Genomic DNA, 50980 nt, shown 5'->3' with positions numbered 1-50980 from the left:
GCGCCGGCCGCCTCCGGAAGTGATGCTGTTGCTCACGATGCTCCTGTCTACGTTGCTAGCCAGCTGGCCGTTGCCGGGCACGCGTGAGCCGCTTCAGAACCTGGCGGATCGCGGAGGCTGCTTGTTGCGCAGCGGCGCGGACGTCGGGTCCTTCAGGCGTAAAGACGGCTGATACGACTCGACAGCGGGACGGGCCGTACCACGTCAGACACACGTCGTGACCTGTACCACTTCTTTATCGGCAGGTCTTATATCCGATATAGAGGTTTTGTATAGAACTTGCTGCCGGGGAGCCGCTTGCTGCTGGTCGAAGGTAAACGTGCGGCGGGTGACCGGAACTGGTTCCGGTCACCCGCCGCACCGCTCGATCGAGGGCTTTATGCCCCGGCGATTCCGGCCGCTACGCCACGTCCGGTGTGGAGCGCGTCGAGCAGCATGGGCAGTGAGCGGTGCAGCTCGCGCAGCCAGTACGGCCAGCTGTGCGTGCCCGCGCCGTAGAAGTCGGTTGTCGCGTTGATGCCGAGTTCGGCGAGGCGGTCGGCGAAGGTGACGTTCTCCCGGTAGATCAGCGCCTCGAGAGAGTCTGTACGACCGGGCTTGTCGAACGGGCCGGCGGTGCCGTCACCACAGGCGATGAACAGTGCGGTGTGGCGCAACCGCTTCGCGAGGTAGTACGGATCGTGGTCGGCCCAGATGTCCTGCTCCCCGACCGGGTCGCCCCAGAGCGCGTACGGGTCGAGCCCGCTGAACCCGAAGAAGGGGAGCCAGTACGAGGCGTCGGCCAGCGGGTGCACGACGCCGCTGTACGACGCGGCGGCGCGGAACATGCCGGGGTTGCGGGCCGCGTACGACATCGCGCCGAAGCCGCCCATCGACAGGCCCGCGATGGCTCGTTTCGGGCCGGCGCCGTAGCCGCGTTCGAGGATCTGGCGTAGCTCCGTGAGATGGAACTTCTCCCACTGTGGAGCGCCGCCGGCACCGTGATTCCACCAGTCGCTGTACCAGCCGGCCGCCCCGGCCTCGGGCATGACGACGAGGACGTCACGCAGCTCGGGGATGCTGGCGACGTCGGTGGACCGGGTCCAGCTCACGTACGAGTCGCAGCAGCCGTGGAGCAGGTAGAGCACCGGCCAGTGGCGGCCGAGCCGGCGGTGAGACCACCCGTCGGGCGTTAGCAGACGCACCTTCGCGGTGGTGCCGAGCGCGGGCGACTGGATCGTCAGGTCGACCTGGCGCGCTCCGACCACCTGCTCGGCGACGACACGAGCGCCGTCGGACGCCTGGTTCGGTGGATCCGCGGCGACCGCTGCGCTCGACGGCCCTGCGACCACGGCAGCGGTTGCCACGGCCGCCAGCGTGCGACGTACATGAATGTTCGCGGTAAGCCATCTGTACAACTTGGCTCCTCTCGATCCCCAGCGATGGAGATGTGCCGGAACGAATCCCAGGTACCGAGGGACGATTGCAGCGAACACCAACGCAGGCAAGAGAATCGATGGGTCCTGGCCGAACCTGGCCAGTGAGCGGGCATTGCCGTGCGCTGAGCGGTAGATCAAGCACGATCGGGCCCGCGTACCGGTTGTGGTCGACACGCCGAGCAGTTGCGAGAGCACTGCGAGCTCGGCGTCGAGTGAGTGGCCGGCGCCGTTAGTGCCGGCCCCGCTGCGGGTACGCCCGGCACATGCCCACCAAAACCGAGGTCGAGCGCAAGTACGAGGTACCCGTCGACTTTGCCGTGCCCGATCTGACCGGGCTGCGTGGCGTAACCGTGGTCGACGAGCCGGTCGAGCACCGGTTGGACGCCATCTACTACGACACTCCGGGGCTCCGGCTTGCTGCCCACGGGGTCACGCTGCGCCGGCGTAGCGGCGGACATGACGCGGGCTGGCACCTCAAACGGCCCGTTCGCAATGGCGACCGAACCGAGACCCAGGTGCCCCTCGACGGTCATGCCGGCGAGATACCACCCGCCGTCCTGGACGAGGTGCGGGCGCTCAGCCGCGGTGAACCGCTGGCACCCGTGGCCCGCGTCCGTACCCGCCGCCTCGAGCGTCCGCTGCGTGCCGCCGACGGCACCGTGTTCGCGCTCCTCGCGGACGATGTCGTGTCCAGCGAGACCATGGGCGAGCAGGCACTGGTGCAGCAGTGGCGGGAACTGGAGGTCGAACTGGTTGACGGCCCGCGACGGGTACTCGACGCTGTTGACGAGGTCCTGCGGGCCGCTGGTGCCCGCCCCGCCCGGGTGGCGTCCAAGTTGGCCCGCGCGCTGGCCGACCGCTACCCGGATGGACGGCGCAGGTCAGGAAACGACCAGGTGCTGAACGCGTACCTGGGCAAGCAGCGCGACGCCATCGTGAGCAACGACCCGGGCGTACGCCGCGGTGACCCGGACGCCGTACACGCCATGCGGGTCGCCACCCGGCGGCTGCGCGGCACCCTGCGTACCTTCCGTCCGCTGCTCGACGCCGACCGTGCCGAGCCGCTGCGGGAGGAGCTGAAGTGGCTGGGCCAGGTGCTCGGCGAGGTCCGGGATGGCGACGTGATGGCCGTACGGCTGGACCGGGCGGTCAGGGCCGAGCCGGTCGAACTGGTGGTCGGCCCGGTCGTCGCGCACATCCACGGGCGGCTGGCGTCCCGTACCGCCGAGGCGCGGGTACGCCTGATCGAGGCGCTCGACAGCCCCCGGTACGCCGCGCTCCTGAACGCACTTGACGACGTCGTCGCCGCCGAACCGCGGGTCCCGGCGACCGGGAAACGGTTGCGGCGGTTTGCGCGCAAGGCCCTCCGCCGCGCCGACGAGCGACTCGACCGGGCTGTCGGCGGCGGTCGCAACGACGCCGCCGGCGACGGTCGCAACGACGCACACCTGCACGACGCGCGGAAGGCGTACAAGCGGGCCCGGTACGCGGCTGAGGCGATCGCTCCGCTCGCCGGGAAGCCGGCCCGCCGCTTGACCAAGCGGCTCACCGCGCTGCAGGACGTGCTCGGCGCGCACCAGGACACCATCACGACCGGCGAGCTGTTGCGCGAGTACGGCATGCGGGCCCACCTGGACGGTGCGAACGCCTTCACGTACGGGCTGTTGCACGCGCGCCAGCACGACGCGGACCTGCGCCGGCTGGAGCGGCTGTGTGAGGTCCGGCGCAGGGCCGGCGAGCCGAAGGTGCGCCGCTGGCTGAAGGCCTGACGGTGGCCGAAGCCTTGCCGGCTTACCGGCCCTGGCGGCCCCGGCGCGCCCGGATGTAGTCGCTCACGACGTACCTGCCGAGGTCCTCGACGTCCGGGGTGAACACGCGGCCGCCGCAGCGCTTGGCCACAGCGTCGACGAACCGGCGCAGCCCGGGGTCCTCCCCCAGCATGAACAGGTTGAGCGTCGTGCCGTAACGAGTCAGGTTGTCTACTTCGGACACGGTGGCGTACACGGTCTCGTGCATCGGCGGCCAGGAGAACACCGCCTCGCCGTCGTCGAGGAGGTGGGCGGTCGGCTCCCCGTCGGTGACGACGAGGACGACCGGCTCCGACTCCGGGTGGCGGCGCAGGTGCCGGCCGGCGAGCCGCAGCGCGTGCTGCAGGTTGGTGCCCTGCACCATGTCCGGCTCGATGGCGGCGAGCTCGGCCTGGGACAACTGCATGGCGTACCGGCCGAAACCGATGATCTGCAGCGCGTCCTGTGGGTACCGGGTCGCGATGAGGTGGGACAGCGCCAGCGCCGTCTGTTTCATCGGCCCCCAGCGCCCCTCCGAGATCATCGAGAACGACAGGTCGACGCAGAGCGCGACCGCCGCCGACGCCCGCCGCTCGGTCTCGACGACCTCGAAGTCCTCCACCGCGAGGGCCACCGGGGTCGCGGGGCCGCTGCGCCGGACCGCGTTGGCGACCGTACGGATCACGTCGAGGGGCTGCTCGTCGCCGTACTCCCAGCGCCGGGACGCACCGGTGAGCTCACCGGCGGCGCCGGCGGACCGCAGGTCGTGCTGGCCGCGTCGACCACCATCGAGCTGGGAGAAGACCGTGCGGAGCGCGGTGCCGCCGAGCCGGCGCAGCGCCTTCGGGCTGAGCGTGAGCCCGTCCGCGCCCCGGGTGACCCAACCCTGGCGGCGCAGTTCACGCTCAAGCTCCTGCAGCCGCCGTACGTCGTCGGCGGCACCGCGACCGAGGTTGCGCTCGACTGCCTCGACGTCCACGTCGTCGAGCGTCGCGCCCGGATGTTCCTGGCCCAACTGGTCGAGCAGGTCGTCGAGGTCGGCGATCTCCTCCAGAGCCCCGGCGGCCTCGCCGTACCCGAGACCCTGCTCGCCGCGTACCTGTTCGCGGCGCCCCCACGCCAGGTCGGGGCGCAGCGCGCGCAGGTTTCCGGTCAGCGCCGCCATCTCACTGGCCAGCTCGGCGTCGCCGAGCGCCTGGGCCATGAGCTGCCCGAGCTCCGCGCGCTGCTGCTCCGACAGCGACCGCATCAGCCGCTCACCGGCTGCCGCCCGTCGCGCGAGCGTGTCGACCAGTTCGTCGACCGACTGCGGGTTCTCCGGGAAGAACTCGCCGTGCTCGGCCATGAACTCGCGGAACGCGTCGTCCGTGTCCTCACCTCGGGCGTGCCGGGCCAGCAGGTCGTTGAGGTCGCTCATCATCTGCTTGAGCTGCTGGTTGGCCTGCGGGTCGGACATCCCCTGCAGCGCCTCGCGCATGCCGGCGAACCGCTGTTCGAGCACGTCCCGGCGCAGCCCGTCCAGGATCTGCTGGTACGAGCGACGCGCTTCGTCGCTGGCCCAGTCGTACCCGGACAGCTCCTCGACGGCTCGTGCGGTCGAGCGGGGCAGGTTGTCGAGGGTCGCCTCGGCGAATCGGGCCTCTTCATCGTCGCGGCGACCAAGCTCGTCCCGCTCGGCGGCGAGCGCCTGGTCGAGCAGGGCCCGCGCCCGGGTCACCGCGCCGTCGAGGTTGCCGCGCCGCATCGCCTCGCGGCGCAGCCGGCGGGCCCGCGCGGCCAGGTCGTCCAGGCCACGGCCGCCCTGCGGACCCCGGCGCAGCAGGTTACGCAGCGCCTCCCGCAGGCTGCCGCCGGCCAGCATCTCGTTACCGACCGCGTCGACGGCGGCGCGTACGTCGTAGGGCGGCGCGAGCGGATCGGGCCCGCCGCGCCACGCCCCGTACCGGTACCGGTTGGATGCCATCGTCAGACCCCGTACACCGTCCGGCCGTCGTCGGTGAGATCCTTCGACAGCCGGCGGGTCAGGTGCAGCCCCTCCAGCACGAACTCGACGCCGGCCGCCGCTTCGCCGCGGCTGGGCGCGTCGCCGAGGCCGAGCCGGTCGAGCACCTTGGCCAGGCCGGGTACGGTCCCGACCTGACGCAGCAGTTCGCCCGCGCTGACCAGTTCGCCCGTCTCGATGACCTCGCCCTCGGCGACCAGGTTGGTGAAGCCGGACAGGTCCAGCCCGGCCAGGCGGGCGTGGAACGTCTCGGCCGTTGCCGTACGCAGCAGGTGGGCGAGGACCTCGATCTCGCGACCCTCCTCACCGCTTTCGAACTCGACCTTGCCACGCAGGGTGCTGGTCACCGAGATCGTGTCGCAGACCCTGGCGACCGGCTGGTCTTCGCCCAGCAGGCCGCCGCGGCGAAGGGCCGAGGCGGAGACGGTCTCGGCCGCGGCGATCGCGAACCGGGCCGAGACGCCGGACCGGGCGTCGACCGACGGGGACTCGCGTACCGCCCGGGTGAACCGGGCGACGACCTCGAGGACGTGCTCGGGCACCTCCGCGACGAGCTGGGACTCCTGCCGGATCAGGTCGAGTTCGAGTTCGAGTTCGAGCGGGTAGTGGGTGCGGATCTCGGCGCCGAACCGGTCCTTGAGCGGCGTGATGATGCGGCCGCGGTTGGTGTAGTCCTCCGGGTTGGCGCTGGCAACCAGGAGGAGATCCAGCGGCAGGCGCAGCTGGTACCCCCGGATCTGGATGTCGCGCTCCTCCAGCACGTTGAGCAGCGACACCTGGATGCGCTCGGCCAGGTCGGGCAGTTCGTTGACGGCGAAGATGCCCCGGTTGGTACGCGGCACCAGGCCGAAGTGGATCGTCTCGGGGTCGCCGAGGGTGCGGCCCTGGGCCACCCGGATGGGGTCGACGTCGCCGATGAGGTCGCCGACGCTGGTGTCGGGCGTGGCGAGCTTCTCGCCGTACCTCATCGACCGGTGCAGCCACCTGATCGGCAGGTCGTCGCCGGCCTCGGCGGCCAGCCGGATGGACGCCGGGCTTACGGGCGAGAACGGGTGCTCGTTGAGCTCCGAGTCGGCGATCACCGGCGTCCACTCGTCCAGCAGCGCGATCAGCGAGCGCATCACCCGGGTCTTTCCCTGGCCGCGTTCGCCGAGCAGCACCACGTCATGCCCGGCGAGCAGCGCGCGCTCAAGCTCGGGCAGAACGGTGTCGGAGTAGCCGACGACGCCGGGGAATCTCGGGACGCCGTCGCGCAGCCGCGTGAGCAGGTTCTCCCGCAGTTCTTGCTTGACAGTGCGGTAGCGGTGGTCGGTGGCACGCAGCTCGCCGAGCGTGCGCGGCAGATCGGACGGTGGGGTGGGCACAACCGTTTCTGTCACGCATCGACGCTACCCCTTTTCCATGATCACCGAGACCTTGCGGTGTCCTAGCGCCCCGAACTCTCGGCGATTATGGAAATTTCGCGGTGCCGGGCGCCGGTGTCCTTGTAGCCTCCTCGCCCAAACGCTCGTGGCAGCTCCGCGGTCACCCCTTCCGTATCACGATTTGGGCGAACCTCCCGCTGGGGTGCCGAGCAACTAGTAGCGTCCTCGTTCGCCGTAATCAATTCCCCGGATGCGAGTGAAGATGTCGATCAACTCAGAACCGCCCGAACCCACCGCCCCTCACGCCGGTCACCCCGGCGCTCCGGGTGGGGGCTACCCCGGCGCTCCGGGTGCGGGCTACCCCGGCGCTCCGGGTGCGGGCTACCCCGGCGCTCCGGGTGGGGGCTACCCCGGCGCTCCGGGTGCGGGCTACCCTGCTGCCCCCGTGGCGCCAGCGCCCGAGCAGGGTATCAGCGGTCTCGCCATCGCCGGCCTGATTCTTGCCTTCCTGATGGCGCCGGTCGGACTCGTCCTCAGCGTCATCGCGCTGTTCCAGACCGGTAAGGGCCGCAAGGGGGGCCGTGGCCTGGCGGTCGCCGGCGTCATTGTCTCGGTACTCGCGATGGCTATTTCGGCCGCCGCTGTCGTGTTCGCCCTCGCGACTGTCGGTAAGAACGTCGCGACCGTGGCCGACCCGGGCTGCACGGCCGGTAAGGACGTGATCATAAACTCGGCGAGTATGGCGTCGGACCCGGCGTCCGTGAAGACGGAGCTGAAGAAGGCCGTCGACGGCCTCACCGCCGCCTCCGCCAAGGCCAGGCACGATGATGTCCGCGACGCGATGATGGCGCTGGCGAACGACTACAACGAGCTCCTGCAGGCCATCAACACGGGCAACCCGCCCCCCGCCGGCCTGGAGCAGAAGCTCCAGAGTGACGCCAACAGGATCGACGAGCTGTGCACGTTGGGCGGCGCCACCAAGTAGGTCCGTCGCAGCGAAGGGGCACCGTGCGGCACGAACCAGTGCTGCACGGTGCCCCTTCGTTTGAGGGCGTTAAGGTACGCCGCATGCCTCGACGCGCTCCCCGACATGATCACGACGCTGGTGGCGACGCGGATCTTCTCGCGGCCAAGGCGGCGCTGCGCGAAGAGGTCTGGTCCACGTTGACCGCCGCGCGGGCGGCCCGGTTCCCCGGCGCTGCCGGGCGCATCTCGAACTTCGTCGGCGCCGAGGCGGCGGCCGAGCGGCTACGGGGCCTGCCGGAGTGGCGCGCCGCCGAGACGGTCAAGGCCAATCCGGACTCGGCGCAGCTACCGGTACGCCAACGGGCGCTCGAAGACGGCAAGACCGTCTACATGGCCGTGCCGCGCCTGGCCGAGTTTGACCCGTTCTTCCTGCTCGACCCCGATCACCTCGCCGACTCCCCGCGCAAGGCGGCGTCCATCAGCGGCGCGAGCCGGTCGGCGCGGCGGGTGGCGGTGGCCGACCTGTCGCCGGTGGACCTGGTCGTCACCGGTTGTGTGGCCGTTGGGGAGGACGGAGCGCGGCTGGGCAAGGGCGGTGGCTTCGCCGACCTGGAGTATGCCCTCGCGGCCGCCGCTGGACTGATCGGTCCCCGGACGCTGGTCGTCACCACAGTCCATGAGTTGCAGGTACGCCCGGCCGGTGCGATCCCGACGACGGCTCACGACGTACCCGTCGATCTCGTTGTTACGCCGGAGCGCGTGATCGACTGCCGCGCGGCGCGGGGTCCTCGGCCCGAGGGTGGCATCCGGTGGTCGGAGCTCACCGAGGAGAAGATCGCGGCGATCCCGCTGCTGGTCGCCCTCCGATCCTGATCGTCAGGCCGGCCCGTCCATCGCCGGTTCGCGCTCCGCCGCCGCCCCGAGAACTCCCGGCTGCTGCTCGCTGCCGGTCTCGGCCTCCACCACGTCACCGACGATGACGGTGACGTTGTCCGTCGCGCCCGCGTGGAGCGCCATGGCGACAAGCTGGTCCGCGCAGGCCTGCGGATCCGGGAGCCCCTTCAGCGCGGCGGCGATCGCGTCGGCGGAGACGGCCTCCGAGAGCCCGTCGCTGCACAGCAGGTACCGGTCGCCGATCACCGCGGGACGGACCGAGTACCGGGCTTCGACCTGGCGGCCCTGCAGCGCCCGGGTCACGACGGAGCGGTGTGGGTGCGCGGCCGCCTCGTCGGGTCCGATGGCCCCCTCGTCGAGGAGCATCTGCACGTACGTGTCGTCCTTGGTCACCTGCTGCAGTTCGCCGTCGCGCAGCCGGTACGCCCGGGAGTCCCCTACGTGCACCATGCTGATTTTTCCGCCGGCCAGCAGGACGGCCGTCAGCGTCGTGCCCATCCCGTCCAGCGCCGGGTTGGCCGCGACCTCGTCGCGGATCCGCCGGTTGGCGTCCTCGGCCACCGCCTGCAGGCTGTCGACGAGGGTGTCGTTGGGGTCCTCGAGGGCCCGCGTCGCCGCGAGGCGGTCCAGCGGCGCGAGGGCGACGATGGTGAGGCGGCTGGCGAGGTCCCCGGCCGCCATCCCGCCCATGCCGTCGGCGATGACCAACAGGCGCGGACCCACGTACGCCGAGTCCTGGTTGGCCGGGCGTACAGCGCCCCGGTCGCTGCGGGCGCCGAAGCGCAGGACGATGCTCACCATGTCACCTCGGCTCGCGCTGCGGGGCTCGCAAGGGACGGCTCTGGGTCGCGGCGCGGCGTCAGCGACGGCTCTGGGTCGCGGCGTGTCGTCAGACACGCCGAGCCAGAGCGGTCGAGCGCCGAGCCGGAGTTGTCATAGCTCCTCGCGCTCACGGCGTCCCTCCCGGTCGGTGTACTCCGCTAACTATGGTCACCAGCTTGCCCCTAACGGACGGGTCTGTACGCACTATTGCGTATGGTGCCGCGCTTGGACGCACGGCACGACGTCACCCTCGTGTTGGTCTTGGTGAAAGCACACGGCTCACATCAGATGCACTGCTCCAAGATCGGTGAAAGGGCCGGCTCGCGCAAGGGGAGTATGCCCTCAGCCGAGCCCGCTCTCCGGCGCGTCCTCGGGTACACACAGGCACAGCGCCCCGGGCCGGACCGTCACCGTGAGTGACCGGCCGGGCTCGATCACGTCGCCGTCGAGCTCACGGGCCTGCTCGCGGTCGCTGGTGATCTCGACCCGCCGCGCGCGGAACGTCTCCATCCGCGCGACGTCGCGCCGGCGGCGCAGCACCCCCCATGCGAGCGACAGCCAATGGCGCAGCGTACGCGGCGTCAGGACGGCCACGTCCAGGCAGCCGTCGTCGGGCTCGGCAGCCGGCAGGAGCGGTACGCCGCCCTGTAATCGGCCGACGTTGCCGACCAGGACGGTACGGGCGCGCCGGCGGATCGGGCGACGGTCGTCGAGCCGGATCTGTACCCGCATCGGCCGGTCGCGTAACCGCCCCAGCGCGGAGATCACGTACGCCGGCCAGCCGACCCGTTTCTTCAGCGTCTCCGGGGTGGCGGCGAGCATCTCGGCGTCGAAACCCATCCCGGCCATCACGGTGAAGCAGCGGTCTCCGACCACGCCCACGTCGATCCGGCGACGCCGCCCACCGGTGGCGACCGCGACGCCCGCCTGCACGTCCGAGGAGAGCCCGAGGTTCGTGGCGAGCAGGTTGCCCGTACCGGAGGGCAGGACGGCCAGGGCCACGTCGGTGCCGGCGAGCTCGCTCGCGCAGGCCATCACCGTGCCGTCACCACCACACGCGAAGACCACGGAGACGCCGTCGGAGATCGCCTGGCGGGTCTGCCCGCAGCCCGGATCCTCGGGTGTGGTGGGCAGCCACAGCGGTTCGGGCCAGCCGGCCGCCGCGAGGGCTGCGCAGATGTCGCGGCGCCGGCCGTCGAGGTCGGTGACCTTAGCCGGATTGATCACCACCGCCGACCGGGTGGCGGTGCGAACCTGCTCGGCGGTAGCCGTCACGGGCAGACCTTCCGGTACCGGGCCTGGAAGAAGCAGTACGCCCCGAACGCGGCCAGGCCGAGGGCGATCAGGATGAGCAGGACCGGCCCGTACGGCTGGCTCACCAGTAGCCGCAGCGCGGCGTCGAGCCCCCGTGACTTGGCCGGGTTGTGGCTCGTTACCGCCTGGAAGAGCAGGACGCCGACGATCCCGAAGGCGACGCCCTTGGCGACGTAGCCGAGCTGACCCAGCCGGACCGCGGTAAGCCTGGTCGAGTTGCCCATCTGTGCAATGAGCAGGCGCTTTTCGAACTTGCGGCGGGCCCCGTACACGACCAGGCCGAGCCCGGTGGCGACCACGGCGACGCCGGCGAGCGCGACCAGCCAGAGCCCGGCCGGCCGGCTCATCAACCCGGCCGTGGCCTTCTCCGTCTGCTCGGCGTTCGAGGTCGGCGTGCCCACCACGACCTGGTAGGCCGTCCACGCCAGCGCCGCGTAGACGAGGGTCCGGAACGCCGAAGCCACGCGCTCCGCCGTACGGGAGAAGCCGTGCTCCTCGCGGTGCCCGACGAACACCAGGAGCAGCTGCCAGACGGCCATCGCGGCGAGGCCGATGACGGTGACCATCAGCAGGAACCGGCCGAACGGCTGGTCGGCGAGGTACCGGAAGGCTCCGGCCTGGTCGCTTTCACCCGAGGGGTGGCCGAGGGCGAGCTGTACGGCGATCCAGGCGACCGCGAGGTGCAGCAGTCCGTACCCGACGAACCCGATCCGGGTGAGCGTCTCCAGGGTGCCGCTCCGCGCGGCCTGGCGGGCGGTGCGTCTGGCACTCTGCGCGACAGTCATGGACCGGGTATCCCCACGACGGCGGTCGATTCAAACTTCACCTGGTCGGGTATCAGCGCGTCGACCCGTACCCGGCTTGCGGAGGACCTCAGTGACCACAGCCGTTCCGCAGTGGAGGTCGCGGCTCGAAGGCCGCATCCTGTCGCGCGTCGCCGCCGCGGGCTTCGCGGCGCTGTTCTTCGCCGTGCTCGTACTGCTCGTACGGGCCAGGTGGCTGCCGCTCGAGTCCGTCGACCGCGGCCTCGCCGACGGGCTCAACGAGGCGGTCGCCGGGCACCGTGGCGCGGTCCGGGCGATGGAGTACCTCACCCGGCTCGGCAGCCACGCCTTCCTCGGGTGGCTGGTCGCCATCGCAGGCGTGCTGCTGGTGGTACGCCGCCGGTTCCGGCTCGCCGGGTACCTCGTCATCACCGGTGCGGGTGCGCTGATCCTCGACCCGACGCTCAAACAGGCCATCGGGCGGCTGCGCCCGGTGGTGGAGCACCCGGTGGCCGTCGGAGGGGGCAACAGCTTCCCCAGCGGGCATTCTCTGGCGTCGATCGTGGTGTACGGGGCCCTGCTGCTGGTCTTCGCGCCGGCGTTCTCTCCGCGCGCCCGGCGTGTGGCGACAGCCGCCGTCGCGACGCTGGTGGCCGTGGTCGGCTTCACCCGGCTGGCGCTGGGGGTGCACTTCCTGTCCGACGTGATCGGCGCGTGGTGCCTGGGCGTGGTCTGGCTCGGCGTCACCACGTACGCGTTCGAACTCCACCGCCGCCGGACCGGCCGGCCGGTGACCCGACCGCTCGCCGAAGGGCTGGAGCCCGAGGCGGCCGACGACCTGAAGCCGGCAGGGCCGGCCATCGAAGCCGAGGTCGTACGCACCCGGCTCGCGATCGCCGGCGGCGCGGTGGCGTGGGTACTGGTCTTCGGCCTGCTCTGCGCGATCGGGAAACCGCTCGCCCACTACCGCTCCGGCAACGGCAACATCCTCGGCGACCACACGATCCCGCACTGGCTGGCCGCCCACCGCACGCCCACCCTCAACGTCGTCAGCTACCTCGGCAGCCAGGCCGGCAACACGCACATGATCCTCGCCGTCGGCCTCGTCGCCGGCGCCGTCGCGCTGGCCGCGATCCGGCAGTGGCGGCCGGTGATCTTCCTACTGGTGACGATGTTCGGCGAGCTCAGCCTGTTTCTGGCGACCGCAGGGTTCGTCGACCGGGCGCGGCCGGACGTGCCCCACCTGGACGGGCCGCTGCCCACGTCGAGCTTCCCGTCGGGCCACGTCGCGGCGACCGTCCTGCTGTACGCCGCCATCGCCGTGCTCGCCGTGCCCCGCGTCCGGGCCTGGTGGCGGTGGCTGTTCGTGACGGCCGCGGTGCTGATGCCGCTGTGGGTGGCCGTATCGCGGATGTACCGGGGCATGCACCACCCGACCGACGTGCTCGGCAGCCTGATCCTCGCCGCTGGCTGGCTGGCCGCGATGATCTACTTCGTCCGGCCCAACTGCGACATCGAGGGGGACGGGAGCTGCCCGCCGGCCGACGTGCCCGCGAAGGTCGCCGCCCGCACCACCTAGTCAGTCCCCGATCTCCTGCGGCGGGCGGGCCTCCCGCAGCGTGCGGTCGCGCCCGTAGTCGGAGACCAGTTGGCCGTACTTCACGTCGAACGCGGGCCGCTCGGAGCGGATGCGCGGGATGTACTCGAAGTTGTGCCGTGGCGGCGGGCAACTCGTCGCCCACTCCAGCGAGTTCCCGAAGCCCCACGGGTCGTTCACGGTCACCTGCGGCCCGTACTTGAACGACTTCCACACGTTCCACAGGAACGGCAGCACGGATGCGCCGAGCACGAACGACCCGATCGTCGAGATGGTGTTCAAGGTGGTGAACCCGTCGGTGGGCAGGTAGTTGGCGTACCGACGGGGCATGCCCCGGGCGCCCAGCCAGTGCTGCACCAGGAACGTCGTGTGGAAGCCGACGAACGTCAGCCAGAAGTGCACCCGGCCCAGCCGCTCGTCGAGCATCCGGCCGGTCATCTTCGGGAACCAGAAGTAGAACCCGGCGTAGACGGCGAAGACGATCGTGCCGAACAGCACGTAATGCAGGTGCGCCACCACGAAGTAGGTGTCGGTGACGTGCCAGTCGAGCGGCGGCGATCCGAGCAGCACCCCGCTCAGGCCGCCGAGCAGGAACGTCACCAGGAAGCCGATCGCGAACAGCATCGGCGTCTCGAAGGTGAGCTGCCCCTTCCACATGGTGCCGATCCAGTTGAAGAACTTGACCCCGGTCGGCACCGCGATCAGGAAGGTCATGAAGGAGAAGAACGGCAGGAGTACCTGGCCGGTGGCGAACATGTGGTGTGCCCACACTGTCATCGAGTAGGCCGCGATGGCGATCGTGGCGGCGACCATCCCCTTGTACCCGAAGAGGGGTTTGCGGCTGAAGACCGGGATGACCTCGGTGATGATGCCGAAGAACGGCAGCGCCACGATGTACACCTCTGGGTGGCCGAAGAACCAGAACAGGTGCTGCCAGATCAGCGGGCCGGCGTGGTCGGGGTCGTAGACGTGCGAGCCGAGTATCCGGTCCGACAGCAGTACCAGCAGCGCCGCGGCGAGCACCGGGAACGCGAACAGCACCATGATCGCGGTGATCAGGATGTTCCACGTGAAGATCGGCATCCGGAACATCGTCATGCCGGGGGCCCGGAGGGTGACGATCGTGGTGACCATGTTGACCGCGGCGAGGATTGTGCCGATGCCGGAGAGCACCAGCCCGATGATCCACATGTTCGCGCCCACGCCTGGGGTGTTGTTGGCGTGGTTGAGGTTGGCGTAGGCGGTCCACCCGAAGTCCGGCGGCCCGTTGGGGACGAGGAAGCCGGCCATCAGGATGGTGCCGCCGAACACGAACAGCCAGAGCGAGAGGTTGTTGAGCCGGGGGAACGCCACGTCGGGCGCGCCGATCTGCAGCGGCATGATGTAGTTGGCGAACCCGAACACGATCGGGGTCGCGAACAGCAGCAGCATGACCGTGCCGTGCATCGTGAACAGCTGGTTGTACTGCTCGGTCGACAGGAACTGCATGCCCGGCCGGGCCAGCTCAGCCCGCATGATCAGCGCCATCAGGCCCCCGGCCAGGAAGAACGCGTACGAGGCGACCAGGTACATGATCCCGATCTTTTTGGCGTCGGTCGTCCGGAGCCAGTCGAGGATCACCGAACCCGGGCGCGCGCGGTGAATCGGGCCCGGATACGGCCGGATCCGCTCCGGCTCCGACGGTCTGGTCGGCGCCAGCGTCGCCGCGCCGCCCTCGCGGATACGCGGCTCGATGTCCGGCGGCTGCCGCACCGCCTCACGTGCCAGCTCCCACTCGTCGTCGCCCTCGGCTGAATGCCGGTCCCGGTACTCCGGCCGGAGCGCCTCGTGCGGTTCCGGAATCTTGATCGGGCGGGCGCCCTGCCGACGCGGATCGAGCGGGCCAATCGGGGGATCGGCGCTCTCGGCGCGTCTGGGCTCACCTCGACGCTTGCCGAACATAGGGCTCGACTTACCCGGTCGATAGTGGTCAAACCAGCTACAGAGGCTGAGTGACGACGCTGTCCGGAGCGAGCCGGCACGCCACGCGTACCGAGTCCGGGGCGTACTCCTCGTACGGGCCGTTCAGGTAGCGCTGGGCCAGCTGGTTGATCAGCTCCTGGCCGCCCTCCTGGGTCAGCCTGACCAGCCCTCGGGCGGCGAAGTAGCGGTACGGGTCGGCCGGGTCGTACGCGCAGACCGAGATCCTGGGGTCGCGCTGCATGTTCTTCGTCTTGCGCCGTCCCAGGATCGTGGAGAACACGATCTCGTCGCCGTCGCGCATGGCCCAGATGACGCTCGACTGCGGGCTGCCGTCCGGGTTGAGCGTGCTCAGCACCACGAACGTGTTGCGGTCTAGCAGCTCCTTCGCCAACGCGGGCAGCGCCACAGGCATGGCGGGCACCTACCCGGCAGCCTGGCCGCTAACCGCGCCCCCAAGATCCGCGCAACGCGGCCCGCCCCCAAGATCCGCGCAATGTTTGACACATTGCCCGGATCCTGGGGTCGGCGGGAGCGTTATCGACGCGTGGTATCACCCTCGCCCGTGTGGTCCTTGGCGAACTGCACGGCCTTGCCGAGAGGCTCGCTGTACTGGTTCTTCGCACTCTCGTCGATCTTCTCGCGGACCTTGTCCAGCGCTTGATCGACCTTTTCGTCATGCTCGTCCAACAGTTTCTTGGCTCTGTCCAGGAAGCCGTTCATGACCTGACTCCTTCCCCGCAGCGGAAGTCCACAAACGACTAAAGCTCGTCCATCGCCCGATAGATGCGCTTGTCGGACACCGGATGCGGAGTGCCGAGCGCCTGCGCGAACAGGCTGACCCGCAGCTCTTCGACCATCCAGCGGATCCGGCGCAGCCCCGGGGAGTCCGGCACCTCGGTCCGTAGCTGCTCGTACTCCTGCCACACCTGGTCGACGGTGACCATGTGCTGCCGGTCGCGCTGCAGGTTGCCACCGACCCGGTCGAGCCGGTACTCGATGGCTTTCAGGTAGCGCGGCAGCTCACCGAGGTAGTCCCAGCCGGTGTCGGTGACGAACCCGCGGTAGATCAGCCGGGACAGCTGGGCCCGCATGTCCGTCAGGGCCGGTACGAGCGCCAGGTTGGCGGTGCCGCTCAACCGCTTCTCGACGGCGTACGCGCCTCCGAGGATCGGCTGCACCTCGGTCACGATCGCGAACACGGTGTCGGCGAGGCCCGCGCGCACGAAGTCGCGCAGGCGCTCGAAGCCGGCCGAGTCCCAGGCCGGTCCGCCGGCGTCGGCCATCAGCTTGTCCAGCGCGGCGGTGACGCAGTCGTCGATCAGGTCCGCCGCGCTGCGGTGCGGGTTGCGGCTCAAGCCCAGCTTGGCGTGGTTGGTCAGGCGGGCGTTGACCACCTTGACCGGCGACGGCACGGTCAACTGCAGCAGCCGTCGGGTACCCAGCCACATCGCGGCCTGCTGCTCGGCCTCGGAGTCGAACACCCGGATGTCCACACTCTCGCCTGCGTCGACGAGCGCCGGGTAGGCGGTCACCTCGTAGCCGGCCCGGACCTGGCGGACCGTGCGCGGCACGTCTTCAAAGGAGCGCAGACCGCGCTTCTCGACGGCCACGGCCGCGGCGGAGATGGTCTCCTGTACCTGCGGCTTGAGCTGCTGCCGCAGCGCGGCGACGTCCTTGCCCTCGGCCAGTTTCTTGCCGTGTTCGTCCTCCACGCGGAAGGTCATGCGCAGATGCTCGGGCACCTTCGACAGGTCCCAGGCGCTGTGCGGAACGGCCACTCCGCCGAGGTAGTGCAGTTCGCGCTCGAGCGCCGCCAGCAGCGGACCGTTCCCAGGAGTGAGGCGGGTCAGCGCGTCGGCGGCGAAGTCGGGTACCGGGACGAAGTTACGCCGTACCGGCTTGGGTAGCGACCGGATCAACGCGGTGACCAGGTCCTTGCGCAGGCCGGGGACCTGCCACTCGAACGGCTCCGCCGGTACCCGCGCGAGCACCGGCAACGGGACGTGCACGGTGACGCCGTCGGCCTCGGTACCCGGCTCGAACTGGTAGGTCAGCCGTAGCCGGAGATCGCCGACGACCCACACGTCCGGGTAGTCGCCCTCGCTGATCCCGCCGGCACCGTCGTTGATGAGCATCGACTTCTCGAAGTTGAGAAGGTCGGCGTCCGTGCGGCGGGCCTTCTTCCACCAGGCGTCGAAGTGCCGGCCGGACACCACGTCGGCCGGTAGGCGCTTGTCGTAGAACTCGAACAGCGTCTCGTCGTCGACGAGGATGTCGCGGCGGCGGGCCCGGTTCTCCAGATCCTCCACCTCGGCCAACAGTGACCGGTTCTCGTGGAAGAACTCGTGGTGGGTCTGCCAGTCGCCCTCGACGAGGGCGTGCCGGATGAACAGTTCCCGGGCCAGCGGCGGGTCGACTCGGCCGAAGTTCACCTTGCGCTGCGCGACGAGCGGGAGGCCGTACAGCGTCACCTTCTCGTACGCCATGACGGCGCCCTGCTTCTTCTCCCAGTGCGGCTCGCTGTAGCTGCGCTTGACCAGGTGACCAGCCAGCTTTTCGGCCCACTCCGGCTCGATCTTCGCGTTCACCCGCGCCCACAGCCGGGACGTCTCCACCAATTCGGCCGACATCACCCAGCGGGGCTGCTTCTTGAACAGCGCCGAGCCGGGGAAGATCGCGAACTTGGCGCCGCGGGCGCCCAGGTAGTCCTGCTGCTTCTGGACGTCCTTGATGCCGAGGTGGCCGAGCAGGCCGGCGAGCAGCGACTGGTGGACCGCGGTGCCCTCGGCGGGCGTGTCCGTGTGCACCGTGACGCCGAGGTTCTTCATCACCTGCCGCACCTGGAGGTAGATGTCCTGCCACTCGCGTACCCGCAGGAAGTTGAGGAACTCCTTCTTGCACATCCGGCGGAACTGGTTGCTGGACAGCTCCTTCTGCTGTTCCCGCAGGTAGTTCCACAGGTTCAGGTACGTCAGGAAGTCCGACTCGGAGTCCACGAAGCGGGCGTGCGCCTGCGTGGCGGCCTCCTGCCGGTCGGCCGGGCGCTCGCGCGGGTCCTGGATGGACAGGGCGGCGGCGATGACCATGACCTCGTGTACGCAGCCGTTGCGCTCGGCTTCGAGGACCATCCGGCCCAGCCGCGGGTCGACCGGTAGCTGGGCGAGCTTGCGGCCGGTCGCCGTCAGCTTGTCGCCGTCGAGCGCGCCCAGTTCGTGCAGCAGGTCCACGCCGTCGCGGATGTTGCGCCGGTCGGGGCCGTCGATGAACGGGAACGCGGCCACGTCGCCCAGCCCCAGCGAGGTCATCTGGAGGATGACCGACGCGAGGTTGGTGCGCAGGATCTCCGGGTCGGTGAACTCCGGCCGGCCGAGGAAGTCCTCCTCGGAGTACAGCCGGATGCAGATGCCGTCGCTGGTCCGGCCGCAGCGGCCCTTGCGCTGGTTGGCCGAGGCCTGGCTGATCGGTTCGATCGGCAGGCGCTGCACCTTGGTGCGGTGGCTGTACCGGGAGATGCGCGCGGTACCCGGGTCGATGACGTACTTGATCCCCGGTACGGTCAGCGACGTCTCGGCGACGTTGGTCGCGAGCACGACGCGGCGGCCGGTGTGCGGTTGGAAGACCCGATGCTGCTCGGCGCTTGACAGTCGCGCGTAGAGCGGAACGATCTCGGTGTTGCGGAGATCCATCTTGGTCAGTGCGTCGGCGGTGTCGCGGATCTCCCGTTCGCCGCTGAGGAAGACGAGGATGTCGCCGGGGCCCTCGGCCGCCAGCTCTCCGACCGCGTCGCCGATCGCCTGGATCTGGTCGCGGACCTCGTCGGTCTCCTCCGGGTCCGCCGCCTCCTCGATCAGCGGGCGATAGCGGACCTCGACCGGGTAGGTCCGGCCGGAGACCTCGATGATCGGCGCCTCATTGAAGTGGTTGGAGAACCGCTCCGGGTCGATCGTCGCCGAAGTGATGATCACCTTGAGGTCCGGGCGCTTCGGGAGGAGCTGCTTGAGGTACCCGAGGATGAAGTCGATGTTGAGGCTGCGCTCGTGCGCCTCGTCGATGATCAGCGTGTCGTACTGCCAGAGCATCCGGTCGTGCGACAGCTCCGCCAGCAGGATGCCGTCGGTCATCAGCTTGACCAGCGTGTCGTCGCGCGTCTGGTCGGTGAAGCGCATCTTGAAGCCGACGGTGGACTCGGTGCCGAGTTCGTCGGCGATGCGGTCGGCGACGGTACGCGCGGCGAGCCGGCGCGGCTGGGTGTGGCCGATCAGCCCCGTGATGCCCCGCCCGAGCTCCAGACAGATCTTGGGCAGCTGGGTGGTCTTGCCGGAGCCGGTCTCGCCGGCGACGATCACGACCTGGTGGTCGCGGATCGCGGCGAGGATATCGTCCTTCTTCTGGCTGACCGGCAGCGCCTCGGGGTAGCGGATCGCCGGTACGCTCTCGCGGCGCAGCGCGACGCGCTGTTCGGCGGTCTCGATCTCGGCCGCGATCTGCGCGGCCACCGCCTCCCGGTCGTCGGACTTGCGGATCTTGCGCACCCCGTCGATCCGCCGCCGCAGCCGGCGCTGGTCACGCAGCATCAGATCTGGCAGGCGGGCCTGCAGATCTGCTAGCGGGGACGGCGCGGCGTTTTCGGGCATACGGCGCTCAAGGATAGGCAGTGCTCAGCTCTTTCGGCTCGTGGTTTCGACCACTGGGGCGCGCGCTTTCTAGGAGGGCGCCCCTCTTGGGGGGTTAATCGGGAGGAGGGCGCCCCTCTCACGGCCTATGGGCGTACCGGGGGCCCTTGTTGTTCAACAGGGGAAACCCGCAGCTATTCCGACACCGGAGATCGGCGGCCGTCAGCCAGCGGCCCGCGGGTTTCCAGCCGGAGAGGTGCTCGGCCGGCCGGTGGGGGCGGTGAGCTGGCCGCCGACGCCGTTCGCAGGGACGGGCAGGCCGAAGACGTCGCTGAGGCCGGTGATGTGCAACTGCCGGAGGACGAAGGGGCTGGGGTTGCGAACGACGAACTCGGCGCCGATGTCGCGGGCGGTGTTGTACCCGACGACCAGGGCGCCGATGCCCGTGGAGTCCATGAAGGTCACCCGCCCCATATCGACCACCACCCGCGCCGGCTGCTGCCGGGTGATGGTGTCGATCAGCAGGGCGCGGAACCCGTTGACGGTCGTCACGTCGAGTTCGCCGCGCACATCGATGATCGCTGTGCCGTCGTCGAGGCGCTGTGAGGTCACCAACGCGTCTCCCATGGTCACCTCCTACCGTTGCGACCGCTCAACTGCGCACTGTACCCATGGACGGATGCCGTCAACCGTAAGCCCGCACCTCGGCGGATCGGTGGAGCCGTACCCTAGCCGAACGGCCTATGGTGCGTGGTTTGTAGGGTCTCCGCACGTGTCTGCCGTTTTTGAGAATCTCCGTCCGGATGCCGGGTTATGGGGCGCGGAGTTCGCGCTGGCCCAGTTGCGCGGGCAGGTCGGTGCCAGCGGCCTGAGCGCCATGCGGGCCGATCCAGCGCTGCTCGCGCAGGTGGATCAGCATGTGGCGGCGGTACGTGACGCGTTGATCGAAGCCGGCGGCCGGGTGAGTGCGGTCGGCCTCGCGGCGTACGCCGACGGGGTGCTGGACACCGCGGCGAGCCACGGGTGGCAGATGCCTAGCGACCTTGACGGACTGGAGTGGTCCGCCGCCTGCTGGGTGCTGGTACGGCTGCTCGCCGTCTGTGTGGTCGCCGAAACGCATTAAGTCATCCTGGAAGGTCTGACATCGCCTTCGATGCCAGGCCTTCCAAGATTCAATTTGTACGGCCGCAGCTCACGTACGGTCGTCGCCTCTCCGGGGCTCCTTTCCCAGGCCGGCGGGGCCGGGCGGCGGGCCGGGAGCGTCCGGGACACCCGGGCGCCCACCACCGAACTGCGCCCCGGTACGCGCGGACTCTGCCGGACGCGGCTCCCCGGCCGCCGGCGCGCCGGCCCGCTCGGCCGCGAGCCGGTCGGCGGCTTCCCGCCGGCCCGCCGCGTACGCCCGCGCGTGCTCGGTGGCGGTCGCCGACTCGGCGGCGATCCGGTCCAGCCAGCGTTCCAGGCGGTTCTGCATCGGCCGGACCAGGCCCCCGCCGACGCCGACGATCAGGATGCCGGCGATCGTGGCGAGCACCGCGACGAGGATCGGGGTGGTCACCGTGGTGGCGACGCCGATCTGGTTGAGCGCGGCGATGACGCCGATCGCGATGATGAACCAGGACGCGACATTCGCCAGCACCCGGCCGTACGAGAGACCGCCGAGCGCCCCGGAGATGAGGTCACGAACGGCGTTGGCGATCGCGGCGGCCACCACCACGATGACGACCGCGACGATCGCTCGGGGGATCCATCTGACGACCCCGGCGATCAGGGCGGACACCGGGTTGGGGCCGAATACTCCGAACGCGAGTTGCAGGGTGAACAGCAGCACCGCGTAGTAGACCAGCCTGGCGACGATGTCAGAGGCGTCGTACCGGGAGCGGGCCAGCGCGGCCTTGACGCCACCGCGCTCGACCCACCGGTCGAACCCGACCCGCTCCAGAACCTGGTTCACGACCCGCTGGAGCAGGCTGGCGACCAGCCAGCCGATGACGAGGATGGCGAGAAACGCGATGAATCTCGGTACGAACGCCACAACGGTTTGTATCGCGTGGGTGATGGCGCCGGGCGGAGCGGCAAGATAGGTGGTCATACCGCCGTCCCTCCTGTGTGTGCGGTTGATCAACCCGGAGTCCCGGGTCACTCGCTCCGCAGAGGGCTACCCACCTGATCTGGTAACACTCACCCGGACGCCGGGTACGCCCGGGTCTCGGCCGCCTTTACCGCCGCCCACAGTTGTCGGCCGAGGGCGAGGTCGAGGTCGGCCGCGGCGGCCGGGGTGATGTCGGCGGCCGTCTCCACCGGCCCGGTGAGGTGGACCCGGATGTGGTCGCCGTGCCGCTCGACCCCGTCGACCGTCGCCGGCCAGGTGTTGCGTGGGCTGCCGGTCGGGGCGTGCGGGTGCAGCGCGACGGCGGACGGCGGGAACGCCACGAACGCCTGCCCGTCGACGACGTCCGCCGTGGTCAGGGTCAGGCCTCCGGTCAGGGCCACGGCGTGCCCGGCCCCGTGGCCCCGGTACAGGTTCAGGCCTACCAGTCGGGCCACGTAGTCGGTACGCGGCTGGCGCGTGACCGTAGCCGCGTCACCGGTCTGCACCACCCGGCCCTGCTCGACGATCACGATGCGGTCGGCCAGGATCATCGCGTCGACCGGGTCGTGGGTGACCAGGATGGTGACGCCGGGGTGGCCGGCGAGGTGGCGGCGCAGGTGGGCGCGGGTGTCCAGGCGGGTACGCGCGTCGAGCGCGGCGAGCGGCTCGTCGAGCAGGAGCAGGGTCGGCTGAGGCGCGAGCGCGCGGGCCAGGGCGACCCGTTGGGCCTGCCCGCCGGACAGCTGCCGGGGCTTTGCGCGGGCGGAGTCAGCCAGGCCCATCCGGGCGAGCCAATCGCCGGCGCGGCGGCGCGCCTCGGCCCGCCGGATCCCCTGACAGCGCGGCCCGAAGGCGACGTTGTCCAGCGCGGTGAGATGCGGGAAGAGCAGGTAGTCCTGGAAGACCACGCCGATGCGGCGGGCGTGCGGCGGCGCCCCCTCGATCGGCGTACCCCCGAGCCGGATGTGACCTCCCGCGATTGGGTGCAGCCCGGCGAGCACTCGCAGCGCCGTCGTCTTGCCCGCGCCGTTCGGGCCGAGCAGTGCGACCACCTCGCCCGCGTCGGCGGTGAGCGCGACGTCGAGCCGGAAGGCGCCCAGCGACGCGACGAGGTGGGCGTCGAGCAGCGTCATGGCACACTCATCCAACGCTCGCGCAAGCCCGCCAGGATCGCGACGGACACGACGAGCAGAAGCAGGCTCAGTACGATCGCCGCGGCCGGGTCGGACTCCAGCGCGAGGTAGACGGCCAGGGGCATCGTCTGGGTACGCCCGGGGAAGTTGCCGGCGAACGTGATGGTTGCCCCGAACTCGCCGAGCGCACGGGCCCAGCACAGCACCGTGCCGGCCGCCAGACCGGGCAGGACCAGCGGCAGGGTGATCCGGCGGAACGCCGTCCAGGGGGTGGCTCCCAGGGTCGCCGCCGCCTCCTCGTAACGGGCGTCCGCCGCGCGCAGCGCGCCCTCCACGCTGATCACCAGGAACGGCATCGCCACGAACGCCTCGGCGAGCACGACTGCGGTCGTGCTGAACGGCACCGTCACCCCGAACGCGTTCTCCAGCCACCCGCCGAGTAACCCCCGGCGGCCGAAGACGAGCAGCAGCGCCACCCCGCCGACCACCGGCGGTAACACCAGGGGCAGCGTGACGAGAGCCCGTACGACGCGGCGGCCGGGAAAGCTGCTGCGGGCGAGCAGCCACGCGAGGGGCACGCCGAGGATGACGGAGACCACTGTCGCGGCGGTGGCGGTGCCCAGCGACAGCCGCAGCGCGTCGAGGACGCCGGGCGCGGCCAACCGGGCCGGCAGGTCCGACCAGGGCGTCCGGGTAAGCAGTCCGACCAGCGGTAACACCAGGAACGTCAGGCCGGCCGCTGCCGGGAGGGCCAGCGCCACCGGGATCCGGCCGGTCGGGGCCGACGAAGCCCCCCTCATGGCCGCTGGAACCCGTCGTGGGTCAGCACCGCCGCCGCGGCCTCTGATTTCGCGTACGCCACGAAGAGCTTCGCGCCGGCGGGGTTGGGCCCCGTGCGCAACGCGACGATCGGGTAGTCGTTGACCGCTTTCGTCGACTCCGGAAACTCCACCCCGTCCACCTGTGCCGCGGCCGCCCGCGCGTCGGTCCGGTAGACCAGGGCGGCGTCGACTTCGCCGAGCCGCACCTTGGCCAGCGCTGCGCGGACGTCCCGCTCCAGGGTGACCGGGGTGACCGTGACACCGGCGGCGCCGAGCGCGGTGGCGGCGGTCGCGCCGCACGGCACCGTCGCGGCGCAGAGCGCCACCTTCGTGCCCGGTCGCGTGAGGTCGGCGAGGCCGACGATCCGCTTCGGGTTGCCCTTCGGCACGGCGATGACGAGCTGGTTGCGGGCGAAGGTGTCGGCCGGTCCGGCGGCCAGGCCGGCCTCGGTGACCTGCTTCATCGTGGCCGGGCTGGCGGCGGCGAACACGTCGGCGGGCGCCCCGGAGGTGATCTGCTGGGCGAGCGTGGAGCTGCCGCCGAAGGAAAACCTCACCCGTACGCCCGGGTTGGCTTTTTCGAAGTCCTTGCCGATCTGTGTGAACGATTCGGTGAGCGAGGCGGCGGCCAGCACGGTGACCGTTCCGGTGGGCGTATCAGAGGCGCGGCCACCGCAGCCTGCCACGGTCAGGATGGCCAGAGCGACGAGCGCCGTCAGTCGTCTCATGGCAGCTCCACGACGACGGTGGTGGACTTGACGACCGCGACCGCGACGGAGCCGACTTCGAGGCCGAGCTGGTCGGCGGCCTCCCGGCTCATCAAGGACACCACCCGGAACGGCCCGGCCTGGAGCTCCACCTGCGCCATCACGGTGTCGCGGGTGACCGCGGTGACGATCCCGCGCAGCCGGTTGCGCGCCGAGGACCGCCCGGCGGCGCCGTCGGCGTCCGAACGCACGTACGCGGCCAGGTCGGCCCCGTCGATCACGCGGTGGCCGTGCTCGTCGCGGGTGGCGGTCAACCGCCCGCCGTCGATCAGGCGGCGCACGGTATCGGCGCTGACGCCGAGCAGGTCGGCCGCCTCGCCGATCCGGAACACTGTCACGGCGATCACTGTACTCACGCAATTGCCAATGCGAAATACCCTCACTGCTCGCAGGTGCGAGCACAATAGGGGGCTGCACCTGCGCCGACGGGTGGACAGTTCGTGATTCACATAGTGCTGCTGCTGATCTCCGCCGTGGCGATCTACCTCGCCTGCGAGTGGTTCGTCAACGCCGTCGAGTGGCTGGGCCTGCGCCTCAAGGTGGGCCCGCTCGCGGTCGGCACCGTGCTCGCGGCTCTGGGCACCGCCCTGCCGGAGAGCGTCGTCACGCTCGTCGCGGCGCTGGGGCGCAGCGCGCAACAGGACGCGCTCGCGGTCGGTGCGGCGATGGGCGGGCCGTTGGCGCTGGCCACCATCTCGTACGCCGTCGTCGGCCTGACCCTGCTCGCCCATCGCCGCCGCCCGCGGCCGGAGGAGTACGGCGACCGGCACAAGCTACGTCGCGACCAGTTCTGGTTCCTCGCGATCTTCGTCTTCAAGGTGGCCCTCGGCCTCGTCGCCTTCGCGATCAAGCCCTGGCTCGGGGTGCTCTTCTTCGTCGCGTACGCGGTGTACTTCTGGCGGGAGATCCGGGCCCCCGACGAGCCCGGTGTCCTCGGCGAGGCCCTCGAACGGCTACGGGCCCAGCCCCGTCGTGAGCACCCGGCCACCTGGGCCATCGTCACGCAGACCCTCATCACCCTGGTGATCGTCTTCATCGCCTCGCAGATCTTCGTCCACCAGTTGGAAGCCGTCGGGCCGATGCTCGGACTCCCGCCGACGGTGACCGCGCTGCTGCTGTCGCCGGTCGCGACCGAACTGCCGGAGACGCTCAACGCGTTCATCTGGACGCGCATGGGCAAGACGAAGCTCGCCCTGGCCAACATCAGCGGGGCGATGATGATTCAGGCGACCGTACCCAGCGGGATCGGTTTGCTGCTCACCCCGTGGCGGTTCGACCGGCCGCTGCTGCTGTCGGGCATCGCGACGATGGTGGCCATCGGCTACCTGCTGTGGGCGATGCGGGCCCGGATCACCCGGGCCCGGCTCGCCGCCGTCGGCCTGTTCTACCTGGCGTTCGCGGCGGTCCTCGTACTGATGTTGACGCGGCGGTAGCGTTGCCCCATGGACAAGCAAGGGCGCCGCGAGCGCGGCCGCAAGCGGGTCCGCGCCTACCTCGCCGGTGAACTCGTCGCCGACACGACCCGGCCGATGCTGGTGTGGGAGAACCCCTACTACCCGCAGTACTACATCCCGTCGGCCGATGTGCGCGCCTCACTCATGGGTGACGGCAAGGTCCTCGACGTCGTGGTCGAGCGTGCGAAGGCCCCCGGTGCTGCCCGTCGCTTCCCGGACGCCGCCGACCCGGACCTGCGGGACACCGTACGGCTCGACTTCGCCGCGATGGACGAATGGCTGGAGGAGGACGAGCCGATCTACGTCCACCCGCGGGACCCGTACTCCCGGATCGACATCCTGGCGAGCAGCCGGCACGTCCGGGTCGAGATCGACGGCGTCACGGTGGCGGAGTCCCGCTCGCCCCGGATCCTCTTCGAGACCGGCCTGCCGCCGCGGTACTACCTGCCCCTGTCGGATCTGCGGCTCGACCTGTTGCGCCCGTCGGATACGCAGACGCACTGCCCGTACAAGGGGACCGCGGCGTACTGGTCGGTCGAGGTCAACGGCCGGGTCCACGAGGACCTGGTGTGGATCTACCGCACGCCGCTGCCGGAGAGCCAGAAGATCGCCGGCCTGGCCTGCTTCTACAACGAGAAGGTCGACCTGTTCGTCGACGGCGTGCCCGAGCCGTCATGAACGAAGCGTGGACACCGACGCCGGTGTCCACGCTTCGTCAGGTCAGGACGTAGCCGTCGGAGGTATGTGCCAGCCGGCACCCCAGCGCCGCCAGCTTGCGGTCCAGCGACGCCAGGTACGGGTCCAGGATCGCCGACCTGCCGCCGAAGTCGTACCCCCACACCTGGTGGAGGAGGCCCGTACGACCGAGCGGCTGGCCAGGATTCGCGAGCAGCGCCGCCGCGATCCTGCACTCCGTCGGGGTGAGGGCCACCTCCCGCCCCGCGCGGCGTAGCAGCCGGCCGGCCGGGTGCAGCGTCAGGCCATCGGCCGGTGGCGGGCGCTGCACCAGCGCCTGTAGCCGTGCCAGCAGCTCCGTCAACGCGAACGGCTTCACCAGGTAGTCGTCGACCCCGGCGATGAGCCCGGCCGAACGGTCCGGTGTGCGGTCGCGGGCCGCCAGCATCAGTACCAGCAGCTGATGGCCTTCCGCGCGCAGGCGCCGGCAGATCTCCAGCCCGTCCATGTTCGGCAGCACGAAGTCCAGCACGACCGCGTCCGGGTGTTCGGCGCGTACGAGATTCAGGGCCGCGGCCCCGTCGCTGGCGACGGAGACCTCGTACCCGGCGAAGCGCAGCGCCCCCGACACCGACTCCCGTACCCCGGGCTCATCGTTGACCACCAGAACGCGCATCGCTACTTGCCCTTGGTGACCTTGGTGGCGTTGACAACACCGTCACCGGCCTTGGTGCCTTCGACGCTCACCTGCGCACCAGGGGTCAGATCAGCGAGGGCGCCGTTCGCTGTTACGTGCACGGCGGTGGAGCCGCTGGTGCGGACGGCCACGATCTTCCCGTCGGAGGTCTGCACGTACACCGTGGTGCCGTCGACGAACTTGACCGTGCCGGCGGTGATGTTGGCCGCCGCCGCCGCGATGCCCGGGTTCTGGCCGCCACCGGTCACGACCGTGCTCTGGCCGTTGTCAGAGCTCGACGCGCCGAAATTCTTCTGTACGAGGGCGCCGCCGAGGAAACCGATGACGATGAGGGCCGACGCGGCAAGCGCCAGGGTTGCCCGCGTCACGGAGAGCTGCTGCGGCCGTTGCGCCGGCAGTTCTTCGCGCAGCGGGTCGGCGAACGGGTCGCTGACGCGATCCGCGCCACCGGTGAAGATGCCCAACGACGGCTTGGCCACCTCCGTCATCTCGTCTCGGCGCTGCACCTCGTCTCGGCGCTGCACCTCGTCGTGGCGCTGCACCTCGTCTCGGCGCTGCACCTCGTCTCGGCGCTGTACCTCGTCACCCTGCGGCTCCTCGTCCTCCCGCTGCGCTGCTTCCGCCGTGGGAAGCGGATTGATGCGGTGGGGCTCGGGCCTGGGTACCGGGTTGATGCGATGGGGATCGATCGGCCTGGACAGCGGGTTGATGCGGTGGGGCTCCGCGGCCCTGGGCGCCGGACTCGTGGGTCTGGGTGCAGGGCTGGTAGGGCGCGGCTGTTGGGCCTCGTCGGCATAGTCGCGGTAACTCTCCCGGGCCTCGTAGGCCTCCTCGGCGCTGTCCTCCGCTGGGTACTTCTCTTCCTCCTCCCGGTCCTCCTCGTCTTCCTCGTCCTCCGCGCTGTCGTAGATCTCCTCGTCGTCCGCCTCGTCGTCCTCCTCGTCGTCCTCCTCGTCGTCGTAGGACTCGTAGGTCTCGTAGACCTCCTCGGCCCTGTCCGCCTCCTCGTCTTCGTCTTCCGCGAGGTCGTCTTCGTCGCTGTCGTCTTCCTCGTCTTCCTCGGCGTAGATCGTGTCCACGTCTTCGGCGTCGTCGACCTCGTCAAATTCGTCGAACTCGTTCGGGTAGACCTCGTCCAGCTCCTCCGGGTCGTCGACGTCCTCGACGTCCTCGACGTCCTCGACGTCGACCCGGGTGACCTTCTGGACCCGTTCGAGGGCCTCGACTCTGCCCAGACTGTGCGCCTTGCCGTTCTCTTCGGGCTTGGCGGTCACTTCGACGCTGTTGAACGTGTCGATGATGGCGGACGTGACCGCCTCGCTGGTCCGCTCGCCGCGACCGATGCGTTCATCGCTGTCGTACCGCTCGGACTGTTCGGACTGGTCGGCTCGGTCGGCTCGGTCGCGAGGCTGTTCGACCCGGTCGCAAGGCTGGGCCGCCTCGACCTTGCCGCGCGTCTCGGGCTGCTCACTCCTGCCGCGTCGTTCGGGCTGTTCGGCCCGTCCGCGCCCGCTGGGCTGCTCCGCCCTGCCGCGCCGTTCCGGATGTTCGTTCCCATCGGCCTGGTCATCCCGGACGGATCGTTGGATCCGTTGGATTCGCTGGATCCGTTGGACCCGCTGCAGTCGGTCGGCAGGGGCGCTGCGGTCGCCGTCGTCGCCGCGCTCGGTCCGTTCCGGCTGCTCGAATCGGTCCTGCGGGTCGGGTTGTTCGATCCTGCGGCGAGGCTGGGTCGGTTCGACCTTGCCGCGCGTCTCGGGCTGTTCACCCCTGCCCCGTCGTTCGGGCTGTTCGTTCCGATCGCGAGCATCGGGCTGCTGCTCGATGCTCCCGGGACGTTCGCTGTGGTCCGCTCGGACGCGCCGCTCGGCTCTGCCCTTGCGCTCGGCAGACGCGGCTCTGCTGCTCCGCTCGTCAGACGCGGCTCTGCTGCTCCGCTCGGCTTCGTCGCTCCGGCCGTGGCGGTCGGCTCTCTCGGCCCGGTCCGGCTTGCCCGCCCGTTCGACGTTGGCGGTTCTGTCGATTCTGCTGATCTTCCCGGTCTTGTCGACCTTGTTCACGCTCCTGATGGCCCGAGCGGGACGGTCGTCGGTCGGCTGAAGTTTGGCGGTGTTGGGATCGGCGTGTCGCCGGCGTACGTCCATTGTGTCCTCACTCGTAGCGAAGTGCGTCGATTGGTCGCAGCCCCGCCGCGCGGCTGGCGGGGTAGCTGCCGAAGAAGAGGCCGATCGCGACGGACACGCCGAGCGCGAGCGCGATCGAGCTGGGCATGACTTCCGGGTGGACCCCGAGAATCGTGAACTGGCTGCCCATGAGGGCCGCAATCACCCCGAGTAGGCCACCGATGAGGCTGAGGACGGCCGCCTCCGTCAGAAACTGGGTGAGGAGCGTGCGTTTCGGCGCGCCGAGTGCTTTGCGGATACCGATCTCCCGGGTCCGCTCAGCGACCGTCACCATCATGATGTTGGTGATGCCGATACCCCCGACCAGCAGGCTGAGCGCCGCCACCGTGCCTAGAAGGACGGTGAAGGTCCTCGACGTGTCATTGCGAGCCGCCAGCAGTTGGGACTGGCTCAGGATCCGAAACGGCTGGCTCGCGGTGTTGGTGATGTGCAGCTTTTCGCTGAGGATGGCCTGGGCCTGGGACTGGGCCGCACTGACGCGATCGGCGGTGACCGCCTGTACCAGTAGCTGGTTGAGCGGGCCGTAGCCGGTCACGGTTTCCTGTACGGCCGTGATCGGGGCGATCGCCATGTCGTTCGGGTCGGAGAAGCTGGTCCCGCCCTTCTCCGCGAGGATCCCGACGACCGCGAACGTCGCGCCGCCGACGCCGACCTGCTTGCCGAGTGGGTCAGTGCTGCCGAACAGCTTGCTCGCTGCGGTTGCGCCCAGCAGGACCACCCGGCGCCGCTCCTTGACGTCATCATCGGTGAAGGACGAGCCGCGGGCGACCGCATCGTTGACGGCCGGCAGGTAGCTCGGGGTGGTACCGATGAACTGGCCGATGGTGTGCTCGACGCCTTCGAACCTGGCCACCTGGCTGCTGGTCACGACCGGCGAGACGTTCTTGATGTCCGGGGCGGCGTCCCGGTTGCTCAACGCATCGATGAGGCCCATCGTCAGTGAGGTGTTCTGGATCCGCGCGCCACCGGGGCGCGGGGCGCCGCTGGTGATGGTCACCGTGTCGCTGCCCAGCTGAGCGATGCTCTGCTGGACCGCCTTGGACGAGCCGTTTCCGACCGCGACCAACAAGATCACCGCAGCGACGCCGATCATGATGCCGAGGACGGTCAATCCGGAGCGCAGCTTGTTGGCCGCGACCGCGCGGATGGCTAGCCTGATCGCCTCGATGGTGGTCACGCCGACACCGCCTCCGTGTCCGAGTTGGTACGAGGCCGGTGCCGGCCGCCGTACCCCCCGGTTGGAAGGGGACGGATCGGTTCGTCGGCGATCACCTTGCCGTCGGCCAGTTCGATCAGCCGTTGGGCGTGCTGTGCGACGCGCTCGTCGTGGGTGATCAGCACGATCGTGCGACCGAGTTCGTTGAGCTCGTCGATCACCTCCAGTACCTCGTCGCTCGATGCCGTGTCGAGATTGCCGGTCGGCTCGTCGGCGAGCACCAGCGTCGGCGCGGTGACCAGTGCCCGGGCGACAGCCACCCGCTGCTGCTGCCCGCCGGACAGCTCGTTGGGCTCGCAGTCCACGCGGTCGGCGAGGCCCACCGTGGCGAGCGCGGCGCGGGCGCGGCGGCGGCGCTCCGCCGCCTTCATCCCCGCGTACGCGAGCGGAAGCTCCACATTGGCCAGAACCGTTGTCCGTGGTATGAGGCTGAACGTCTGGAACACGAACCCGATGTGCCGGTTGCGAACCCGGGCGAGTTGACGGTCGTCGAGGGTGGTGACGTCGACCCCATCGAGGATGTAGCGGCCGGAGGTCTGGGAATCGAGGCAGCCCAGGATGTTCATGAGGGTGGTCTTGCCGGATCCGGACACCCCCATGATCGCTACGTACTCGCCGCGCCGCACGATCAGGTCCACCCCGCACAGCGCCTTCACCTGGGTCGCGCCTTCGCCGTACGTCTTGACGAGGTCGTGGACCTGGATCACCGGGGGTTCAGGTGTGCTCATCGGCTGCCCCGGCTCTCGTCCCGGTGGAGAGTCACCCGTTCGCCCGGGGTGAGGCCCGACCTGATCTCGACGAACTGGTCGCCCTTCAACCCGATGTCGAGCGCCCGCGTCTCGCGCGTGCCGTCGGGCCGGACGACCTCGGTCGTGTGCCGCTCTCCCTGGCTGCGCACCGCGGCGACCGGTACCCGTACCGCGTCGTTGACCTCTGCCGTGGTGACCGTGACGTTGACCGTTTGACCGATTCGTACACCGTCGGGCAGCGCCCCGAGACTGATGGTCGCCGGATACGAGTTCACGCTGTTCTGGCTCGACGCCGCCGGCGCGATCGCGGTGACCCGGCCTGCGGCCTGGGCCCCGGCCATCGCCGGCCAAGTGACCATCGCCGGCCGGTCAGCTTTGATCTTCATGGCGTCGACCTCTGCGAAGGACGTCGAAACCTGCAGTTGCGAGAGGTCGGCGATCTGGATGAAGGGGGTGCTGATCGAGGAGGCGGACGCCGTCTGGCCGTCGGCGGTCGCTCCACTCCACCAGGTGCCGACCGTGCCGTTGACCGCGATGACGGTGCCGTCGATCGGCGCGGTCAGGGTCGTGCCGCTGACGGCGCGCTGGGCGGCGTTGAGGCTGTTCTGCGCGCTCGTCACCTGCGACTGGGCAAGGGCGACGGTGTTGGCGTCAGTCGTCGAGCGCACCCGGTTCAGGCTCTGCTGAGCGGAGCTGAGGCTTGCCTGTGCGTCGCTGAGCTGCTCCTGAGCCTTGGCCGAGTTGATCTTCGCAAGGACCTGGTCCTTCTTGACCGCGTCACCGGTCTTCACGTTGATCTCGGTCACCGTGCCGGGAGCGCCGAAGCTGAGGTTTGCCATTGCGGCGCTCTGAACCGTGCCGATCGTCGATACGGTGGTGATGACCTGGCCGCTGGTGACCAGGCCGATTCCAGCCGTCCCGGAGTTGGCCGCCGCGCTGTACCCGGCGGAGACGGCGCGGTAGGACAGCATGACCCCAACAAGCAGCAGCGCGACCAGAACCGCATTGACGACGAGGGTCGGGCGGCGCAACCGTCGCAGGTCCGGCACTCGCGACGACAGCCGTCGTAAGGGGATTGAGTGGCGGTGAAGTAGCGGCGGGATGCGTCGCAAGATGAGCGGTAAGCGTCGCAGGAAGGACATGCCCGGACTGCTGCCCGAAGCCGCCTGGATTGAGACCCGCGTTGCCTCAAAAATCCCTGGGAATCGCGCGATGCCTGGCGCCAGGCTTTTTTTGCTTTGTCCATGTATGTGGGATTACTGGGGCCAGTGTGGACATGCTCGCTGAGTGGGCGTCAGCCGGCCGCGCCGGCAGCAGTACCCGGAACCGGGCTCCGACGCCGGCCGCGGTGTACAGCTCGACTCGGCCGCCGTGGGCCTGCGCGATCGTCGCGACGATGGCCAGCCCGAGCCCCGTGCCGCCCGCACGGCGGGAGCGGTTGGAGTCGGCGCGGTAGAGCCGCTCGAACGCATGCCGCGCCTCCGCGGCGCTCATACCCGGACCCGAGTCGGCGACCTCGATGATCGCTACCGACTGTCCGGTCGGCAGCGCCGCGCCGACCACAGCCGCCGGCAGCGGCTCCGTGTCACCCTCCGGGTCCGGAGCGGAGGCAACGGACCCGCCGATCCGCACCATGACCGCGCACTCCTCCGGGGTGTGCTGGAGCGCGTTGACGACCAGGTTGTTCACGATCTGCCGGATGCGCGGCTCGTCGCCGAACACCGTGACCGCCTCGAACGTCTCGCTGTCGTCGTCCAGGGCGGCGAGCTGAACGAAGCGCGACGGCACCCGTACGTGTGCGTCCCGGACGGCGTCGGCGGCGACGGCGAGCAGGTCGACCGGGTGCCGCTCCAGCGGCCGCTCCTCGTCCAGCCGGGCCAGCAACAGCAGGTCGTTGACGAGCAGTCGCATGCGGCCCACCTCCGCCTCGATCCGGCCCATCGCCTCGTCGAGGGCCGGTCCCGGTGGCGCTCCGCCCCGGCGGTACAGCTCGGCGAAGCCCTGGATCGAAGTGAGCGGAGTACGTAGTTCGTGTGATGCGTCGGCGAGGAACCGCTGTAGTCGCCGCTCCGACGCGCCGCGGTCGGCGAGAGCGACCTGGAAGGGGCGCAGTCCGACGCGTACGACCGACGCCGCAGCGAACGCGATCAGTACCAGGACCAGCACGGCTACCGCGGCGCTGGCGAAGACGAACGTCCGCTGGGCCGCCGCTACCTCGCGGATCGACAGGGCGTGCACCACGTACTGACGGCCGTCGGAGACCGAGGTGACCAGTACTCGCCAGTCTCCTCCCGGGCCGGCGAGGGTGAATGGCGGCGCGTCCGCCCGGGCCTCCAGGGTCGCGGCGGGATTCAGATCCGGCCCGCCGTCTCCGGTGGCCGCTGACGGGTACAGCCGGGTTCCGTCGGCCGTGTACACGTAGACCTTGCAGGTCGGATTGGCCGCCGGCGTTGATCCGCCGAGCAGCAGATGCGCCAGCTGATTGGGTGACTGCGCCGCCGCTCCGGATGACCGGTCGGCGTGTGCCAGGTCGCGGGCGTCGTCTTCCAGCTGGGAGTCGACCCGTCCGACCAGAAAGGACCGCAGCAGGGTCACGCCCGCGAGGTCGGTCACGATCAGGCCGGTCGCCGCGAGCGTCACGACCGTCAGCACCATGCGGTGCCGCAGGGGTCGCCCCCGGTGCTTAGGCGCCATCGTCGGGAGCCAGTCGCAGCGTGTACCCCACTCCGCGTACGGTGTGCAGCAGCGGCGGGCCGTACTTGTCGATCTTGCGGCGGAGATAGTAGACGTACGACTCGACGATCCGGCCGTCCCCGCCGAAGTCGTAGTTCCACACCCGCTCCAGGATCTGCGCCTTGCTGACCACCCGGCCGGCGTTGTTCAACAGGTACCGCAGCAGATTGAACTCGGTCGGGGACAGGTCGACCAACCTGCCGGCGCGGCGCACCTCGTGCGCCTCCTCATCGAGTTGAAGGTCGGCGTAGCGCAGCACCCGGCCGCGAAGGTGCGCGTCCGGTCGCACGCTGCGCCGCAGGATCGCCCGGATGCGGAGCACGACCTCCTCCAGACTGAACGGCTTGGTGACGTAGTCGTCGCCACCCACCGCGAGCCCGGAGATCCGGTCCTCGACCGCGTCCCGCGCGGTCAGGAACAGTACGGGCACCGGTGGATCGGCCGCGCGCAGCCGCTGGGCCACGGCGAACCCATCGAGGTCGGGCAGCATCACGTCGAGTACGACGAGGTCCGGTGCGAAATCGGCCGCTGCGGCCAGAGCTTCCCGCCCGCCGCTCGCCACCCGTACCTCAAAGCCGGTCAACCGCAGAGCCGCCGACAGCAGCGCGCGGATGTTCGCCTCATCGTCCACAATGAGCAGCCGGCCGGCCGAGGCCGGGGGCTGGACTCCGGAAGGCATGGTTACAGTCGCATGCGTCGCGCCTGACACATGGACCTTCTACCGGAATAAACTCCGGGCTAACTGGCAGTTGGCTGGGAATCTCACGCTCTACTCCACGTGCACGCGCTCCCGGTTCATTCCGGGCTCGCCGACCCAGACCGTCTTGATGTTGCAGAACTCCCGGATTCCGATCTCGGCCAGCTCGCGGCCGTACCCGGAGTGTTTCACCCCGCCGAACGGCAACTCCGGGTACGAGGTGGTCATGCCGTTGACGAAGACCATCCCGGCGTCCAGGTCGCCCGCGAAGCGCTCCTGCTCATCCGGGTCGTTGGTCCAGGCGTTGGAGCCCAACCCGTACGGGCTGTCGTTGGCGATCTCGATGGCCTCGGAGTACGACGATGCCCGGTAGAGACCGGCGACGGGGGCGAAGACCTCCTCGTGCCACATCCGCATCTCCGGCGTGATCCCGGCGACCACGGTCGGCGGGTACCACCAGCCCGGGCGATCCAGCGGCTTGCCGCCCAGCAGTACCTTGGCGCCGTTGGCGACGGCATCCCGTACCTGCTCGTCGGCGTCGTGCAGGCCCTGTTTCGTGGCGAGCGGGCCGACATCGGTCCGCTCGTCCATCGGGTCGCCCACCTTCAGCGCCGACATCTTCCTGATAAACAGGTCGGTGAACGCGTCGTACACGTCGGTGTGCACGATGAACCGCTTCGCGGCGATGCAGGACTGGCCGTTGTTCTGGCACCGCGCGATCACCGCCACGTCGGCGGCCTTGTCCAGCTCCGCCGAGGGCATCACGATGAACGGGTCGTTGCCGCCCAGCTCCAGTACCGTCTTCTTGAGGTTGCGGCCGGCGACCTGCGCGACCGACCGGCCGGCGGGTTCGCTCCCGGTCAGGGTGGCGGCGCGGACCCGGTGGTCGGTGAGGACCGCCTCGACCTGGCCGGAGGCGATCAGCAGCGGCTGGAACGCGCCCTCTCCGAAGCCTGCGCGCCGGAACAGTTCACCCAGGAACAGGGCGGTCTGCGGCACATTCGACGCGTGCTTGAGCAGGCCGACGTTGCCGGCCATCAGCGCCGGGGCGGCGAAGCGGATCGCCTGCCACAGCGGGAAATTCCACGGCATGATCGCGAGTACGGGTCCGAGCGGCTGGTACCGCGTGTACGCCCGGATCGCTTTGACGGCCTTCGCGTCCCTGGGTTCGTCGGCGAGGAACGCTTCCGCGTGCTCGGCGTAGTACCGGCAGCCGGTAGCGCACTTGGTCACCTCGCCCTTGGCGGACGCGAGCGTCTTGCCCATCTCGGTGGTCATCAGGGCCGCGATCTGGTCCCGCTCGGCCTCCAGAATGTCGGCGGCACGGCGCATCCAGGTGGCACGCTGCTCGAACGACGTGCGTTTCAACGCCGCGAAGCCGTCCACCGCGGCCCGCAGGCGCAGCTCGATCTGGTCCGCCGACAGGGGCTCGAAGGTCTTCAACACCTCGCCGGTGGCCGGGTTGGTCGTCGCGATCGGCACGATGATCCCCCACTCGTCAGTGGTCCTTACGGCCGCTTACCCATGATCTCGGCGTCCAACCGGCGCGTTAGAAAAAGGTGTGCACGAGATCGGTGACCCTGGATTCCTCGTCGACGACCGGCAAGGCCCGCCAGCGCTCGAACATGGTGCAGGGATGGGAGATGCCGCACGCGATCCAGTCGCCGACCTCGACCTCACCGGCGGGGTCGGACAGGTACGCGTGCTGGTCGTTGAGCGCCGTCACCGTGACCCGCTCCAGCGGCCGGTGCTCGCCGTGGCGCAGGACAGTGAGCGGCACGGGCAGGTCTAGGTCGTACGAGACGTCCCGCTTGCCCAGGTTGAGGAACGCCCGCCCCGGCTCGGGCGTGGAGACCACGGTCGCCCATGCCCGCAGCGCGGGGCGCAGTGGGAACGGCGACAGGCCGGCGTAGTGCGCGTCGTCGTGTGCCACGTACGCGCCGGACCGGAGCACGGCTCGGCGAGCGCCGCCGAGGCCGGCGAATGCCTCGGCCACCAGATCCGGGTACGCGCTGCCGCCGGCCGTCACGGTCTCGGCGTCCACGGCCTCGGCCAGGCGCATCAGCTCTTCCAGGTGCCGCCGTACGGCCGCGACGCCGCCGGCCGACCGGCCGTGACCGTACGTGCCCTCGTACCCGGCGACCCCGGCCAGTCGCAGGCCCGGTGCCTTCTCCACCGCGCGGGCGACCTCAGCCGCCGCCGATACACCCCGGGCCCCGGTGCGCCCGCCGGGCAGCCCCAGTTCGACGAAGACGGGGATGGATCGGCCCGCTGCGGCGGCCGCGGCATCCAAGGCGGCCACCGCGGCGGCGGAGTCCACCCAGCAGGAGATCTCGGCGTGCTCCTGCTCGGCGGCGAGCCAGCCAGCCGAGTTGGCGTCGACGACGTGGTGAGCGAGCAGGATTCGCCGGGCGCCGAAAGCCCGCAGCACCCGCGCCTGCGCGACGTTGGCCACCGTGAACGCCCACGCGCCGCGACGGGCCTGCTCCGCCGCGAGCGCGGGGGCCATGGTCGTCTTGACGTGTGGGGCGAACGCGAGACCCCGCTCGGCGCAGAAAGCCGCGTACCGGTCGAGGTTGTGGGTCAGCGCGGGCCCGTCGAGCACGGCGACCGGCGACGTGAACCCGTCTACCGGAACCCGCCGGCCGATCAGCTCGTCGACGGTGGTCACGTGCGGCGGCAGGCCCTTGTACCGCCAGTCGAGGGGCTGTCCGCGCAGCCGGTCGACCGCGTCGAAGTCGAGCAGCGGCTCTTCCACACCCGTGATCCTGCCAGAGGCCGGGCGGTAGGGATCCTCCCTTGTTCGTGCGGAGTGTTCGCGCGGAGGAGAGGATCTCGTTAGCCCAACCGGCGCAGCAAGTCCGTGCGGATCGCCGGTCGGGAGCCGAAAACCAGCAGAAACGTCGCCTCGCGGACGAGTCGCTGGCCGTGCGCGCCGGCGAGCACCGCGCGGCTGCCGGTCGTGACGGTGACGGCCGCCGCCGCGCGCAGGGCCAGCTCGGATGCTGCCGCGCGGGCCGCCGGCAGGGTCTCCGGGGTGCCGGCATTCAGCGCCGCCCGAGCCGCGGCCAGTTCGGCGCGCAGCGGGCCCGGCCCCAGCAGACGGCTGCAGCGAGCCGCCACGCCGAGCGCGAGCGCGCCGTTGAGCCCCAGATTGGCGGCGTCCCACGCGCCCCAGTCGGCGGCGGCAAGGGTGCCGGTGATCCGTTCATCGGGTACGAAATGGCCGTCGAAGCGGACGTGGACGGTGCCGCTGGCCTGCACCGCAACCAGTTCGAGCGGCGTGACGCCCAACGTGGGTCCGTCTGCCGCGTCCAGCAGGGCCCACACGATCGTGTCCCCGTCGCGGGCCGCAACCCGGAGCGTGTCGATCATTCCCCAGCCGGTCACCCAGGGCGCCTCGCCGTCGAGCACGTAACCGCCGGCGACCCGGCGCGCGGTCAGCGGGTTGGGACCGGGTCGTACGCCGGCCTGGCTGACACCGGCGCGCCGCGCGCCGCTGGCCAGTGGTTCGAGCCACTCCTGGCGGATGCTGTCGGTCTTCGCGGCGGCCGACACGGCGCCGTGGTGCTGCAGCCAGACGAAGGTCGTCGCGAGGCACCCGCTGGCCAGTACCTCGACGATCCGGGCGAAGGTGCTCCGGTCGATGTCGTCGCGCGCGGCCAGGCCGTAGAACCCCTCCTGCGCGAGCAGGTCCAGGTGCGGGTGCGGGATACGGCCGGTCGCGTCGACGTGGGCGGCCGCCGGGAAGAGCACCTCATCAGCGATCCGCTGCGCCTTGTCGAGCATGCGACCGACCTTAGCCGAGGCGTCGAGGTTTAAGACTGTCTATGATGTCTTGCCCGACCTCGACGACTTCCGGAGTAGTCACGAGTCGTGTCGTGGCTGCCGGTCGGGACCGCCGTCGCAAGGCGCTACACCCTGATGGGCGCGATCGGTCACGGCGGCGCTGGCGCTGTGGGCGGTCTTCGATGAAGAGATGATCACGAGGACATTCGCCCCCTGAACAACACCAACGAACTCCGGTACGTTGTGGTAACGGACTTTCGGCGGGCCTACTCGGCCATGTACAGAAATGACCTTTCGGATGCCGGAGATAGCGGGCGATACGTACCTCCAGTCCCGGGTGCTCGAAGACCTCAGTGATGCCGTCAACTACCAGCGATGGCTGGCTGACCTGGCCCGTCCGTACCTCGGCAACGACCCGATCGAGTTGGGCAGCGGGATCGGAGACTACGCGGCGGCCTGGCTGAAGACGGTCCCGCGGATCACGGTCACGGAGGCCGATGACGGCCGGCTGAAGGCGCTGACGCGGCGCTTCATCGATGATCCCCGCGTCGACGTGCGACCGCTGTTCCTGCCGACCGAGGAGCGCGCCGGGCACACCGCGGCAGTAGCCCTCAACGTGCTCGAACACGTCGAGGACGATGTGGCCGGGCTCCGGTCGATCGGCGGGCTGCTCCGCCCCGGCGGGGCGGTCGTGCTGATCGTGCCGGCCTTTCCGTCGGCGATGAGCCGGTTCGATCGCACCATCGGGCACTTCCGTCGGTACACGCTCGCAACGCTTGGCGCCGCGCTGACCGCGGCCGGCCTGCGGACCGAGCAGCTTTGCTACATCAATCCGGTCGGCCTGCTCGGCTGGTACGTCGCCTGCCGCGCCCTGCGGCTCGCCCCGCACAACGGTCCGCTGGTGCGCACCTACGACCGGATGGTGGTGCCGATGGCCCGGCGGCTTGAGCGGCGCTGGCAGGCGCCGTTCGGTCAGTCGGTCTTCGCGGTCGCCCGCACGCCTGAGCGGTAGCGGTTCCGGCGGCTACGGCGTCTGTGAGACCAGGACCGTGACGCCGACCAGGCTGCCGGCCTCGTCGCGCAGTGGGATCGCCGAGGTCCACAGCCTCATCCGCCCGCCCTGGGGAGTGAGGATCACGATCTCGCGGTCGATCGGCTCCACCCAGTCCGACACCGCCGCGAACCCCGGCTCGTAGCGGTACGCGCCGCCGTGCACGTCGGCGGGGGTCAGCACGTCGAACAGCTCCACCAGCGGGGTGCCCGGCGCGATCGGCAAACCCATGATCTCCACCGCGCGCGGGGAGACCCGGCGTACTTTCAGATCCGGGCCGAGCAGGACCAGGCCGACCGGCATCCGGTCGAACGTGGCATCCAGGATCTGGTTGGCCTCGACCAGTTGGGCGTGGCCGGACGCGTTCTCCAGCGCGACCGCGGCCTGGGTGCACAGGATCTCGAGCATCTCCAGGTAGAACGTGGAGAACGCCGTGGCGAGCCGTCGGTGTTCGAGATAGAGCACGGCGAGCAGGTTTTCGCGGCGCACGATGGGCGCGCACAGCACGGAGCGGGGGCGGTGAGCCGCCAGGTACGGGTCAGCGACGCGCACGGCCAACTCGTCCGCCCCGCCCACCAGCACCTCGCGGTTGCGCCCGGCGTACTCGATGAGGTTCATCGGCAACCGGGAGCAGCTCGCGCCATCGACATGTGTGGTGACCTGGATGACGTCCCGCTCCACCTCGGCCTCTGCGGTGGGCCGCAGGTGGTGACCGTTGGCGAGCAGCAGGTGGCCGCGTTCGGCCTGGGAGTGCCGTACGAGCAACTCCAACAGGACGCCGACGAGCCGGTCGAGCCGTAACTCGCCGGCGACGGCCTGGAAGCCCCGGACGAGGGTCAGCAGGTCGAGCTGGTCGAGGGCGCGGGTCGGGCCGGCCGGCCGGCTGGCGGTGGCGAGCAGTTCGTCGAGCTGGTCGAGCTTCGCCACCGCGCCCCACTGCTGATAACAGGCGCGGGCCCGGCGAAGGTAGGCGACCGCATCACCGACCTGGCCGTGGGCGAGGGCGTGCCGGCCCCCGCGTTCGGCTGCGAACGCCTCGGTACGGATGAAGTCGGCCTCGCGGGCGGCGGCGATCGCACGGTCGTACCGGGTACGGGCCTGGTCGGCCGCGCCGGCCAGCCGCGCCCGCTCGGCGGACAGCAGCAACGCGCGCGCCCGCAGCAGGCCCGGCCCGTGCGCAGCAAGGTCGTCAAGCTTGTCCTGGAGCGTCTCCAGTTGGGCGAGCAGCGACTCCCGCTGCTCGGGCTCGGCGGTTTCGTACCGCTTCACCAACGAGAACGCGTGCCAGTACGCCGTTTCGGCGGTGAGGAAGGTGCCGGGCGCGTACGTCACGATTTGCCCGACCACCTCGCCCAGCTCCGCCATGTCGCTGCCGTCGAGTACGTGTGCCGGGGCGAGCAGCGGCGAGAGCCCGACGATCGAGTAGTAGCGGTACTCGCCCCGCAGGATCCGCCGCCCCGTCGCGTCCTCTTCCGCGGTCGGTGCGGGCGAGTCGCAGGGCACCCGGCGAAGCCGGCTCACCGCGGCGTCCAGCAGTCGGACCACGGCCCCGGCCTGCTCGTCGCCGCCGTGGCGTTGGGCGAACCGCCACCGCGCCTCGACGTCGGCGGCCACCCGGTCCAGCGGCGTACCGACCGCGAACAGGTGTACCGAGTACACCGCCCCGATGCGCTGCGCCAGCCGGACCTCACCCTCCTCGACCGCGGTCCGGTACGCCGTGTACAGCTCACGGATCATCGGGCCCGGTCCATCCAGCCAGGAAGGGCCCAGGACGGCCGCGGCCGCGCGGGTCACCGCCGGGAACCGGGTGCCGGGCCGCTCCAGCAGGCGAAGCCCGGCACCTGCGAACCGGGAGGCCTCCCGATCGTGGCGGTTCCGGGAGAAGACCACGGCCAGCCGGCCGAGGATGTACGCGGTCGCGGCGGTGGGGCCGTGTTCGAGCGCAAGTTCGACCCCGGCTGCGGCGAGCAGGTCGCCGCCTGACCAGTCTGGCCAGATGGGCTGGGCCAGGTCCGCGATCAGGTTGGCCGCGATGACCACTCGGGGCGCTACGCAGTCGGGCGCGTTGATGAGCTCTTCGAGCGCATCGTCGTCGACCCGCTCGCGCAGCCGTTCCACGGACGCCGTTCCGGCCTCCCGCCATTCGGCCGGGTTGGCGGGCAGTGGCAGCCCGAGCAGCCGGAGGGCCTCGATCCCCGTGCGCAGCGCCAGGATGCTGTCTCCGGCGTCGTGGAGCAGCATGGCGTGCATGCCGAGCAGGCGGGCCCGCTCGGTGTCGTCGTCGATGTACTGCTTGGCGGCCGTCAGCAGCCGTTCGGCGTTCTCAAGGTTGCCGGCGGCCCGCTCCGCCTCTGTCGCGGCGAGGTGCAGTCGCAGCGCCAGATCCGGCCACCGTTGCCGCGCCTCGCCGTCGAGCAGGGCCCGGCCTGTTTTCAGGTACCGGCGCGCCTCGGTGAGGGCACCAATGCGCGCCGCCCGCGCGCCGGCGTCGAGGTTCAGCTCGGCCAGCCACCTCCGCTCGTCCGGCGCGGACAGCAGTTCGCTGGCGGCGTTGAGGTGCGTGACCGCCTCGAACAGCATCCCGGCGCGGGGTGCGAACGCACGGCCGACGACCAGGCGCAGCGCGGCGAGGCGCCGGCCGCCGACGCCGGCCAGGACGGCCTGCCGCAGTTGCTCGTGGCGCCACCGGTACTCACCCGGGATCGCGCCCTCGGCCAGCAACTCTGCCCGTACGGCCGGGCGCAGCAGCGCCGAAACGTCGCTGCCGGGGGCGGCCGCTTCCAAGGTCGTCGCGTCGAAGCGCGGCCCGAGCACCGCAGCGAGCTCAAGAAGTTCACGCGTACCCGCGGCGAAGAGCGCCAGCTTCGCGCCCACCAGATCGGGCAGCTGTGCGGCCCGGGGCTCACTCTCGATCCGGTCCTGCTTCCACTCCCACCTCGCGCCGGTGGCCGTGTACCCCAACAGCTTCCGGTCGGCGAGCCCGTGCAGAAAGTGCCGCACCAGCAGCGGGTTCGAACCGGTCCGGGCGGCGACGGAGCGCGACAGCTGGGACGAGTCGCGTTTGTCGGAGCCCAGCGCCTCGGACAGCAGGTCGGCCAGTGCGCTGTCGGGTAGCGGCCGCAGCGCGACCGTCGACGTGGACACCCGCTCGTCGGCCAGGAGCGCCCGCAACGGGTGGTCGGGCCCGACATCGTTCGCGCGATAGGTCACGACGGCCAGTACGGGCGGGGCGTCCGGGGCGGCCAGGACGTAGCGCAGTAGCTCGATGGTCGGCTCGTCAGCCCACTGAATGTCGCGGATCGCGATCACAAGCGGTTGGCCCGGCCAGGTCACCGCACCCAGGAGGCGTCTGGCGGCCAGTTGGATACGGTGACGCGCGGTGGCCGCCGAGCCGGCGGACGGCGGCCGCTCGCCGAGCACGACGCGCAGCGCGGGGGACAGTTCGGTGAGGGGCGCGCCGCACGCCCCGACGGCGTCGGAGATCCGGGCGCGCTGCTCGGGCGGCGCGTCGGCCAGTTGCGCGGCGAGATCGGTGAAGAGGCGGGCCATTGCCGCGTACGGTCCGGCGTCGTCGCGGGCGCACACGGCCCGGACGGTGCGCCCGCCGCCGGTTACCACAGAATCGGCGAAGCCCGTGACAGCCGCCCACCGGCCCAGGCCGGGATCGCCGGTCACCGCCACCACTTCGGCCGTGCCGCCGGCCGCCAGCCGGTCGTACGCGGCCTGCAGGCGGGTGAGCTGTCGCTCCCGCCCGTACAACCGACCGCTGAACGTCAGCCGGTCGGTCCGGTCGCGGGTACGGAGCGGCAGCGGGGTCGCCACCCCGCCGGCGGCCAGCGTCGCGCGGCAGCGTTCCAGGTCGGCGACGAGGCCGCGAGCCGTCTGGTACCGGTCGTCCGGCGATTTCGCCAGCAGTACCGCGACGATCTCGTCCAGCGTCGAGGGGAGCTCACGTAGCGGCGCTGGGCGCTCGGAAAGGTGGCAGCGCCGCCACTGCGCGGGAGTGGCCGCCGCCAACGGGGGCCGACCGCTGAGCAGTTGGTAGAACAGGACGCCGAGGGCGTACAGGTCCGTACGCTCGTCGACGCCGCGCTCCAGCCGTCCGGTCTGTTCCGGCGCCGCGTACATCTCCGGCGCGCCGGAGAGACCTTCGAGGTGGATCTCTCCGCCGCTGCCGACCCGGAACGCGTTCGGGCAGAGCGCCCCGTGCGGCCCGCGGAACCGATGCCAATCGGCAAGCGCTTTGGTGAGGCGGATAGCGATCGGTACGAACTGGGCTGGGCCCAGCGGCCCGTTCGCCCTCAGCGGCTGACCAGCGTCGGTGTGGTCCGCGACGGTGTCTGTCTGGCTGGGCAATCCAGCCCCTCTCGGCTCCGGCACCGTCGCGATCACCCATTGGCGGGACTATGTGATCGCGGACCGGTGCCTACCCCGTATTCTCGGTGGGTCCTCACGATGACAGCGACCAGGGGAGAGCGTAGCGCGGTGGAGCGACCAGGTTGGGCCCCTGTAGATATCGATTTGACCCGGCCTAGCCCGGCGCGGATTTACGACTACTTCCTCGGCGGCACCCACAACCTCGCCGTCGACCGCGACTTCGCTGACCGGGCCATCGCGGCAGCGCCCGAGCTTCCGTACGGGGCCCGGAGCAACCGGGCCTTCCTGGGCCGCGCCGTCCAGTACCTGACGTCTCACGGCGTGACCCAGTTTCTCGATGTCGGCGCGGGAATCCCGACCCAGGAGCCCACCCACGAGGTGGCGGCGCGGGCCTGCCCGGAGGCGAGGGTGGTCTACGTCGACAACGATCCGGTGGCCGTCGCGCACAGCCGGGCGCTCCTGACCGGTAACGCGCGCAGCGCGGTGCTGCAGGCCGATGTACGCGACCCGAAGGCCATCCTCACCTCCGAGACCGTGAGGTCCACGATCGACTTCTCCCGCCCCGTCGGTCTGTTGTTGCTGGCCGTCCTGCACTTCCTGCCCGATGCCGACGATCCGGGCGGGATCATCGGCACGTTCGCCGAGGCGCTCGCGCCGGGTAGCTACCTGGTGATCTCGCATGTGAGCCCGCAGCCCGGGCTCGACACGGAGCAACTCGAGCAGCACCTGCGGGAGTCCCACACCGCTTTCATGCGTGGCCCGCAGGAGATCGCCCGGCTGTTCGAGGGCTGGGAGTTGGTCGAGCCCGGGCTGGTCCCGCCGTCGCTGTGGCGGCCCGAAGGGGTGCCGGGCGCACAGGCGTACCGGGTGCCGGGCCTGGTCGGAGTGGCTCGGCTGCCGTAGCGGACGGGCTACGGTACGCAACACGTAATCCGGGAAAGCTCATCGGCGTGCTGCTTCGACATGAGGTCCACTCATGAGCGCCATCGAGTTCCGGGTGGCGGCTGGTTCACCTGCCGACGGCGCCCGCGTCGGTGACCTCCCGCTGGGCGAAGGCGCGTGGGTCAGCATGGTCGTACGCGAGGGTCGGCTGCTGCCGCCGAACGCCGACACGGTGCTGCACCCCGGCGACGAGGTGCTGGTACTGGTCGACCCGGAGGAGGAGCCCGCACTCGAGCCGGTCTTCTCTAGGATCTTCGCGACCTAGCCGCTAGGCGGCGGCGTTCCACGTGGCGGCGAACGCGGCGGCCTCGCCGGCCAGCCACTGCTCGATCTGCTCCGGCTTGGTGATCTCGTCGATCCGGTGCACCTCGCCGCGGCGCACGTCGACGACGACCGCTTCGGCGCCCGGCAGCACGTCGTCCATGTGGCGCTGCGTCAGGTGCAAGGTGGCCAGGATGGCCTCGCGGGATGGCCGCTCCTCGTCGAACAGCAGTCGAACCGCCTCGGCGCGGCCGTCGGCGTACCGCAGCCCGAACTGCGGATTGATCTTCACGGGCAGGGGTCCGACGAACGCGATCACCTCGCGCGGGCGGACCAGTTCGCACTGGGAGAGGTCGCCGAGCGACTCCAGATAGGACTTGGTCGCGGGCACCAGGATGCTGTAGAGCGGGCGCCAGCGCTCCTTGACCGCCGTGCGCACCTGGTCGAGGTGGGTGCCGGGGCTGCGGAACCGGATGTCGGCCTTCAGCGCCTTGAGGAGTGAGCTGTGCGGGTTGAAGCCGGAGTGGCTGGCGCGCTGGCGGCGCAGGCCGCCGACGAAGCTCGCCCGTGCCAGCCCGGTCCGGCTGACGTAACGGGCGAAACCGAGCAGGGTCACGTACGGAGTGAGGGTGGGGGTGGTCACGGAACCCCTCCGATCAGGTATTTCGTACATACATTCTAATGAAAATGGGGCCCCCGTGACCACCCTCGACGCTGCTCGGGCTCAGATCTTGAACTGCCCCACCAGCTGCCGCAGCTGCGCCGAGACCCGCGCGAGCTCGTCCGCCGTACGCTGCGACTCCGCCACCCCGCCGGACGTGGTCTGCGCGGCGTTCGCCACGCTGTGGATGTTCTCGGCGATCTGGCCCGATCCGGTGGCCGCCTCGCTCACGTTGCGGCTCATCTCGACCGTGGTCGCCGTCTGCTCCTCCACCGCGGCCGCGATCGTCGTCGAGTGCTCGCTGATCCGGTCGATGATCTCGCTGACCTGACCGATTGCCTCGACGGCGGCCGTGGTGTCCTGCTGGATGCTCTGGACCCGTCGCGAGATGTCCTCGGTCGCCCTGGCGGTCGCCTGTGCGAGGTCCTTCACCTCGCCGGCGACGACGGCGAAGCCCTTGCCCGCTTCACCGGCGCGGGCCGCCTCGATCGTCGCGTTCAGCGCCAGCAGGTTCGTCTGCTCGGCGATCGACGTGATGAGGCGGACGACCTGGCTGATCTCGGCGCTCGACTCGCCGAGCTGCTCGATCGTGCTGGTCGCGCGCTGGGCGCTGTCGACACCGCTCTTGGCCATCTCGGCGGCCTGGGACGCGCTGCCGGAGATGTCGCGGATCGAGGCGTTCATCTCCTCGGTGGCAGCGGCAACGGTCTGTACGTTGTGCGAGACCTGCGCCGCCGTGGCCGCGACGGCATCGGACTGGCTGGCCGTCTCGTCCGCGGCGGAGCCGATCTGACCGGCGACCGCGGTGAGTTCCTGTGCCGCCGAGGCCAGGGTCTCGCTGTCGGAGTTGATGGTGATGAATGAATCGCAGAGTACGTCGAGGGTTCCGTTCAGGCTACGGGCCAGGTCGCCGAGTTCGTCCGTGCTGTCGGCGGACAGTCGCGTCGTCAGGTCCTTGGCGGCGACCCGATTCAGCGCCTCGACGGTGCGGCGCAGTGGCCGGACCACACTGCGGGTCACCAGCACGGCGAGAACGACCATCAGTGCCAGGCAGACCACGGCGGCCACGAGCATCGCGTACCGGCTTTGGCTGGCGGCACGGTCGGCCTCCGCCTTCGCCAGCGTGGTGTCGGCCGACACATCGGCCACGAGCTTGTCGACCGCTTCGATGATCGTGTTCATGTGCTGGAGTGACTCGCCCGCGGCCAGGTCGGCGGCCTCGTTGATGGCGGCCGGCGTGCCCGCCCGGAAGCCCGCGATGATCCGCTGGTCGACGGCCATGAACTGATCGAACGCGGCCTGGGCGGCGTCGGCCGGGGCACGCTCGCCGGCGTCCGTCATCTTGGCGCGGATCCGGTCCAGGTCGCCGCGGAAGGCGCTCGCCGACTCCAGGAACGACTTGCGCTGGCCGGTCGAGTCGTCCGTGGCGTTGGGCACCCCCCGGATCACGTCCAGTGAATACCCGGTCTGCCAGCCGGCGAAGTCGGCGGTGCGAAACTTCGCCATCAGGGCTTCTTTGCGTATGTCCTGCTTCGCGTGTACGCGTTCGTTGGCGGCTGCGACCCGGGACTGTCCCCAGAGCCCGAAGCCGATAGCCACCGCCATCAACACGGCAATCAGTCCGAACGCGGACGCGAGTCGGGTGCCGACGCGAAGATTCTTGAGCAATTGCATTATTTAGGCCCCTAGATGAAGTTTTGCGCCGAGTGCAGAATCCTTATCGTCGAGTGGCCGGGCGAACTGAGAGCTAACCCCGGTGATCGGAGCCACCCCTGGCCAGGTGGCGTTTTGTCGGTGCGCGCGCGGGGTAGCCATGGTTGGTATGGGACGTACCGATACCGCGCTCAAAGCAGTCCAGGGGTATGCCGACAAGGCCAGTGACGAACGGCCCCTGAAGGGGTACGCGATCGCGATGTCGGTCTATGCGGGCGCCGTCGCGACGTTCGCCGGTATCGCCCGGCTTACCGGTAAGCGACTGCCCCAGTGCCCGCGTGCGGCCGACATCGCGCTAATGGCCGTCTCCACGCACAAGCTGTCCCGGCTGCTGACCAAGGACGCGATCACCAGCCCGCTACGCGCGCCGGTGACACGGTTCGAGGGGCCGGCCGGCGAGGCTGAGATCAACGAGAGTCCCCGCGGCACTGGTGCCCAGCATGCCTTCGGTGAGCTGCTGACGTGTCCGTTCTGCAGCGCGGTCTGGGTCGCTACCGGGCTCGCGGCCGGTCTGGTGTTCGCGCCCCAGGCGACCCGATTCGGGATGAGCGTCGCGACCGCGGTCGCGGGCGCCGATTTCCTGCATCTTGGGTACGACGCGGCGAAGCGCCTGGCGAACGGCTGAGGGGCCGGCCGGGTCGGCGCGACGGTCGCCGATGACCCGCGAGGGTGACGAACCTGGTGATTCTTGGGGAATTTGGCATGGTGAATAACAGTGATCTCTCCGAGAGTCCCGTGAGGTTTGCGAATGATCAGCATTGATGACGTGCGCGCCGCCGCTAAGAACATCACGGGAATCGCCGTGCGTACCCCGCTCCTGCCCGCCTGGACGATCGGCCCGGACCTCTGGCTCAAGCCGGAGAGCCTCCAGCCGGTGGGCGCGTTCAAGGTACGCGGAGCGGTCCATGCCCTGATGTCGTTACCCGAGGAAGCGCGGGCGGCCGGCGTCATCACCCACTCCTCCGGTAACCACGGCCAGGCGCTCGCGTACGCGGGCCGGATCGTGGGCTCGCCGGTCGTCGTGGTGATGCCCGAGGGTGCGCCGACCGTCAAGCTCGAGGCGACCCGAGCGCTCGGCGCGGAGATCATCGAGGTCCCACCGGCCGAGCGGGAGAGCCGCACGGCGGAACTGGCCGCCGAGCGGGGGCTGACGATCATCCCGCCGTACGACCACCGCGACATCATCGCCGGCCAGGGCACCGTGGGCCTGGAGATCGCCGAGGACCTGCCCGAGGTCGAAGTGGTACTCGTGCCGGTCGGTGGCGGCGGGCTCGCCTCCGGCGTGGCAACGGCCGTGAAGGCGCTGATCCCGAACGCCGCCGTGATCGGCGTCGAGCCGGCGCTGGCCGGCGACGCGGCGGACAGCCTGGCCCAGGGCGAACTGCGGCCGTGGAGCACCGAGGACCGCTACCGCACCGTGGCCGACGGTCTGCGTACGTCCCTGTCGGAGTTGACCTTCACGCACCTGCGCGAGCGACTCGACGGCATCGTCACCGTCTCCGAGGAGGAGATCCTGACGACGGTGGCGCTGCTCGCCCGCTCGACGCGGCTCGTGGCCGAGCCCAGCGGCGCGGTGACCACCGCCGCGTACCTCCACCACCGCGACGAACTGCCCCCTGGCCGTACGGTCGCGGTGGTCGGCGGTGGCAACATCGACCCGGCGTTGCTGGCCGGCCTGCTCATCGCGGAGGAGTTGGACACCCCGCCGGCTGGCGCGGGGCGGGTGGCTGGCTGACCATTGAATCGTGCTCGGGGTGACCCGTCCGATCGGTGCCCGGCAGCTGCCGATCAACCAGCGACGCATCCTGATCGTCGGGATCAGCGGAGCGGGTAAGACGACGCTCGGACTGCGCCTCGCGGCGATCCTGCGCATCCCGTTCTTCGAAGTGGACTCGCTGTTCTACGGCCCGAACTGGACCAGGCGCGAGGACTTCCCGGCGAAGGTTGCCGAGATCGCCGGTCAGGAGCGCTGGATCGTCGACAGCTTCGGCTACTGCGAGGTCCAGTCGGTCCTCGCGCCGAAGGCGGACCTGATCCTGTGGCTGGACTACTCCAGAGCGCTCGTCATGCGCCGGGTCTTGAGTCGCTCGCTGCGCCGAGCGCTCCGCGGCGAAGTCCGGCGGGACGGCAACGTCGAACGGTTCCGCGACTGGCTGCGCGCGGATTTCCCGGTGCGCTGGGCCTGGCAGCACCACCACGACCGGCGGAGATTCTTCCTGAACTTCCTCCGGGACTACGCCAGCCAGGGGAAGGTGATCCGGCTGAGAACGCCGAGTCAGGCCGAGTGCTGGGTGATCGGTCGGTGACCGACGATTCGCTGCTCGCCGGGCAGATCGCCTACTACCGCCGGCGCGCGGCAGAGTTCGACCTGGCGACCCACGGCGTCGGCGACGAGACCAGCCGGCGGATCGCCGCCGTCGTCGACGCTCTCCGCCCGACCGGGAACGTCCTCGAACTCGCCTGTGGGACGGGGATGTGGACGGCCCGACTGGCGCGCTGGGCCACGACCCTCACAGCGGTCGACGCCGCACCGGAGATGATCGAGCTGGCCCGCGCCCGGACCGGGGACGCCGCGATCCGCTTCCAGGTCGCGGACCTGTTCGACTGGTGCCCGGCGAACCGGTTCGACGTGGTGTTCTTCGCGTTCTGGTTGTCCCACATCCCGCGGGCGAGGTTCGCGGCGTTCTGGGCGCGCATCGCCGAGGCGCTGGCGCCGGGCGGGCGGGCGGTCTTCGTCGACGAGCCGATCCACGGCGGGTCGCGCGAGGTGTTCGTCGGCGACTCCGGAGAGATCGTCGAGCGCCGGTTGGCCGACGGCTCCGCGCACCGCGTGGTCCGGGTGTTCTGGGACCCGCTCGACCTGCAGGAGCACCTCACCGGCCTGGGCTGGCGGGCCCGGGTGCGGACGGTGAGCGAGAAGTGGATGGTCGGTGAGGCGGACCTGCCGGCGGTGCGCCACTAGGTCCGCCTCACCGCATCGGTCAGGAGGACCGGCCGACGAGGTCCAGCATCCAGGCGTTGACGAACGCCTCTTCCTTCCAGGCGTCGTACCGCCCGCTGGGCCCGCCGTGACCCGCGCCCATCTCCGTCTTCAGGAGCACCTTCGCGCCGGGCGCGGTGGCCCGTAGCCGGGCGACCCACTTCGCCGGCTCGTGGTAGAGCACGCGGGTGTCGTTCAAGCTGGTCACCGCCAGGATCGCCGGGTACGGGCGGTCGGCGACGTTCTCGTACGGGCTGTAGGACTTCATGTACTCGTACACCTCGGGGTCGTGGAGCGGGTTGCCCCACTCCTCCCACTCGGTGACCGTGAGCGGCAACGACGGGTCGAGGATCGAGGTGAGCGGGTCGACGAACGGCACCTGCGCCACGATGCCCGCGAAGGACTCCGGCGCCATGTTCGCGACCGCCCCCATCAGCAGGCCGCCGGCCGAGCCGCCGCGCGCGATGACCCGGTCCGCCGCGGTCC

Annotated in this window: 44 protein-coding genes (1 of these 44 cut by a window edge); 14 read left to right on the top strand and 30 right to left on the bottom strand. The window is 70.3% G+C overall.

What is annotated here, in order from left to right:
- Nucleotides 1–377: 377 nt before the first annotated feature.
- Entirely contained in the window at nt 378–1346 is a 969-nt protein-coding gene (locus HC028_RS21855) for an alpha/beta hydrolase (RefSeq protein ID WP_203981480.1), read from the bottom strand.
- Between the two features lie 335 nt (nt 1347–1681).
- On the opposite strand from HC028_RS21855, the gene HC028_RS21850 reads away from it, so the two are divergent.
- The gene (locus HC028_RS21850) at nt 1682–3187 is read left to right on the top strand and encodes a CYTH and CHAD domain-containing protein (protein WP_168079259.1); all 1506 of its coding nucleotides are present in this window, start codon (nt 1682–1684) and stop codon (nt 3185–3187) included.
- Between the two features lie 22 nt (nt 3188–3209).
- On the opposite strand, the gene HC028_RS21845 is transcribed toward HC028_RS21850, so the two are convergent.
- Nucleotides 3210–5168, bottom strand: coding sequence for a vWA domain-containing protein (locus tag HC028_RS21845; RefSeq protein WP_168079258.1), 1959 nt, complete (start codon nt 5166–5168; stop codon nt 3210–3212).
- Nucleotides 5169–5170: 2 nt separating this feature from the next.
- Nucleotides 5171–6586, bottom strand: coding sequence for a magnesium chelatase ATPase subunit I (locus tag HC028_RS21840; protein WP_168079257.1), 1416 nt, complete (start codon nt 6584–6586; stop codon nt 5171–5173).
- Between the two features lie 430 nt (nt 6587–7016).
- On the opposite strand from HC028_RS21840, the gene HC028_RS21835 reads away from it, so the two are divergent.
- Nucleotides 7017–7556: a hypothetical protein gene (locus HC028_RS21835; RefSeq protein WP_168079256.1), complete on the top strand. Its 540-nt coding sequence runs from the start codon at nt 7017–7019 to the stop codon at nt 7554–7556.
- 83 nt (nt 7557–7639) lie between these two features.
- A complete protein-coding gene (locus HC028_RS21830) occupies nt 7640–8410 on the top strand; it encodes a 5-formyltetrahydrofolate cyclo-ligase (RefSeq protein WP_168079255.1) in 771 nt (256 codons plus the stop codon).
- A gap of 3 nt (nt 8411–8413) precedes the next feature.
- On the opposite strand, the gene HC028_RS21825 is transcribed toward HC028_RS21830, so the two are convergent.
- The 3 genes from HC028_RS21825 to HC028_RS21815 all read right to left on the bottom strand — a co-directional run bounded on the left by HC028_RS21825 (nt 8414) and on the right by HC028_RS21815 (nt 11352).
- Nucleotides 8414–9229 (bottom strand): PP2C family protein-serine/threonine phosphatase, encoded by an 816-nt coding sequence (locus HC028_RS21825; RefSeq protein ID WP_168079254.1) that lies wholly within the window; start codon nt 9227–9229, stop codon nt 8414–8416.
- Nucleotides 9230–9595: 366 nt separating this feature from the next.
- On the bottom strand, nt 9596–10528 hold the full coding sequence (locus tag HC028_RS21820; protein ID WP_239075634.1) for a diacylglycerol/lipid kinase family protein: 933 nt from the start codon (nt 10526–10528) through the stop codon (nt 9596–9598).
- Complete coding sequence (locus HC028_RS21815) at nt 10525–11352, bottom strand: DUF1206 domain-containing protein (RefSeq protein ID WP_168079253.1); 828 nt, start codon at nt 11350–11352, stop codon at nt 10525–10527. Before HC028_RS21815 ends, HC028_RS21820 begins: the two co-directional genes overlap by 4 nt.
- A gap of 91 nt (nt 11353–11443) precedes the next feature.
- On the opposite strand from HC028_RS21815, the gene HC028_RS21810 reads away from it, so the two are divergent.
- Entirely contained in the window at nt 11444–12910 is a 1467-nt protein-coding gene (locus tag HC028_RS21810; RefSeq protein ID WP_168079252.1) for a phosphatase PAP2 family protein, read from the top strand.
- Here HC028_RS21810 and ctaD read toward each other — a convergent pair whose 3' ends face one another.
- The 5 genes from ctaD to HC028_RS21785 all read right to left on the bottom strand — a co-directional run bounded on the left by ctaD (nt 12911) and on the right by HC028_RS21785 (nt 20130).
- Nucleotides 12911–14869 (bottom strand): aa3-type cytochrome oxidase subunit I, encoded by a 1959-nt coding sequence (gene ctaD / locus HC028_RS21805; protein ID WP_168079251.1) that lies wholly within the window; start codon nt 14867–14869, stop codon nt 12911–12913. It abuts the gene before it with no gap.
- A gap of 37 nt (nt 14870–14906) precedes the next feature.
- Nucleotides 14907–15302, bottom strand: a complete 396-nt coding sequence (locus tag HC028_RS21800) for a PPOX class F420-dependent oxidoreductase (RefSeq protein ID WP_168079250.1) — start codon at nt 15300–15302, stop codon at nt 14907–14909.
- Nucleotides 15303–15424: 122 nt separating this feature from the next.
- Nucleotides 15425–15610 (bottom strand): antitoxin, encoded by a 186-nt coding sequence (locus HC028_RS21795; RefSeq protein WP_168079249.1) that lies wholly within the window; start codon nt 15608–15610, stop codon nt 15425–15427.
- Nucleotides 15611–15648: 38 nt separating this feature from the next.
- A complete protein-coding gene (gene hrpA / locus HC028_RS21790; protein ID WP_168079248.1) occupies nt 15649–19524 on the bottom strand; it encodes an ATP-dependent RNA helicase HrpA in 3876 nt (1291 codons plus the stop codon).
- 201 nt (nt 19525–19725) lie between these two features.
- Nucleotides 19726–20130 (bottom strand): STAS domain-containing protein, encoded by a 405-nt coding sequence (locus tag HC028_RS21785; RefSeq protein WP_168079247.1) that lies wholly within the window; start codon nt 20128–20130, stop codon nt 19726–19728.
- Nucleotides 20131–20275: 145 nt separating this feature from the next.
- On the opposite strand from HC028_RS21785, the gene HC028_RS21780 reads away from it, so the two are divergent.
- Complete coding sequence (locus tag HC028_RS21780) at nt 20276–20626, top strand: DUF6401 family natural product biosynthesis protein (protein ID WP_239075633.1); 351 nt, start codon at nt 20276–20278, stop codon at nt 20624–20626.
- Between the two features lie 69 nt (nt 20627–20695).
- On the opposite strand, the gene HC028_RS21775 is transcribed toward HC028_RS21780, so the two are convergent.
- The 5 genes from HC028_RS21775 to HC028_RS21755 form a co-directional block, all read right to left on the bottom strand.
- Entirely contained in the window at nt 20696–21595 is a 900-nt protein-coding gene (locus HC028_RS21775) for a mechanosensitive ion channel family protein (RefSeq protein ID WP_168079246.1), read from the bottom strand.
- Nucleotides 21596–21684: 89 nt separating this feature from the next.
- The gene (locus HC028_RS21770; RefSeq protein WP_168079245.1) at nt 21685–22728 is read right to left on the bottom strand and encodes an ABC transporter ATP-binding protein; all 1044 of its coding nucleotides are present in this window, start codon (nt 22726–22728) and stop codon (nt 21685–21687) included.
- A complete protein-coding gene (locus HC028_RS21765) occupies nt 22725–23528 on the bottom strand; it encodes an ABC transporter permease (protein ID WP_168079244.1) in 804 nt (267 codons plus the stop codon). Before HC028_RS21765 ends, HC028_RS21770 begins: the two co-directional genes overlap by 4 nt.
- Nucleotides 23525–24277, bottom strand: a complete 753-nt coding sequence (gene modA, locus HC028_RS21760; RefSeq protein WP_168079243.1) for a molybdate ABC transporter substrate-binding protein — start codon at nt 24275–24277, stop codon at nt 23525–23527. The genes HC028_RS21765 and modA overlap by 4 nt, the downstream gene beginning before the upstream one ends.
- Nucleotides 24274–24654 (bottom strand): TOBE domain-containing protein, encoded by a 381-nt coding sequence (locus HC028_RS21755; RefSeq protein WP_168079242.1) that lies wholly within the window; start codon nt 24652–24654, stop codon nt 24274–24276. Before HC028_RS21755 ends, modA begins: the two co-directional genes overlap by 4 nt.
- 102 nt (nt 24655–24756) lie before the next feature.
- Between HC028_RS21755 and HC028_RS21750 the strand changes: the two genes are divergently transcribed.
- Complete coding sequence (locus tag HC028_RS21750; RefSeq protein WP_168079241.1) at nt 24757–25749, top strand: sodium:calcium antiporter; 993 nt, start codon at nt 24757–24759, stop codon at nt 25747–25749.
- Nucleotides 25750–25758: 9 nt separating this feature from the next.
- Nucleotides 25759–26448 (top strand): DUF427 domain-containing protein, encoded by a 690-nt coding sequence (locus tag HC028_RS21745; RefSeq protein ID WP_168079240.1) that lies wholly within the window; start codon nt 25759–25761, stop codon nt 26446–26448.
- 37 nt (nt 26449–26485) lie between these two features.
- Here the strand turns inward: HC028_RS21745 and HC028_RS21740 are convergent, their stop codons facing one another.
- The 10 genes from HC028_RS21740 to HC028_RS21695 form a co-directional block, all read right to left on the bottom strand.
- Nucleotides 26486–27121 (bottom strand): response regulator transcription factor, encoded by a 636-nt coding sequence (locus tag HC028_RS21740; RefSeq protein WP_168079239.1) that lies wholly within the window; start codon nt 27119–27121, stop codon nt 26486–26488.
- Nucleotides 27122–27123: 2 nt separating this feature from the next.
- Nucleotides 27124–29202 (bottom strand): hypothetical protein, encoded by a 2079-nt coding sequence (locus HC028_RS21735; protein ID WP_168079238.1) that lies wholly within the window; start codon nt 29200–29202, stop codon nt 27124–27126.
- Nucleotides 29203–29293: 91 nt separating this feature from the next.
- Complete coding sequence (locus HC028_RS21730; RefSeq protein WP_168079237.1) at nt 29294–30502, bottom strand: ABC transporter permease; 1209 nt, start codon at nt 30500–30502, stop codon at nt 29294–29296.
- Complete coding sequence (locus HC028_RS21725; RefSeq protein ID WP_168079236.1) at nt 30499–31269, bottom strand: ABC transporter ATP-binding protein; 771 nt, start codon at nt 31267–31269, stop codon at nt 30499–30501. The genes HC028_RS21730 and HC028_RS21725 overlap by 4 nt, the downstream gene beginning before the upstream one ends.
- Nucleotides 31266–32339 (bottom strand): efflux RND transporter periplasmic adaptor subunit, encoded by a 1074-nt coding sequence (locus HC028_RS21720; protein WP_168079235.1) that lies wholly within the window; start codon nt 32337–32339, stop codon nt 31266–31268. Before HC028_RS21720 ends, HC028_RS21725 begins: the two co-directional genes overlap by 4 nt.
- A 139-nt stretch (nt 32340–32478) precedes the next feature.
- The gene (locus tag HC028_RS21715; RefSeq protein ID WP_168079234.1) at nt 32479–33984 is read right to left on the bottom strand and encodes a sensor histidine kinase; all 1506 of its coding nucleotides are present in this window, start codon (nt 33982–33984) and stop codon (nt 32479–32481) included.
- The gene (locus HC028_RS21710; protein WP_168079233.1) at nt 33974–34702 is read right to left on the bottom strand and encodes a response regulator transcription factor; all 729 of its coding nucleotides are present in this window, start codon (nt 34700–34702) and stop codon (nt 33974–33976) included. Before HC028_RS21710 ends, HC028_RS21715 begins: the two co-directional genes overlap by 11 nt.
- Before the next feature lie 90 nt (nt 34703–34792).
- Nucleotides 34793–36202, bottom strand: coding sequence for an NADP-dependent succinic semialdehyde dehydrogenase (locus HC028_RS21705; RefSeq protein WP_168079232.1), 1410 nt, complete (start codon nt 36200–36202; stop codon nt 34793–34795).
- Between the two features lie 67 nt (nt 36203–36269).
- Complete coding sequence (locus HC028_RS21700) at nt 36270–37478, bottom strand: alanine racemase (protein WP_168079231.1); 1209 nt, start codon at nt 37476–37478, stop codon at nt 36270–36272.
- Between the two features lie 80 nt (nt 37479–37558).
- Nucleotides 37559–38509: an acyl-CoA dehydrogenase family protein gene (locus HC028_RS21695; protein ID WP_168079230.1), complete on the bottom strand. Its 951-nt coding sequence runs from the start codon at nt 38507–38509 to the stop codon at nt 37559–37561.
- Nucleotides 38510–38807: 298 nt separating this feature from the next.
- Between HC028_RS21695 and HC028_RS21690 the strand changes: the two genes are divergently transcribed.
- Nucleotides 38808–39521 carry a class I SAM-dependent methyltransferase gene (locus tag HC028_RS21690; protein ID WP_168079229.1) on the top strand — a complete coding sequence of 238 codons (714 nt, stop codon included), beginning with the start codon at nt 38808–38810 and terminating at the stop codon, nt 39519–39521.
- A gap of 12 nt (nt 39522–39533) precedes the next feature.
- Here HC028_RS21690 and HC028_RS21685 read toward each other — a convergent pair whose 3' ends face one another.
- Nucleotides 39534–43916, bottom strand: a complete 4383-nt coding sequence (locus tag HC028_RS21685) for an AAA family ATPase (protein WP_168079228.1) — start codon at nt 43914–43916, stop codon at nt 39534–39536.
- A gap of 99 nt (nt 43917–44015) precedes the next feature.
- On the opposite strand from HC028_RS21685, the gene HC028_RS21680 reads away from it, so the two are divergent.
- Entirely contained in the window at nt 44016–44840 is an 825-nt protein-coding gene (locus tag HC028_RS21680; protein WP_275408271.1) for an SAM-dependent methyltransferase, read from the top strand.
- Nucleotides 44841–44913: 73 nt separating this feature from the next.
- On the top strand, nt 44914–45144 hold the full coding sequence (locus tag HC028_RS21675; RefSeq protein ID WP_168079226.1) for a TrkA C-terminal domain-containing protein: 231 nt from the start codon (nt 44914–44916) through the stop codon (nt 45142–45144).
- A 3-nt stretch (nt 45145–45147) separates the two neighbouring features.
- On the opposite strand, the gene HC028_RS21670 is transcribed toward HC028_RS21675, so the two are convergent.
- Both HC028_RS21670 and HC028_RS21665 read right to left on the bottom strand, forming a co-directional pair.
- Complete coding sequence (locus HC028_RS21670; protein WP_373313995.1) at nt 45148–45783, bottom strand: hypothetical protein; 636 nt, start codon at nt 45781–45783, stop codon at nt 45148–45150.
- Between the two features lie 81 nt (nt 45784–45864).
- Nucleotides 45865–47475, bottom strand: coding sequence for a methyl-accepting chemotaxis protein (locus tag HC028_RS21665; protein WP_168079224.1), 1611 nt, complete (start codon nt 47473–47475; stop codon nt 45865–45867).
- 148 nt (nt 47476–47623) lie between these two features.
- Between HC028_RS21665 and HC028_RS21660 the strand changes: the two genes are divergently transcribed.
- The 4 genes from HC028_RS21660 to HC028_RS21645 all read left to right on the top strand — a co-directional run bounded on the left by HC028_RS21660 (nt 47624) and on the right by HC028_RS21645 (nt 50476).
- Nucleotides 47624–48139, top strand: a complete 516-nt coding sequence (locus tag HC028_RS21660; protein WP_168079223.1) for a DUF1360 domain-containing protein — start codon at nt 47624–47626, stop codon at nt 48137–48139.
- 117 nt (nt 48140–48256) lie between these two features.
- Entirely contained in the window at nt 48257–49249 is a 993-nt protein-coding gene (locus tag HC028_RS21655) for a threonine ammonia-lyase (RefSeq protein WP_168079222.1), read from the top strand.
- Nucleotides 49250–49268: 19 nt separating this feature from the next.
- Nucleotides 49269–49820 (top strand): P-loop NTPase family protein, encoded by a 552-nt coding sequence (locus HC028_RS21650; protein ID WP_168079221.1) that lies wholly within the window; start codon nt 49269–49271, stop codon nt 49818–49820.
- Complete coding sequence (locus HC028_RS21645; RefSeq protein ID WP_168079220.1) at nt 49817–50476, top strand: class I SAM-dependent methyltransferase; 660 nt, start codon at nt 49817–49819, stop codon at nt 50474–50476. Before HC028_RS21650 ends, HC028_RS21645 begins: the two co-directional genes overlap by 4 nt.
- 19 nt (nt 50477–50495) lie before the next feature.
- On the opposite strand, the gene HC028_RS21640 is transcribed toward HC028_RS21645, so the two are convergent.
- On the bottom strand, nt 50496–50980 hold the end of the coding sequence (locus HC028_RS21640) for a S9 family peptidase (RefSeq protein ID WP_168079219.1). Its footprint extends 1597 nt past the window's final position; the window shows 485 of its 2082 coding nt (coding positions 1598–2082); the start codon falls outside the window, past its right edge; the stop codon is at nt 50496–50498.

Source organism: Planosporangium flavigriseum (assembly GCF_011947225.1).
Taxonomy (GTDB): Bacteria; Actinomycetota; Actinomycetes; order Mycobacteriales; family Micromonosporaceae; genus Planosporangium; species Planosporangium flavigriseum.
Note: the sequence above shows the minus strand (reverse complement) of the source record. Positions and strands in the feature narration are given on the sequence as shown.

Coding starts and splice junctions, on each gene's coding strand:
- HC028_RS21850 (WP_168079259.1), top strand. CDS start 1,682: ATGCCCACCAAAACCGAGGTCGAGCGCAAGTACGAGGTACCCGTCGAC.
- HC028_RS21845 (WP_168079258.1), bottom strand. CDS start 5,168: ATGGCATCCAACCGGTACCGGTACGGGGCGTGGCGCGGCGGGCCCGAT.
- HC028_RS21830 (WP_168079255.1), top strand. CDS start 7,640: ATGCCTCGACGCGCTCCCCGACATGATCACGACGCTGGTGGCGACGCG.
- HC028_RS21815 (WP_168079253.1), bottom strand. CDS start 11,352: ATGACTGTCGCGCAGAGTGCCAGACGCACCGCCCGCCAGGCCGCGCGG.
- ctaD (WP_168079251.1), bottom strand. CDS start 14,869: ATGTTCGGCAAGCGTCGAGGTGAGCCCAGACGCGCCGAGAGCGCCGAT.
- HC028_RS21800 (WP_168079250.1), bottom strand. CDS start 15,302: ATGCCTGTGGCGCTGCCCGCGTTGGCGAAGGAGCTGCTAGACCGCAAC.
- HC028_RS21795 (WP_168079249.1), bottom strand. CDS start 15,610: ATGAACGGCTTCCTGGACAGAGCCAAGAAACTGTTGGACGAGCATGAC.
- hrpA (WP_168079248.1), bottom strand. CDS start 19,524: ATGCCCGAAAACGCCGCGCCGTCCCCGCTAGCAGATCTGCAGGCCCGC.
- HC028_RS21785 (WP_168079247.1), bottom strand. CDS start 20,130: ATGGGAGACGCGTTGGTGACCTCACAGCGCCTCGACGACGGCACAGCG.
- HC028_RS21775 (WP_168079246.1), bottom strand. CDS start 21,595: ATGACCACCTATCTTGCCGCTCCGCCCGGCGCCATCACCCACGCGATA.
- HC028_RS21770 (WP_168079245.1), bottom strand. CDS start 22,728: ATGACGCTGCTCGACGCCCACCTCGTCGCGTCGCTGGGCGCCTTCCGG.
- HC028_RS21765 (WP_168079244.1), bottom strand. CDS start 23,528: ATGAGGGGGGCTTCGTCGGCCCCGACCGGCCGGATCCCGGTGGCGCTG.
- modA (WP_168079243.1), bottom strand. CDS start 24,277: ATGAGACGACTGACGGCGCTCGTCGCTCTGGCCATCCTGACCGTGGCA.
- HC028_RS21745 (WP_168079240.1), top strand. CDS start 25,759: ATGGACAAGCAAGGGCGCCGCGAGCGCGGCCGCAAGCGGGTCCGCGCC.
- HC028_RS21740 (WP_168079239.1), bottom strand. CDS start 27,121: ATGCGCGTTCTGGTGGTCAACGATGAGCCCGGGGTACGGGAGTCGGTG.
- HC028_RS21725 (WP_168079236.1), bottom strand. CDS start 31,269: ATGAGCACACCTGAACCCCCGGTGATCCAGGTCCACGACCTCGTCAAG.
- HC028_RS21715 (WP_168079234.1), bottom strand. CDS start 33,984: ATGGCGCCTAAGCACCGGGGGCGACCCCTGCGGCACCGCATGGTGCTG.
- HC028_RS21710 (WP_168079233.1), bottom strand. CDS start 34,702: ATGCCTTCCGGAGTCCAGCCCCCGGCCTCGGCCGGCCGGCTGCTCATT.
- HC028_RS21695 (WP_168079230.1), bottom strand. CDS start 38,509: ATGCTCGACAAGGCGCAGCGGATCGCTGATGAGGTGCTCTTCCCGGCG.
- HC028_RS21690 (WP_168079229.1), top strand. CDS start 38,808: ATGCCGGAGATAGCGGGCGATACGTACCTCCAGTCCCGGGTGCTCGAA.
- HC028_RS21680 (WP_275408271.1), top strand. CDS start 44,016: ATGACAGCGACCAGGGGAGAGCGTAGCGCGGTGGAGCGACCAGGTTGG.
- HC028_RS21675 (WP_168079226.1), top strand. CDS start 44,914: ATGAGCGCCATCGAGTTCCGGGTGGCGGCTGGTTCACCTGCCGACGGC.
- HC028_RS21665 (WP_168079224.1), bottom strand. CDS start 47,475: ATGCAATTGCTCAAGAATCTTCGCGTCGGCACCCGACTCGCGTCCGCG.
- HC028_RS21660 (WP_168079223.1), top strand. CDS start 47,624: ATGGGACGTACCGATACCGCGCTCAAAGCAGTCCAGGGGTATGCCGAC.